Annotated in this window: 42 protein-coding genes, 2 tRNA genes and 3 pseudogenes; 18 read left to right on the top strand and 29 right to left on the bottom strand. The window is 69.5% G+C overall.

Features of this window, described 5'->3' with window-relative positions; all coding sequences use genetic code 11:
- A partial coding sequence (sseA, locus tag FV242_RS16710; protein ID WP_147939708.1) for a 3-mercaptopyruvate sulfurtransferase occupies positions 1–840 on the top strand: 840 nt, incomplete at its 5' end.
- Between the two features lie 114 nt (positions 841–954).
- On the opposite strand, the gene FV242_RS16715 is transcribed toward sseA, so the two are convergent.
- The 4 genes from FV242_RS16715 to FV242_RS16730 are packed head-to-tail and all read right to left on the bottom strand — an operon-like array spanning position 955 to position 4181.
- Complete coding sequence (locus tag FV242_RS16715; RefSeq protein WP_147939709.1) at positions 955–1779, bottom strand: FTR1 family protein; 825 nt, start codon at positions 1777–1779, stop codon at positions 955–957.
- Positions 1780–1809: 30 nt separating this feature from the next.
- Positions 1810–3228, bottom strand: coding sequence for a 4Fe-4S binding protein (locus FV242_RS16720; protein ID WP_147939710.1), 1419 nt, complete (start codon positions 3226–3228; stop codon positions 1810–1812).
- A gap of 10 nt (positions 3229–3238) precedes the next feature.
- The gene (locus FV242_RS16725; RefSeq protein WP_147939711.1) at positions 3239–3583 is read right to left on the bottom strand and encodes a cupredoxin domain-containing protein; all 345 of its coding nucleotides are present in this window, start codon (positions 3581–3583) and stop codon (positions 3239–3241) included.
- Positions 3584–3617: 34 nt separating this feature from the next.
- On the bottom strand, positions 3618–4181 hold the full coding sequence (locus tag FV242_RS16730) for an iron transporter (protein WP_210248937.1): 564 nt from the start codon (positions 4179–4181) through the stop codon (positions 3618–3620).
- A 350-nt stretch (positions 4182–4531) separates the two neighbouring features.
- Between FV242_RS16730 and FV242_RS16735 the strand changes: the two genes are divergently transcribed.
- Positions 4532–6658, top strand: a complete 2127-nt coding sequence (locus tag FV242_RS16735; RefSeq protein ID WP_147939712.1) for a carbohydrate porin — start codon at positions 4532–4534, stop codon at positions 6656–6658.
- Positions 6659–6668: 10 nt separating this feature from the next.
- Here FV242_RS16735 and lipB read toward each other — a convergent pair whose 3' ends face one another.
- Complete coding sequence (lipB, locus tag FV242_RS16740) at positions 6669–7388, bottom strand: lipoyl(octanoyl) transferase LipB (RefSeq protein WP_147939713.1); 720 nt, start codon at positions 7386–7388, stop codon at positions 6669–6671.
- A gap of 103 nt (positions 7389–7491) precedes the next feature.
- On the opposite strand from lipB, the gene FV242_RS16745 reads away from it, so the two are divergent.
- Together FV242_RS16745 and FV242_RS16750 are read left to right on the top strand one after the other, a co-directional pair.
- Positions 7492–7797: a FliM/FliN family flagellar motor switch protein gene (locus FV242_RS16745; RefSeq protein WP_147910664.1), complete on the top strand. Its 306-nt coding sequence runs from the start codon at positions 7492–7494 to the stop codon at positions 7795–7797.
- A gap of 122 nt (positions 7798–7919) precedes the next feature.
- Positions 7920–8004, top strand: a tRNA-Leu gene (locus FV242_RS16750).
- A gap of 128 nt (positions 8005–8132) precedes the next feature.
- On the opposite strand, the pseudogene FV242_RS16755 reads toward FV242_RS16750, so the two are convergent.
- Positions 8133–8362 (bottom strand): annotated as a pseudogene (locus FV242_RS16755) (DUF6429 family protein).
- A gap of 257 nt (positions 8363–8619) precedes the next feature.
- Between FV242_RS16755 and FV242_RS16760 the strand changes: the two are divergent.
- From FV242_RS16760 to FV242_RS16780, 6 genes are all read left to right on the top strand, one after another.
- A complete protein-coding gene (locus tag FV242_RS16760) occupies positions 8620–10566 on the top strand; it encodes an OPT family oligopeptide transporter (RefSeq protein ID WP_147939714.1) in 1947 nt (648 codons plus the stop codon).
- A 370-nt stretch (positions 10567–10936) separates the two neighbouring features.
- Positions 10937–12490, top strand: coding sequence for a DEAD/DEAH box helicase (locus FV242_RS16765; RefSeq protein ID WP_147939715.1), 1554 nt, complete (start codon positions 10937–10939; stop codon positions 12488–12490).
- Positions 12491–12681: 191 nt separating this feature from the next.
- Positions 12682–12867: a DUF1508 domain-containing protein gene (locus FV242_RS16770; RefSeq protein ID WP_147857947.1), complete on the top strand. Its 186-nt coding sequence runs from the start codon at positions 12682–12684 to the stop codon at positions 12865–12867.
- Positions 12868–13075: 208 nt separating this feature from the next.
- Positions 13076–13345: a hypothetical protein gene (locus FV242_RS16775; protein WP_007566004.1), complete on the top strand. Its 270-nt coding sequence runs from the start codon at positions 13076–13078 to the stop codon at positions 13343–13345.
- A gap of 149 nt (positions 13346–13494) precedes the next feature.
- A complete protein-coding gene (locus FV242_RS34610; RefSeq protein ID WP_187193523.1) occupies positions 13495–13632 on the top strand; it encodes a hypothetical protein in 138 nt (45 codons plus the stop codon).
- Between the two features lie 28 nt (positions 13633–13660).
- Positions 13661–14113, top strand: a complete 453-nt coding sequence (locus tag FV242_RS16780) for an acyl-CoA thioesterase (RefSeq protein ID WP_187278452.1) — start codon at positions 13661–13663, stop codon at positions 14111–14113.
- A 58-nt stretch (positions 14114–14171) separates the two neighbouring features.
- On the opposite strand, the gene FV242_RS16785 is transcribed toward FV242_RS16780, so the two are convergent.
- Positions 14172–14705 (bottom strand): superoxide dismutase family protein, encoded by a 534-nt coding sequence (locus FV242_RS16785; RefSeq protein WP_147897397.1) that lies wholly within the window; start codon positions 14703–14705, stop codon positions 14172–14174.
- Positions 14706–14815: 110 nt separating this feature from the next.
- Between FV242_RS16785 and FV242_RS16790 the strand changes: the two genes are divergently transcribed.
- The 5 genes from FV242_RS16790 to FV242_RS16810 all read left to right on the top strand — a co-directional run bounded on the left by FV242_RS16790 (position 14816) and on the right by FV242_RS16810 (position 20186).
- Positions 14816–15598: a TlyA family RNA methyltransferase gene (locus FV242_RS16790; protein WP_246692742.1), complete on the top strand. Its 783-nt coding sequence runs from the start codon at positions 14816–14818 to the stop codon at positions 15596–15598.
- Positions 15595–16833, top strand: a complete 1239-nt coding sequence (locus FV242_RS16795; RefSeq protein ID WP_147939716.1) for a class I SAM-dependent RNA methyltransferase — start codon at positions 15595–15597, stop codon at positions 16831–16833. Before FV242_RS16790 ends, FV242_RS16795 begins: the two co-directional genes overlap by 4 nt.
- Before the next feature lie 115 nt (positions 16834–16948).
- Positions 16949–17236 (top strand): hypothetical protein, encoded by a 288-nt coding sequence (locus FV242_RS16800; RefSeq protein ID WP_147939717.1) that lies wholly within the window; start codon positions 16949–16951, stop codon positions 17234–17236.
- 164 nt (positions 17237–17400) lie between these two features.
- Complete coding sequence (locus tag FV242_RS16805; RefSeq protein WP_147853632.1) at positions 17401–18405, top strand: magnesium transporter CorA family protein; 1005 nt, start codon at positions 17401–17403, stop codon at positions 18403–18405.
- A 95-nt stretch (positions 18406–18500) separates the two neighbouring features.
- On the top strand, positions 18501–20186 hold the full coding sequence (locus FV242_RS16810; protein ID WP_147939718.1) for a methyl-accepting chemotaxis protein: 1686 nt from the start codon (positions 18501–18503) through the stop codon (positions 20184–20186).
- Positions 20187–20201: 15 nt separating this feature from the next.
- Here FV242_RS16810 and FV242_RS16815 read toward each other — a convergent pair whose 3' ends face one another.
- From FV242_RS16815 to FV242_RS16830, 4 genes are all read right to left on the bottom strand, one after another.
- A complete protein-coding gene (locus FV242_RS16815) occupies positions 20202–21890 on the bottom strand; it encodes a B12-binding domain-containing radical SAM protein (RefSeq protein WP_147939719.1) in 1689 nt (562 codons plus the stop codon).
- Between the two features lie 137 nt (positions 21891–22027).
- On the bottom strand, positions 22028–22873 hold the full coding sequence (locus tag FV242_RS16820; RefSeq protein WP_187193521.1) for an SDR family NAD(P)-dependent oxidoreductase: 846 nt from the start codon (positions 22871–22873) through the stop codon (positions 22028–22030).
- Positions 22870–23637 carry an enoyl-CoA hydratase-related protein gene (locus tag FV242_RS16825; protein ID WP_147908987.1) on the bottom strand — a complete coding sequence of 256 codons (768 nt, stop codon included), beginning with the start codon at positions 23635–23637 and terminating at the stop codon, positions 22870–22872. Before FV242_RS16825 ends, FV242_RS16820 begins: the two co-directional genes overlap by 4 nt.
- 10 nt (positions 23638–23647) lie before the next feature.
- Complete coding sequence (locus tag FV242_RS16830) at positions 23648–25387, bottom strand: acyl-CoA dehydrogenase (protein WP_147939720.1); 1740 nt, start codon at positions 25385–25387, stop codon at positions 23648–23650.
- A gap of 148 nt (positions 25388–25535) precedes the next feature.
- Between FV242_RS16830 and FV242_RS16835 the strand changes: the two genes are divergently transcribed.
- Positions 25536–26534 (top strand): L-threonylcarbamoyladenylate synthase, encoded by a 999-nt coding sequence (locus tag FV242_RS16835; RefSeq protein ID WP_147939721.1) that lies wholly within the window; start codon positions 25536–25538, stop codon positions 26532–26534.
- A 142-nt stretch (positions 26535–26676) separates the two neighbouring features.
- Here the strand turns inward: FV242_RS16835 and wrbA are convergent, their stop codons facing one another.
- A complete protein-coding gene (gene wrbA / locus FV242_RS16840) occupies positions 26677–27273 on the bottom strand; it encodes an NAD(P)H:quinone oxidoreductase (RefSeq protein WP_147939722.1) in 597 nt (198 codons plus the stop codon).
- A 140-nt stretch (positions 27274–27413) separates the two neighbouring features.
- Here wrbA and FV242_RS16845 point away from each other — a divergent pair, with 140 nt between their 5' ends.
- On the top strand, positions 27414–28286 hold the full coding sequence (locus FV242_RS16845; protein WP_187278453.1) for a LysR family transcriptional regulator: 873 nt from the start codon (positions 27414–27416) through the stop codon (positions 28284–28286).
- 3 nt (positions 28287–28289) lie between these two features.
- On the opposite strand, the gene greA is transcribed toward FV242_RS16845, so the two are convergent.
- The 6 genes and pseudogenes from greA to FV242_RS36095 form a co-directional block, all read right to left on the bottom strand.
- The gene (gene greA, locus FV242_RS16850) at positions 28290–28766 is read right to left on the bottom strand and encodes a transcription elongation factor GreA (RefSeq protein WP_147939724.1); all 477 of its coding nucleotides are present in this window, start codon (positions 28764–28766) and stop codon (positions 28290–28292) included.
- 45 nt (positions 28767–28811) lie between these two features.
- Entirely contained in the window at positions 28812–29798 is a 987-nt protein-coding gene (locus tag FV242_RS16855; protein ID WP_147939725.1) for an MDR family oxidoreductase, read from the bottom strand.
- 121 nt (positions 29799–29919) lie between these two features.
- Positions 29920–30519, bottom strand: coding sequence for a hypothetical protein (locus tag FV242_RS16860; protein WP_147939726.1), 600 nt, complete (start codon positions 30517–30519; stop codon positions 29920–29922).
- A gap of 314 nt (positions 30520–30833) precedes the next feature.
- Positions 30834–31934, bottom strand: a complete 1101-nt coding sequence (locus FV242_RS16865; RefSeq protein ID WP_147909002.1) for a cell wall hydrolase — start codon at positions 31932–31934, stop codon at positions 30834–30836.
- A gap of 226 nt (positions 31935–32160) precedes the next feature.
- Complete coding sequence (locus tag FV242_RS36090; RefSeq protein WP_281407073.1) at positions 32161–32388, bottom strand: 3-alpha domain-containing protein; 228 nt, start codon at positions 32386–32388, stop codon at positions 32161–32163.
- A pseudogene (locus tag FV242_RS36095) lies at positions 32377–32703 on the bottom strand (MOSC domain-containing protein); the annotation flags it as partial. The pseudogene FV242_RS36095 and the gene FV242_RS36090, both read right to left, overlap by 12 nt.
- Positions 32704–32714: 11 nt before the next feature.
- Here FV242_RS36095 and FV242_RS36340 point away from each other — a divergent pair.
- Positions 32715–33029 (top strand): helix-turn-helix domain-containing protein, encoded by a 315-nt coding sequence (locus FV242_RS36340; RefSeq protein ID WP_147909003.1) that lies wholly within the window; start codon positions 32715–32717, stop codon positions 33027–33029.
- Between the two features lie 83 nt (positions 33030–33112).
- Here FV242_RS36340 and rpoC read toward each other — a convergent pair whose 3' ends face one another.
- The 11 genes and pseudogenes from rpoC to tuf all read right to left on the bottom strand — a co-directional run.
- Positions 33113–37321 (bottom strand): DNA-directed RNA polymerase subunit beta', encoded by a 4209-nt coding sequence (rpoC, locus tag FV242_RS16880; protein ID WP_147939728.1) that lies wholly within the window; start codon positions 37319–37321, stop codon positions 33113–33115.
- A gap of 172 nt (positions 37322–37493) precedes the next feature.
- Complete coding sequence (gene rpoB, locus FV242_RS16885; RefSeq protein WP_147908997.1) at positions 37494–41618, bottom strand: DNA-directed RNA polymerase subunit beta; 4125 nt, start codon at positions 41616–41618, stop codon at positions 37494–37496.
- 244 nt (positions 41619–41862) lie between these two features.
- The gene (rplL, locus tag FV242_RS16890) at positions 41863–42240 is read right to left on the bottom strand and encodes a 50S ribosomal protein L7/L12 (protein WP_147897404.1); all 378 of its coding nucleotides are present in this window, start codon (positions 42238–42240) and stop codon (positions 41863–41865) included.
- Positions 42241–42289: 49 nt separating this feature from the next.
- Complete coding sequence (rplJ, locus tag FV242_RS16895) at positions 42290–42808, bottom strand: 50S ribosomal protein L10 (RefSeq protein ID WP_147939729.1); 519 nt, start codon at positions 42806–42808, stop codon at positions 42290–42292.
- 884 nt (positions 42809–43692) lie between these two features.
- Positions 43693–45336 (bottom strand): B12-binding domain-containing radical SAM protein, encoded by a 1644-nt coding sequence (locus tag FV242_RS16900; protein ID WP_147908998.1) that lies wholly within the window; start codon positions 45334–45336, stop codon positions 43693–43695.
- A gap of 250 nt (positions 45337–45586) precedes the next feature.
- A complete protein-coding gene (gene rplA / locus FV242_RS16905) occupies positions 45587–46285 on the bottom strand; it encodes a 50S ribosomal protein L1 (protein WP_007566052.1) in 699 nt (232 codons plus the stop codon).
- Positions 46286–46296: 11 nt separating this feature from the next.
- Complete coding sequence (gene rplK, locus FV242_RS16910) at positions 46297–46746, bottom strand: 50S ribosomal protein L11 (RefSeq protein WP_147939730.1); 450 nt, start codon at positions 46744–46746, stop codon at positions 46297–46299.
- A 222-nt stretch (positions 46747–46968) separates the two neighbouring features.
- Positions 46969–47502, bottom strand: coding sequence for a transcription termination/antitermination protein NusG (nusG, locus tag FV242_RS16915; protein ID WP_007566056.1), 534 nt, complete (start codon positions 47500–47502; stop codon positions 46969–46971).
- A 54-nt stretch (positions 47503–47556) separates the two neighbouring features.
- Entirely contained in the window at positions 47557–47853 is a 297-nt protein-coding gene (gene secE / locus FV242_RS16920) for a preprotein translocase subunit SecE (protein ID WP_147897407.1), read from the bottom strand.
- 184 nt (positions 47854–48037) lie between these two features.
- A tRNA-Trp gene (locus FV242_RS16925) sits at positions 48038–48114 on the bottom strand.
- 231 nt (positions 48115–48345) lie between these two features.
- Positions 48346–48539 (bottom strand): annotated as a pseudogene (tuf, locus tag FV242_RS16930) (elongation factor Tu); the annotation flags it as partial.

Raw genomic sequence — 48539 nt, forward strand, 5'->3', positions numbered from 1 at the left:
CACCCGCCCCTCGTCACCCCCGAATGGCTGCACGAGCGCCTCGCGGCGCCCGACATCGTGGTGCTCGACGCCTCGTGGTACCTGCCCGCCGCCGGTCGCGACGCCGCGGCCGAGTATCGGGCCGCGCACATCCCGGGGGCTCTGCGCTTCGACCTCGACGCCATGAGCGACACCGAATCCAGCCTGCCGCACATGCTGCCGCGCTCCGACGTGTTCGCCTCGCGGATGCGGGCGCTGGGCGTCGGCGACGGCATGCAGATCGTCGTCTATGACGGCCAGGGCCTGTTCTCGGCGCCGCGGGTCTGGTGGATGCTCAAGACCTACGGGGTGCGCGACGCGCTGGTGCTGGATGGCGGCCTGCCGGCCTGGATCGCCGCGGGCTACGCCACCGAGGACGGCGACCCGGCCCCGCGCGAGCGGCGCCACTTCACCGCCCGGCTCGACCACGGCGCCGTGGCGGACGCCAACGACGTCGCCCGGGCCCTGGAGACCGGCTCGGCCCAGGTGGTCGACGCCCGCTCGGCCACCCGCTTCCGCGGCGAGGAGCCGGAGCCGCGGCCGGGCGTACGGCCCGGGCACATGCCCGGCGCGCACAACCTGCACTACGCGTCGCTTCAACGGGACGGCCGGCTGAAGAGCCCGGAGGAGTTGGAGAACGTGTTCGCGGAGGCCGGCATCGATCCCGACCGGCCGATCGTGACCACCTGCGGTTCCGGCGTGACCGCGGCGATCATCGCGCTGGCGCTGGAGACCCTGGGCCAGCCCGCCCGTGGCCTCTACGACGGCTCCTGGTCCGAATGGGGCGCCGACACGGCACGCCCGGTCGCGACGGGCGCCTGATCGCGGTTTCGAAAGGTCGGGACCTTTTGCGGGTCCAGGGCGGAGCCCTGGTCCATCATCAGGGCTCTGCCCTGACGACCCGCCAAAGGGCTGAGCCCTTTGGGAACCTGGACCTCAGGCGGTGCGCACCGTCCGGCGCTTGTCGGCGGAACTCCACTGCATCAGCCCGACCATCACCGCGATGGTACCGAGATAGACCAGCCCCTGCAGGGCGGTCGGCCGGTCGGTGTAGCCGACCAGGGCGTGCAGCACCCGGCCCGGCCAGGAATTCTCCGCGATCACCCCGGAGCTGTTCCACAGGGTCTGGCCGAGGACATCCACCACACCGGCATTGGCCAGAAACTGTGCGGCCTGCGAAGCGAGCCCTGCGGCCAGGAAGATGATCAGCACGCTGGTGATCGAGAACACGTAGCGGCTCGGGATCGCGGCGAGGCCGAGATAGGTCACCGCGGAGAGGAGGATCCCGGCGCCGATGCCGGCGAAGGCGCCGAACTGAATGTCCGCGCCCGAGGTGCCCGACGCCACGAGGCCGTAGAGGAACAGCACGAGTTCGGCGCCCTCGCGCAGGATCGCGGCGCCGACGACGATCGAGAGCGCGGCCGCCTCGCGCTCGCCCGAGCGCACCGCAGCGCCGGCCGCCCGCAATTCGCCCGAGAGCTCCTTCCCGTGCTTGCTCATCCAGGTGTTGTGCCAGATCAGCAGCAGCACCGCGACGATCAGCACCGCGGCGTTGAGGATGTCCTGGCCGCTGCCCTCGAAGGCGTCGGAGATCTTTTCCGCGAACAGCGCCACGAGGCCGGCCCCGGCGAGGCCGCCGACGACGCCCAGAAGGACCCAGCGCATCCGCCCGGGGATGCCCCGCGTGGCCGCCAGCACGATCGAGATGATCAGGCCCGCCTCGATGACTTCGCGGAAGGCGATGATGAACGCGCCGATCATGGCGTTCTCCTCAGTTGAACGCGGACCGCGCTACCAGACCCAGAACAGAAGCACCCAGTTGGCGACCGAGAGGGTCACCGCGGAGGCGATGCAGGCCGTGGCCGCGGCCCGCTGAAGGCCACCCGCCCCAAGGCCGGCGACCCGCCAGGCGAGCCACACGCTCCAGAGGCCGGCCCCGATCAGCATGGCGGCCCGGATTTCCGACACGTACGGAATCACGATGCCGTCGCCGCGCAGGAACGTGACGGTCAGCGCCGAGAGGCCCAGGAAGACGCCGCAGCCCGCCACCGGGATCAGCGTCTGCGTCAGGTGATGGAAGCGCCGGAGCGACCATCCACCGAGCGCCACGGTCGCGAGCGCCACGATCCCCGACACCGCAAGCCCGAGAAACACGGTCGCGGCGCCGATGTAGGCCAGGAGCAACCCGCCGTCGAGGAGGGTCATCACGTCGCTGTGGTCGGGGTAGTTCGTCAGGATGAACCACGGCGCGGACATCTCCAGCGGCCATGTCGTCCCGTGCTCGATCAGCCAGGTGGCGGCCAGCTGCTTGGCCTCGACGAACCACGGGCTCGACGACCATTGGAACGCGCCCACCGCGAGGGCCAGCATGCCGAACAGGATCAGCACGGTCTGTTCCAGGCTCGGCTCGCTCCCGGCGACGTGGACGATCTCGTGGTTGGGCGAACGCAGGGCCAAGTGCACCGCGCCGCGATGGCCGCTGCAGCGGCCGCACATGTGGCAGGAGCCCGCGCCGCGCATGACCTTGACCGGAACCAGCGGGGCGCAGTTGAACGTCTCGGCGCCCTGTGCGGGCTTGGGCGAGGCGGCCCAGGCGGCGCGGTCGACCTGGAAGCTCACCGGCGCCAGCTTCGAGAGCACGGCGAAGACGCCGTTGACCGGGCAGAGGTAGCGGCACCAGACCCGCTTGTTGCGGCCGTAGAGCAGGCCCACGATGATCGCCGCGACGGTCGAGCCGCCGAGCACGGCCAGCACCGGCTTCGGATAGCCGTAGACGCTGGTCATCTGCCCGTAGACCGTGGTGCCGGCGAACGCCAGGAACGGCCAGCCCTGCCACGTGATCCAGCGCGGCACGGCGTAGCCCCGGCTCCAGCGGCTGGCGAACTCGCTCAGGGCGCCCTCGGGGCAGAGCACGCCGCACCAGGCCCGGCCGACCAGCACCATGCTCAGGAGCACGAACGGCCACCAGATGCCCCAGAATGCGAACTGCGCGGCCAGCGTCAGGTTGGTCCAGATATGCGCGGTGTTGTCGGGCAGCGGCAGCAGCGCGGGCACGATCACCAGCACCCCGTAGACGCCGACGATCACCCACTGCACGGCCCGGATCATCCAACCGTGCTGCCGCAGCCAGTCGCCGAAGCGGGCGAGCCGCTCGTCGAGCAGGTCCCGGCGCGAGGGCGCCTCCGCGAGGAGGGTCGGGGCAGTCACCATCGGGACCCGCTCACTTGGCCACCAGGGTGGCCTTCGCCTCGGGATGGAAGTCGTCGAACACCTGGTAGGTGCCGGGATCGAGGGTGCGGAACACGATCGACGAGGTCGAGCCGGCGGCCAGAGCCTTCTCGCGCTTGAGCTCCGTGCTCTCGAACTCCACCGGCGACTGCCCGGTATTCGAGATCTCCAGCTTGAACCGGGTGTTGGCCGGAACCTCGATGGTCGCCGGCAGGATCACGCCGTCGCGCATCTCCACCTTGATGACCGGCATGTCCTCGGCGCGCACGGGGAGATCCGCGCAGGAGACGGCGAGGAACGCGGCGGCGAAGCGGACGGGGCGCGACGAGCGTGACACGGATATCCTTACGGTTCAGGAGGCGCCCGCCTTGTCAGTAGGCGCCCTTCTTGCCGACGCCGGCGAAGGTGAAGTCCTGGGTCACGTCGAAGGGCTCGAACCAGGGGCCGACCCCGGTCTCCTTGTCGACGTGGCGGCCGAAGTGACTGTCCTTGCCGGGGGGGGCCACCGTGACCGTCAGGCGGTAGCGGCCGGGACCGAACAGCTTGACGTTGTCGCCGTAATGCGGGCCGTCGTTGGCGACCATCGGCATCAGCTGGCCCGCGACCTTCTGGTCCGTGGGCTTGTCGCCGTCGAGCTTCACCGCCTCGAACCGGACGTCGAGGGCCGGCACCCAATCGCCCTCCGCGAAACCGTTCCGGTTGTCCTTGGCGGCGCGGATGTCGGTCTCGAGATGCAGGTCCGACTGCGCGGCTTGGCGCATCATGCCGGGCGGGTCCATCTCGATCGGCTGCAGGTAGACGGCCGCGACCTCGAGGCCGTTCTTGGTCACGTGCGGACCGATCGGCACCTCCTTGGCCGCGGCGGCCCCCGCCGTCGCCAGGAGGGCACCCGCAGCCAGGCCGCGGAGAATCGGGAAGAGAGTCGGAGCGCGCATGCCGATGCACATAACGCTCCCACGAGGCATTTCAAAGAGGCAAACCGGCACAGATCAAATGATAACAATTCTAATCTGACGCCATTACAGCTCTGACGAGTGATAGTTCTTGGTCTTTACCTGTAGACGTATCAAGTTTCTGCGCGTGGAGCGAAGTTATTCCGCCGGCTGTGTCCGCGCGTATCTTGACCGCCGGAGAGATGTGGAGATCGTCACGGCACTGCCATGCACGGCATCGACAATACGACGCGGGACGAGAAACGATGTGGCCTGTGGTCGAGGCGACCCGAAACGGCTTGCATGTCCGCGAACCTCATTATAGCAAGTGCTATATCTTGTCTGCGAGTCCGATGTCGCCCCGTCCCGCGCCCCTCCTCCGTGCCGCCGCCCTCGTCTTGGCCGCGCCCCTGATCGCGTCCGTTCCGGCGGCCGCGGCCGACCTCGCCGGGCGCCGCCCGGCGCCCGACCTGCCCGCCTATACCGACTGGTCGGGGGGCTATATCGGCCTCCAGGGCAGCGCGGGCGGGTCCTACGGAGCCTATAATTTCGGGCCGACTGCGATCGGGAACCGCGCTGTCCCGGCGTTCAAGAGCGGCGATTCCACCGGCCGCAGCGACCAGGGCCGCAACGCCACCACGGCGGTCGGGGGCCTGTTCGGCGGCTGGAACTGGCAGGCCGGCCCCTGGGTCTACGGAGCCGAGGCGACCCTCGACGTGGCGAACCTGAAGCGGCCAGTGCCCTCGACCATCACGGGCTTCGGGTACGAGGACGCCGACCAGCCCTTCAACATCGTGCGCGCCAAGACCGACCTGTACGGCACCCTCCGGGCCCGGATCGGCTACAGCTTCGACCGGTACCTCATCTACGGGTCGTTCGGGCTCGCCGGCGCCAACGCGCGGTTCCTGGCGAACTACCCGGATCTCGACGCGGGCGGCCAGAACACGGCGCGTCGCGAACGCGGCTATCTCGGCTTCACCCTGGGCGCGGGCATCCAGTACGCGATCAGCGATTCGCTCGCCCTGGGGATCGACTACCGCTACATCGACCTCGGCGGCAGCCGGCGCTTCTCGCTGGGCAGCGTACCGGGGGATGACGGCGGTCCGGTCACGTCCCGGGCGCGCTTCACCTCGAACCAGCTGTTCGCGCGGCTGATGTGGTTCCCGGGCGGCCTGAAGGCTCCGCCCGATCCGGACGAGACCGCACCGCACGATCCCGACAACGGCGAGACCGGGCGCTTCTCGCTGCACGGGCAGACGACGCTGATCGCCCAGGGGGTGCCGGGCTTCCGCTCGCCCTACGAGGGTGCGCAGAGCCTGATCCCGCACCAGGCCCGGCAGACCACCACGGCCACCATCTTCCTCGGGCTCAAGCTCACCGACAGCACCGAGCTCTACTACAACCCCGAGTTCAGCCAGGGCTTCGGCCTGTCGCGGACGCTGGGCGTCGCGGGCTTCGTCAACGGAGAGGCGCAGAAGGCCGGCGCCCCGTTCCCGAAGCTGCGCTCGAACCGCTATTACGTGAAGCAGACGATCGGCCTCGGCGGCGAGACCGTGGAGGTGCCGGACGGGCCGAACCAGGTCGCCACCCGGTACGATGCGGAGCGGATCACCCTGATCGCCGGCAAGTTCGCCCTGGGCGACTTCTTCGACGGCAACGTCTACGCCCACGACCCGCGGGTCGACTTCTTCAACTGGTCGCTGTGGGGGGCTTCGGCCTGGGACTTCCCGGCCAACCTCCCGGGTTTCACGCAAGGGGTCTACGCCGAATACAACCGGCCGGAGTTCGCGATCCGCGCCGCCTACACGCAGGTGCCCAAGGAGCCGTCGAGCGACGTGCTCGATCCGCGGGTGTTCCGGCGCGCCGGCCTGAACGCCGAGTTCGAGGAGCGCCACGTGCTCCCGTGGCTCGAGCAGCCCGGCAAGATCCGCATCGGCCTGTTCTCGAATGTCGGGGTCTCGGCCAACAACCGCGAGCTCGTCACCCTCACGCAACTCGGCCTGTTCGACAACGGCAGCGATGCCGCCCTCGCGACCCGCAAGCCGCGCCGGAAGACCGGCGGCTACATCAACCTCGAGCAGGCGCTGACGCCCGAACTCGGCCTGTTCGCCCGGGCCAGCCTGAACGACGGGCGCACGGAGAACATCTCCTTCACCGACATCGACCAGAGCTTCTCCGGCGGCCTGTCGCTGAAGGGCAAGGCCTGGGACCGGCCGGACGACACGGTCGCCATCGGCACGGCGATGAACCGGCTCTCGCCCTCGCACCGCGCCGCCTTCGCGGCCGGCTATTACGGCCTGCTGGTCGGGGACGGGCGGCTCAACTACGGCAGCGAGCGGGCGCTGGAGACCTACTACGCCCTTAACCTGACCAAGTTCGTGACCCTGACCTTCGACTACCAGTTCGTGAACAACCCCGGCTACAACCGCGACCGCGGGCCGGCGCACTTCTTCGCGTCGCGATTGCACGCGGATTTCTGATCGCCGGTAGCTACTCCGCCGCCTCGCTCACCGTGGCCCCAAAAATCTCTTCGAACGCGGCGCGCAGCTGCATGTCCACCTCCGCCAGGCTCACGGGCAGGCCGAGATCTACCAGGCTCGTCACCCCGTGCTCGCGCACGCCGCACGGCACGATGCCGGCAAAGTGCGACAGGTCCGGCTCGACGTTCAGGCTGATCCCGTGGAAGCTGACCCAGCGGCGCACCCGGATGCCGATGGCCGCGATCTTGTCCTCCACCCCCGGCCCCTTCTCGGGGCGGCGCACCCAGACGCCGACCCGGTCCTCCCGGCGCTCGGCCCGGACGTTGAAGGCCGCCAGCGTCTCGATCAGCCAGCCCTCTAGGCTCGCCACGTAGGCGCGCAGGTCCCGGCTCCGGCGGTCGAGGTCCAGCATCACGTAGGCGACCCGCTGGCCCGGGCCGTGATAGGTGTACTGGCCGCCCCGGCCCGTGACGTGGACCGGGAACCGATCGGGCGCCACGAGGTCCTCGGACCGCGCCGAGGTGCCCGCCGTGTAAAGCGGCGGGTGCTCGAGCAGCCAGACGCATTCGGGCGCCGCGCCCCGGGCGATCCGCTCGACGCGCGCCTCCATCCAGGCCACCGCGTCCGCGTAGCCCACGGGCGCGTCGCTCACGCGCCAGCCCACCGGATCCGAGCCGGGCCGCGTCGGGAAGGCATGGGGCGAGACCGTGAGACGGGGCGCGTTTACCAAGAGTTCACCATCCTGCGTCGATGGTCGAAGCCTTCAACATCCGCGGCCGGCGGTTGCAAGCTTTGGGTGCACTAGGTCGGCGGCGAGACGGGATGGGCGAGCGGTGGCGGTCTTCGAGACCCTGAAGGTCGATCTGACGGTGGTGCTGGGCCGGGCCCGGATGCCGCTGCACATGCTCCTGCGCATGGGCCGCGGCGCGGTGATCGAGCTGGAATCCAGCGACAGCGACATGGTCGAGATCCTGGCCAACGACCACCCGATCGCCCGCGGCCAGATCGTGGTCACCGGCGACCGCATCTCCGTCGAGGTGACCGAGCTGATCCGCAAGGCGGCGGCGATCATCGAGCCCGGCACCACGATCGGCGACAGCGCGACGCCGTTCCTGGACGACAACTACGCGTCCGTTTGAGCGCGGCGCTTGTCGGCGGCGGATCGATCTGTTATCCGCTGCGCCGCCCGACATGACGGCGACCCGAGGGTTTCCCCGGAGGTCGCATCGGTCGGGCGAACGGGCGGATCTTCGCGTCCGATGCGGCCATGGCGGAATTGGTAGACGCGCTAGCTTGAGGTGCTAGTCCCGCGAGGGGTGGAGGTTCGAGTCCTCTTGGCCGCACCACACGTTTGTTGTGGTGTTTTTTCTGCGATCGCTCGGCGTTCCGTCGGGTTCACGGCTTCAGCCGTTGATTGTGTCGGACCTTCGTTTTGCAGCCAGCAGCCCTGCGCTCGGCCGCAGAGGCGAACCGTTCAATCGTTGCGGGTGAACAGCGCTTCGGATCGGCGCAGGCCTTCCCCAGTCAGCACCACGCCAGCACCACGGACTTGGCCCGGCCGACCGGATCGGCGCTCGGCCCCTTCGCGTGCAGGCGGCCGAGCGACTCACAGTCGAACCCTTTCCAGGCCCGGCATCCGTGGTGGAACGTCAACCACAGACGGGCGGACACCGCCTCGGCAAGGCGCTCGTCATCGCCCGGCAGTCTCGACGCTCCCACACCGCTCCGACCACGCCCACGGTGCGGGGTGTTCGCGCGAGGCTAGATGTTCGATCGCATGAAATATCGATCGTCCAATATCGGAACCATAATTTCTGTCTTCCGGCGTATTTTTTGATGTTGCTGATATAAATAATCACATCGATATTGAATAAATACTTACACGGACACGGGAAGGACGGTTGCATCTCTCAGCCGCCTACCGATAAAATCGGGACCTTGGCTTCCGGAACCCGATTCGCATGTCCAGCGGCGCTCAACCGGCCGAACTGACCTGGCGCGGCCTCCTGCTCGGCGGCGCGCTGACGCTGCTGTTCACCGCCGCCAACGTCTATCTCGGCCTCAAAATCGGGCTCACCTTCGCCACATCGATCCCGGCCGCGGTCATCTCCATGGCGGTGCTGCGGCACCTGCCCGGCGCGACGATGCTGGAGAACAACATCGTCCAGACTGTCGCCTCGGCGGCCGGCACGCTCTCGTGCATCATCTTCGTGCTGCCGGGCCTGGTGATGATCAGCTGGTGGCACGGGTTCCCGTGGCTCACCACTGCGGGGATCACCGCCACGGGCGGGATCCTGGGCGTGATGCTGTCCGTGCCGCTGCGCCGCGCCCTCGTGGTCGATTTGGACCTCCCCTACCCCGAGGGGCGGGCCGCCGCGGAGGTGCTGGCGCTCGGCACCCAGGGCGCCGCCGGGCAGGCGGACAGCGCGCTGGGCCTGCGCATCCTGGTCTGGAACAGCCTGGCCTCGGCCGGCTTCGCGGCGCTGGCGCAGACCCGGCTGGTGCTCGACAGCGCCGCGCTCTGGTTCCGCGTCGGCGCGGGCGCGACCGGGATCGCCGGCAACCTGTCCCTCGCGCTGCTGGGCGTCGGCCATTTGGTCGGCCTGTCGGTGGGAGCCGCGATGGCGCTCGGGCTGGCGATCGGCTGGGCCGTGCTGGTCCCGATCCTGACCGCGCAGCAGCCGATGCCGGACGTCAGTGTCGAGGCCTGGGTCGGCGCGGCGTTCCGGCAGGAGGTGCGGTTCTTCGGCGCCGGCGTGATGGGCGTGGCCGCGCTCTGGACGCTGATCCGGATCGCGCGCCCGGTGCTGGGCGGCATCCGCTCGGCCTTCGCGACCGGGCGGGCGCGCCACGCCGGCGCGACGCTGGCGCTCGAGGAGCGCGATCTGCCGATCGCGGTCGTCCTCGTGGTCTCGGCGAGCCTTCTGCTGCCGATCGGCTGGCTGCTGTGGGACGTCCTCGCCGGCACGAGCCTGGAGCGCTATGGCGTCCTGCTAGTCGCGGGCGGCCTGCTGTTCGTCCTGGTGATCGGGCTCGTGGTGGCCGCCGTGACCGGCTACATGGCCGGGCTGATCGGCTCGTCCAACTCGCCCCTCTCGGGGATCGGCATCCTGGCCGCGCTGGCGAGCTCGGCGATGCTGCTGGGGCTGCTCGGCCGCGACGGGGATGCGCAGAGCGGCGGGGCGCTCGTCGCCTACGTGCTGACCGTCACCGGCATCGTGTTCAGCATCTGCGCCATCGCGAACGACAACCTGCAGGATCTCAAGACCGGCCAATTGGTCGGGGCGACGCCGTGGAAGCAGCAGGCGGCGCTGGTCGTCGGGGTGGTGTTCGGGTCGGCGATCATCCCGCCGGTACTCAACGTGCTGGCGACGAGCTTCGGCTTCGTCGGGACGCCCGGGGCCGGGCCGAACGCGCTGGCCGCGCCGCAGGCCGGCCTGATCTCGACCCTGGCCAAGGGCGTGCTCTCGGGCGAGGGCAACTGGCGCATGCTGGGCTGGGGCGCGGCCGCCGGCCTGGGGCTGGTCGCGCTGGACGAGACCCTCGGCCGGCTGAAGCGTCTCCGCCTGCCCCCGCTGGCCACCGCCTTCGGGATCTACCTGCCCATGACGCTGGTCGTGCCCCTGGTGGCCGGCGCGGTGATCGGCACGGTCTACGAGCGCTGGGCGCGCCGCCGGGCCGATCCGGAGCGGGCGGTCCGACTGGGCATCCTGACGGCGACTGGCCTGATCGTCGGCGAGAGCCTGTGGGGCGTCGCCTTCGCGCTGATCGTCTACATCGCGGGCAACGATGCCGTCCTGGCGCTGGCGGGCGATGGGTTCGCGGGCCCCGCGCTGATCGGCGGCCTGGTGCTGTTCGCGGGTCTGACGGCGGGCCTCTACCATCAGACGCGGCGCAAAGCGGCCTGAGCCTGCCCGGCATTGCGGGATCCGGCAGCGATCGCGCGAGCGATCCACCTCGGACAGGCCTAGCGGCGGCGCCGAGCCGTGCACCCAGGCGATCGGTGCCATGTCATCCCGCGCCAAGCGATGCATTGACTTCGCAGGCGCACACCCGCATATCGGCGATGCAGCGTCAGCGGCCGTCATGGCCCGCTTGAGGGGGCTGCGTGACGGATCGGGCGCCTTCCGGCGTGATCCGGCCCCCCTCTTCATAACGTGCATGCACCCGGGCCGCCCCATCACGCGGGCTGCCCCCTGCCAACGGACCGACCAGATTTCTGCGCTGCTCGCACCGAACGCGAAGCGCCCGGCCGGCCCTGCTGCATCGGATATTTCTTTGACCCAATTCACCGATTTCGGCCTTGCCCAGCCCGTGCTGCGGGCGCTCGGCGAGGCTGGCTACGTCACGCCGACCCCGATCCAGGCCCAGGCGATCCCGCCGGCCATGGAGGGCCGCGACCTCTGCGGCATCGCCCAGACCGGCACCGGCAAGACCGCGGCCTTCGCGCTGCCGATCCTGCACCGCCTCTCGCTCTCGGACCGCCGGGCCCCGCGCCGCGGCTGCCGGGTGCTGGTGCTCTCGCCGACCCGCGAGCTCGCCAACCAGATCGCCGAGTCCTTCTCGGATTACGGGCGCCACCTGTCCTACACCACCACGGTGGTGTTCGGCGGCGTCACCATCAGCCGCCAGGAGCGGGCGCTGGCTCCGGGCGTCGACATCCTGGTCGCCACCCCGGGCCGCCTGATCGACCTGATCGAGCGCCGCTCCCTGACCCTCGAGGGCGTCGAGATCCTGGTCCTCGACGAGGCCGACCAGATGCTCGACCTCGGCTTCATCCACGCCCTCAAGCGCATCGTGAAGCTGCTGCCGGCCCAGCGCCAGAGCCTGTTCTTCTCGGCGACCATGCCGAAGAACATCGCCGGGCTCGCCAGCCAATACCTGAAGGATCCGGTGCAGGTCGCCGTGACCCCGGTCGCCACCACGGCCGAGCGCGTCGAGCAGACGGTCATCTTCGCCCACACCGGCGCGAAGCAGGCGCTGCTCGCCCACATCCTGCGGGATTCGGCCATCGACCGCGTCCTGGTCTTCACCCGCACCAAGCATGGCGCGGATCGGGTCGTGCGCGGCCTCGACAAGGCCGGCATCGCCGGCGCCGCGATCCACGGCAACAAGAGCCAGCCGCAGCGCGAGCGGGCGCTCCAGGCCTTCCGGGACGGCGATTGCCGGGTTCTGGTGGCCACCGACATCGCGGCCCGCGGCATCGATGTCGACGGCGTCAGCCACGTAATCAACTTCGATCTGCCGAACGTGCCGGAGAGCTACGTCCACCGCATCGGCCGCACCGCGCGCGCCGGGGCGACCGGTCTGGCGATCTCGTTCTGCAACGACGAGGAGCGGGCCTACCTGCGCGACATCGAGCGGCTGACCCGCCAGAGCGTGCCGGTCGCCGGCTTCCCCGAGGGCTTCTCGCCGCCGTCCCGTCAGGAAGCGGCCGAGATCGCCCGCGAGGAGGAGCGTCGGCCCGAGCGCCAGCAGCAGCGTCCGGCCGGTGGCCGTCCGGGTCAGCGGTCCCGTCCGCAGCAGGGCCGTCCCCAGCAGGGCCGTCCGGAAGGCGGCCGCGGCTTCGGCGGCGGCGGCCAGGGTCAGGGTGCGCCGCGCCAGGGCCGTCCGGAAGGCGGCCGCGGCGACGGTCGCGGTCCCGCCCCGCAGGGACGCGAGGCCCGTTCGGACCGGCCCGCCCGTCCGCAGGGCGAGCGCCCGGCCCAGCAGCAGGCGCGCCCGGCGCGGGACAGCCGGCCCCAGCGGGCCGATGCCCGCCCGCGCAGCGCCGGCAGCGGCAACGGCGAAGGCCGCACCATCGGCTGGCTGGAGCGGTCGCCCCGCTCCTGACGACAGGGTTCCACGCCGGAACCACTGAGAGATCCGCAGGGCTCTGCCCTGCTCCCGCGAAAGGTCTCGACCTTTTGAGACCGGGATTCGTCTAGACCGGTACGGACGCCGCCTCGGGGAACCTCCCGGGGCGGCTTCTTTTTTGCGCGGGGCGTCCCATCTCACCGACACGTCGGACGAGAGGCTGCACCATGCGGTTCGAACTCTATCGGGATGCCAAGGGCGAGTGGCGCTGGCGCCTGCGCGCGCGCAACGGCGAGGTGATCGCGGATTCCGGAGAGGGCTACCTTCGCCGCGAGGATTGCGAGCACGGCATCGCCCTCGTCCGCCAGAGCACAGAGGCCCGCATCGAGGACATGACCACCAAGATCGCCTGATCGCGGGGTCGGCGCGGCACGCTGCGTCCCGGCGCAGCGGGCCGCCTACGGGGCCGGGATAAAAATAAACCCTGTCCGAATCTCCGTAGCGGTTACGCTGCAACGCTTCCCATCGCCCGTGCGTTGCAGCGTTTCGGACCGCCGACCGGGCTCTCGTCCCGCGTGCGGTTCGTCGTCGAAGACGCAATCACGCGAAGGGAGTCGAGACGTGCTGAGGAAATTCCTGCTCGCGGCCCTGCTGGTGCTGGGCTTTGCGGCCGCGGCGCCGCAGGGCGCATCGGCCGCGCCGGTCGGTCCGGGCATCGCCCTGCCCGCCGACGCCGCGCCGGCCGTAGCCCAGAAGGCCCAGTACTACTACCGCCGTCGGTTCTATGGCCCGCGCCCGTTCTACCGCCGTCCGTACTACCGCCGCCGGTTCTATTACGGCCCGCGCCCGTTCTACCGTCGCCCCTATTACCGTCGCCGGTTCTTCTACTGAGCGGTCCACGACGCTGACAGGCCCGGCGGCTCCCACGAGCCGCCGGGCTTTTCCATGCGCTGATTCGAGATGCGTAGCCGGTCTCCATGCCGTATAATGCAGGAACGGGACGCGCCGGCGACAGATCGGCCTGCCCGGGAGGAAACCCGATGAACGATATCGCGCAGCGCGCCGAGCCCACGGCCGCGACGCCGGACCTCTGGCAATCGATCCCGTTCGAATGCATCCTGGGCGCAGCCGCCATCTTGCTGGCGGCCGGGCTCAAGCTCGCCGGCATCCTTTCCTGACGGCGCGCGAGACAGGCGGATGGACGGCATGCAGCACGTCGCACGCGCGAACCTCGAGGGTGAGCAGGCGCCGCCCCCCGACGCGGACCTGCCGCGGGGGGACCTGACGGTCCGGACCATCGCGATGCCGGCCGACACCAACGCCAACGGCGACATCTTCGGCGGCTGGGTGCTGACCCAGATGGATCAGGCGGGCGGCATCGCCGGCGTGGACCGGGCCCAGGGCCGGGTCGTCACCGTGGCCCTCGACGCGATGACCTTCATCCGCCCGGTCCGGGTCGGCGACGTGCTGTGCGTCTACACCCGGGTCTCGCATGTCGGCCGCACCTCGATGAAGATCGAGGTCGAGGCCTGGGCGCGCCGGTTCTGCACCCAGGTCCGCGAGCGGGTGACGCAGGCCACCCTCACCTTCGTGGCGATCGACGAGGCCGGGCGCCCGCGCCCGATCCCGCCCCTGGTGCCCTCGCCGAACGCCGCCTGACCGGCGCTCGCGCATCGCCGCGTCCCGAAAGCCGAAATCCGCCGTTCTGGACGAGGCCCTACTTGATCACCGCGCAGGCGACCCGGTCGCCGGCGCCGCCGATCGGCTGGGTCGTGTGGTCGTCCTCGTTGGCGTGGATGATCAGCGCCGAGCCGTCGCCGTCCTTGAGGCCGCCCTCGCCGGTGAGCGGCGTCTCGCTGGTCACCTCGGCATTCCCCGAGCCGTCCTGCGCCACGTAGAGGTTCGGCAGGTCGCCCTCGTCGGGTCCATCCGGATTGAGCAGGCCGTGCTTGCTCTGGTCGTGGTTCACGTGGGCCTTCGAATTCAGGAATTTCGGATCCGAGCAATCGCCGACCGCGTGGAAATGCATGCCGTGCCAGCCGGGCGGCAATCCGCCGGGCTGGATGGCGACGCGCAACACGAGGCTGTTGGCGCCGTCGCGGATCGCGATCGTGCCGATCGGGTCGCCCTTGGCGTTCTTGACCGGCGCCTGGAACGTCTCGGTCGGCTTGGGGGCTGCCGGCTCCTGGGCGAAGGCGCCGCTCGCCGCGAAGGGTCCCAGCAGCGCGAGCAGCGGCAGGATGCGTGTCATACGGTAGCTCTCCTCTCCAGCCCGGTCTAGGTAGGGGGCACGCCGCCCCTTCGACAGGGCCGGCCCCCGAAACCTTTGCCGTAGCCCTGACGCGAGCCTGTAAAGCCCTGATGACCGGAGAACGGCCCATACCGGCAGGCGGAGCGCCCGCGCACCGCGCGCCTGCGCCAAAGCGGGCCGACCTGTTCCTGGTGGAGCACGGCCATTTCGAGAGCCGCGCGCGGGCGCAGGCCGCGATCCGGGCCGGGCTGGTGCGGGTGGACGGCCGGCCGCTGGCACGGCCCTCGGAGGCGATCCCCCCGGGGGCGCGGATCGAGGCCGCCCCCGAGCACCCTTACGCTTCCCGGGGCGGGCTGAAGCTCGCGGCGGCGCTGGACGCGTTCCGGCTGGATCCCGCGGGCCTCGTCTGCCTCGACGTCGGCGCCTCGACCGGCGGCTTCACGGACGTGCTGCTCGCCCGTGGCGCCGCCCATGTCCACGCGGTCGATGTCGGCCGCGGGCAGCTGCATCCGCGGCTGGCCGCGGATTCCCGCGTCACCAGCCTGGAGGGAACCGATATCCGCGCCCTCGATCCGGCGCGGCTCGTGCCGCGGCCCGCAATGGCGAGCGTCGACGTGAGCTTCATCGGCCTGCGGCTGGTGCTGCCGGCCCTGCCGGCGCTGCTCGCTCCCGGCGCCGCGATCGTCGCGCTGGTCAAGCCGCAATTCGAGGCCGGGCGCGAGCGCGTGGGGCGCGGCGGCCTCGTGCGCGATCCGGCCGTCCACGCGGAGGTCTGCGATGCCGTCCGCTTCGTGCTGGAGGGGCTCGGCGCGACGATTCTGGGCCTGATCGATTCGCCCGTGCCGGGTGGCGACGGCAATTCCGAATTTTTGATCGGCGCAAACCTGTCATGAGCGAAACGGTCACGATCCGGGAGCTCGGTGCCCGTGGCGACGGCATCGCGGAGGACGGGATCCTCGTCCCCTACACGCTGCCCGGCGAGCGGGTGACGATCCGCCGGGAGGGAAAGCGAGCCGAGCTGGTCGGCATCGTGCAGCCCTCCCCCGACCGGGTCGAGCCGTTCTGCCCCTATTACATGCGCTGCGGCGGCTGCCGGACGCAGCATCTCGCGCCCGCCGCGGAGCTGTCCTGGAAGCGCGGCCTCGTCGCGCAGGCCCTGTCGCAGGCCCGTCTCGGCGTCGAGCCGGGGGCCGCGATCGACGCGCACGGGGCCGGGCGCCGCCGCATCACGTTGCACGTTCGGGAGATCGACGGACAGGGCGAGGCCGGCCTGATGGCGGCGCGCAGCCACGCGCTCGTGCCGATCGACCATTGTCCGATCACGGTGCCGGCCCTGCATCCGGCCCCCGCGGTGGCGCGCCGGCTCGCCGGGCCGCTGGGCCACGGCCGTAAGCCCCTGGACGTCGCCGTGACCGCCACCGACCAGGGCCTCGACATCGACCTGCGTGGACACGGCCCGGTGACCGGCGGTGTTGCCTCCGCGCTGGTTCGGATCGCGGGCGAGCTGGGCTTGGCCCGGCTGTCGCTCCACGGCGAGCGCCTGATGGAGGCCGAGCCGGTCTCGGTCACGGATGCCGAAAGCCGCCTTTATCCGGCGCCCGGGGGCTTCCTGCAGGCGACTGCGGCCGGGCAGGCCATCCTCACCGCGCTGAGCGTGGCGGCCTTGGGGCGCCGTCCGCGGCGGGTCGCCGACCTGTTCTCGGGCTGCGGACCCCTCGCCCTGGCGATGGCGCGGACAGCCGCGGTCCACGCCGTCGAGGCGGATGCGGCGGCGCTCGGCGGGCTCGACCGGTCGGCCCGGGCCGCGACGGGCCTGCGCCAGATCACCACCGAGCGCCGGGACCTGTTCCGCCGGCCGCTGCTGCCCACGGAACTCGACGGGTTCGACGCGGTCGTGTTCGACCCGCCCCGGGCCGGCGCCGAGGCCCAGGCCCGGCAGATCGCCGCCTCGCGGGTGCCGGTGGCGATCGGCGTGTCCTGCGATACCGGCACCTTCGCGAGGGACGCGGCGACGCTCACGGCCGGCGGGTTCCAGCTCGAATCGGTGACGCCGGTCGACCAGTTCCGGCATTCGGACCATGTCGAGATGGTCGGCGTGTTCCGGCGCGAGGCCCCGCGCCGTCGCTGAGGCGAGCAAGATCGAGAGGCTCACAAGATCGAGAAGCTTGCGGCGGGAAGGATTGCGGATTGCAGGCTTGCAACTTGCTGTAGATTCTGACCTTCTCACGATGACTGGAGGTGTCATGACCACAGCCTCGATCCGCCTGTTCGCCCTCGTCGTGCTGAGCCTCCCCGCGCTGAGCCTCGCCTTGCCGGCCACGCTGGCGGCTCAGCCGCGCGCCGCCGATGAGACCGGCATCGGCGGAGGGCCGCAATCGACGATCACGGCGCCGAACACCAACAGCCTCGGCGTGACGATGCCGCCCGGTACGTCGCTGGGCGCGGGCGAGATTCCGTCGCGGCGGGAGCAGCGGCGCGAGCGCGCCCTGACCGACAAGATCGAGGACAGCGTCTGCGAAGGCTGCAACTGAACGTCGGGCCTGACGGCACCGCTTCGTCGATGCGGGCCGCGATGTCACGGAAGCGTCAGAAAACAACGCCACACCCACGGCACAGCTTGCGCTTGGAGCCGCCGTGCCGGATGCGGATCGGACCCGGCGCCGCCCAGTGACCGTTTTGCACCCGAGACACCGTCGTGATTTTCATCCACCAGCCCTCAACCGGCGCCGGATCCTCGCTGCTTGAGCGCCGAATCGTCGATCTCCAGGACACGATCCCCGAGGACACCGTCTGGCTCGACCTGATTCGCCCGAGCCGCGAGGAGGAACTCAAGGTCGAGGCCTTCGCCGGCATCGAGGTGCCGACCCGCGAGGAGATGAAGGACATCGAGCCCTCGGAGCTGCTCTACGTCGAGGAGGGTGCCCGCTACATGACCGGGCGGGTGCTCTCGAAGGTCAGCGATGCCGAGGAGCCCGGGCTGGCCGGCATCACCTTCATCCTGCGCGGCAGCCGCCTCGTGACCGTGCGCCACGAGGAACCCCAGGCCTTCCGGATGTACACCCAGCGGGCCGGCCGCACGACCGGCAACGGCAGCGCCTCCGCGGTCTCCGGCGAGGCCATCCTGGCCGGGCTGATCGAGGCGGTGATCGACCGGGCCGCGGACGTGCTCCAGCTCCAGGGCGAGCGGATCGATCGGCTGTCGGGCAAGATCTTCGAAGTGCAGGACGACCCGTCCGCCCGCAACACTGCCCTTCAGGATACCCTGCGGGCGCTCGGACGCCATGGTGACCTGATCTCGAAGCAGCGCGAGAGCCTGGTCTCGATGGAGCGGATCCTGCTTTCGCTGTCGGCGACCTATCGGACCAACAAGGCACCCCGCGACCTTCGGGAGGATGTCCGCTCGACCCTGCGCGATCTTCAATCGCTGGAAGAGCACGCCACCTTCCTGTCCACGAAAATTCAATTCCTGCTTGATGCGACGCTCGGCCTAGTCAACCTCGAGCAGAATAACATCATCAAGCTGTTCTCGGTCATGGCCGTCGTATTCATGCCGCCGACGCTGATCGCCTCGATCTACGGCATGAACTTCAAGTCCATGCCGGAACTGGAACTGCCGTTCGGCTACCCCATGGCCGTGGTGATGATGTTCGTTGCCGCGATCCTGCCCTACGTTTTCTTTCGCTGGAAGAAGTGGCTTTAGTCGCGAATAGTTTCCGGCCGCAGATAAAACGTTAAGATATATCCCGGAGATCCTTGCACCCGGAAGCGCGGCTGGCCGCGACGACGGAAGCCCCGATGCGATTCTCTCTGAAGACCGTCCTTTGCGGAGCCATCGGCCTGCTGGCCCTCGCGGCTGCGGGCCAGGGGGTCGTCAGCGTCGTCCGCCTGTCCGAGATCGAACAGGACGCCAAGGAGGTCTCGCAGGTCTGGCTTCCGGCCCAGAACGAGGCCGAGGCCATCGGCATGGCGGTGCGCGACGTGCGGCTGAAGCTGTACCGGCTGGTCGCGGGATCGCCGGACTTCGCGACCCTCGACAAGAACCAGACGGCGCTGACCGACGGCCTCGGGGCGTTGTCCGAACTGCGCCAGGCCTACCAGGGCCGCCTCGCGACTCCGAAGGCGCGCGAGACCTACGAGCGGTTCACCGGCGCCTGGAACGCCTACCAGAACATCCAGCTCCAGGTTGTCGAGCTGATGATCGCCGGCGACCGGGACGGCGCCCTCAAGCTCGTCCTCGACCCGGAGACGGGCGCCCAGAACGATGCGGCGGTCGGCAGCCTCACCGAGGCGATCGCGCTGGCCCGGTCGCAGACCGACGGGAACGTCGCCGCCACCGCCGACAATGCGACCTCGGCCAAGCTCACCGCCCTGGTCGCGACCGCGGTGGCGCTGGCGGTCGCGGCGGCGGCGATGCTGTTCGCCCTGTTCGGCATCGCCCGCCCGATCCAGCGGATGACCGGCGCCATGGGCCGCCTGGCCGAGGGCGACGCCGCCGTGGCGATCCCCGGCACCGGCCGCCGGGACGAGATCGGCGCGATGGCGGCGGCCGTCCAGGTGTTCAAGGACAACCTGATTCACACCCGCGCCCTCGAGCAGGAGACGGCGCTCGCCCAGGCCGGCGCCGAGGCGCAGCGGCGGCGGGCCGTCCAGGAGATGGCCGATGGCTTCGAGGCCGCGATCGGTGGCGTCCTGGCGGCGGTGACGGAGGCGGCGCTCGATCTCCGCTCCAATGCCGAGGCCATGACCAGCACGGCGACCCGCACGGCCGAGCGCTCGGCCACGGTGGCGAGCGCCGCACAGGAGGCGACCGCCCATGTCGGCACGGTGGCGGTGGCGGCCGAGGAGCTCGGCGCCTCGGTGCAGGAGATCGGCCGCCAGGTCGACGGCTCCGCCGACCTGGCCCGGGGCGCGGTCGGTCAGGCCGGCCGGACCGCCGGCCTGGTTCAGGAGCTGAGGGAGGCCGCGGGCCGGATCGGCGACGTGGTGCGGCTGATCTCCGACATCGCCGGCCAGACCAACTTGCTGGCCCTGAACGCCACGATCGAGGCAGCCCGGGCCGGCGAGGCCGGGCGCGGCTTCGCGGTCGTGGCGTCCGAGGTGAAGGCGCTGGCCGCGCAGACCGCCAAGGCGACCGACGAGATCACCGCGCAGGTCGGCCGGATCCAGGGCGCGACCGGCCAGACCGTGGACGCCATCGACGGCATCACCGGCCGGATCCGCGAGATCGACGGGGTGGCGACGTCCATCGCGGCGGCGGTCGAGCAGCAGGGCGCGGCGACCCAGGAAATCGCCCGCAGCATCGCCGACGCGGCCGCCGGGACCGGTTCGGTCACCGGCACGATCGACGCGGTCGCCCGCGCCGCCGACGAGACCGGCACGGCCGCCACCCGGATGCTCGCCTCGGCCGAGAGCCTGTCGGCGCAATCCGAGGCCTTGCGCCGGGAGATCGGCGCCTTCCTGCAGACGGTGCGCGCGGCGTAACGCCGGCGCGGCCGGTCAGGCCACCGCGGCGAGGTGCTTGACCTCGGCGCGGGCGACCACCTTGCCGACCGGGGCGGCCTTGGCGCCGCTGTCTTTTTCGGGGGCCAGGATCGGGGGCGACACCCAGCGGCCGGCTTCGAGTTCGGCGATCCGGCCGTTGATCTCGCGGATCACGTAGCGCGAGAACGGGTAGACGTGGAGGTAGATCACCATGTTGGTGACCACCGCCTCCAGGGCCGCCGGATTGTGGCGGGCGGTCTGCAGGAACACGCCCCAGAAGTGCTTGGCCAGCTCGGGCCGTCGCACGGTCATCCGCCAGCAGATCCGCAGCAGCGACCCCAGATCGCGCGCGACGTGGCGCCAGTCGAGCTTGTGGGCCGCGAATTTGGGCCGCTTCACCCGGCGGGAGATCTCGCGGACGCGCGCGAAGAAGTTCGGCGGGTCGTAGATCTCGGCCAGCACGTCCCGGTAATCGGCGAGCACGTCCTGCTGCGGGCGCAGGGTCACGAAGTTGAGCCCTTGCGTGCAGTGGTCGCCTTGCTCGGCGGTGGTGTAGGCGAAGTTCTCGAACAGGCGGCCTTCCTTGCGCAAGCGGCGCGAGAGCTGGGTGTTCGGCATCGCGTAGAGGAGGCCGACCATCGCGATCGGGATGCCGGTCTGGCTGATGCACAGCGACATCGCCTTGCTGATGCTGTCCTTCTCGGTGTCGAAGCCGACGATGAAGCCGGCGGTGACGAACATGCCGTGCTCGTAGAGCTTGTGCACGCTGTCGGCGATCAACCGCTTGGTGTTCTGCTTCTTCTGGGTCTGGATCAGCGTCGCCTCGTCGGGCGTCTCGATCCCGGTGAACAGGGCGAAGAAGTTCGCGTCCCGCATCATCCCGAGCAGCTCGTCGTCGTCCGCGAGGTTCAGCGAGGCCTCGGTGGAGAACTTGAACGGGTAGCCGTGCGCCTCCTGCCATTTGATGAGGTGCGGCAGGAACAGCTTGATCGCCTTCTTGTTGCCGATCAGGTTGTCGTCCACGAAGTCGACATGGCCGCGATGGCCGAGGCTGTGGAGCCGGTCGAGTTCCGCCAGCATCTGCGGCGTGGTCTTGGTGCGCGGCGAGCGACCGTACAACTCGATGATGTCGCAGAACTCGCAGGTGAACGGGCAGCCGCGCGAGAACTGGACACCGATATACAGGTAGTGGCTGAAATTCAGGAGGTCGAAGCGCGGGATCGGGCTGGTCGTGACGTCCGCCTTGAACTTCTCCGCGGTGAACCGGCCGCGGCGGGCGCCGGATTCCCAGGCCTCCACGAAGGTGGCGAGGATGCCTTCGGCCTCGCCCAGCACCAGGAAGTCGGCCTTGTCGTAGATCTCCGGGGTCGAGGTCGGGGCCGGGCCGCCGACGCAGACCGGGACGCCGAGCGCCGCGCATTTGTCGATCACGACGAGGCAGTCCGGCTCCTGGGGGAGCATGCCGCCGGTCATCACCAGGTCGGCCGCCAGGATCTGCGCGTCGGTGAGGTCCTCGCAATTGCGGTTGACCAAGCTCACCTGCCAGGCCGGCGGCAGCATCGCGGCCAGTGTGATCAGGCCCAGCGGCGGCGCGGGTGCGCGGGCGCCCTGCAGCTCCATGGCCTCTTTGAAGTTCCACATCGAGTTTTCGTAGAACTTGGGGAATACCATCAGCACGCGCGGGGCTGTATTCGCATCCGACATGCTTGTTTTCCTCGTCGCACCGAAGTGAGCCGGCTCAAACACCGAAGTGCCGAAGCGGCCAATTACGGACGAGCGTGCCGGAGAATTAAGGCCGTTTTTCGCTCCCGCGGCGGGTCGAACCGGTTTCGGCGGGGCGGTCAGGGCCCGACGCGGAAGCGCTCCGGCTGGGTACCGTCGGCATCGCTGAAGCCGTAGATCCGGGCGAGGTCGCCCGCGTGCAGCACGGCTCCGGCCCGGGTGGCGACGTCTGGGTCGGCGGCCAAGGCGGCGAGCGCCCGGCCGGCATAGAGCGGCCCCTCGGTGGCCCGCTCGTCCTGCCCGAGATCCCGGGCCCGCTCGGTGGCGACGAAGCCCGGCGAGAGGCCGAGCGCGGTCACGCCGTAGGGCGCGAGGTCCTGCCCGAAGGCGAGCGCCAGCCGGTTGGTCGCAGCCTTGGCGGAATCGTAGAACACGTCGCCGAGGTAATCCTCGGTCCCGAACGAGACCAGCGCGATCAAGCCGGACCGCGCCGCCACCATGGACGGGGCGACCGCCCGGGCGAGCAGCAGCGCCGGCAGCGGCCCGGCCTGGAGGAACCCCAGATACGGTTCGGCCGACCGGCGCCAGAACGGCGTGCCCCAGCCGGCCCCGTCCGGGTAGCGCTCGCCGTCGTAGCCCTCGTTGCCGCCCCAGACGCTGCAGGCCGCGACATCGATCCGCCCGAACCGGCGCAGCGCCCAATGAATCAGCTCATCCGTGGCCCGCTCCGAGCGGTGGTCGCAGAGGTAGTGATGGCCGCGCCCGCCGGCTGCATCGACCAGGCGGGCGGTGTCCTCGATCGATTCCGGCCGCATCTCGGTGCGCGGGCCGGTCTCGCTGGAGCGGGCGGTGACGATCACGGTGGCCCCGGCCTCGCCGAGGGCCCGGGCCAGGCCCCGCCCGACGCCCCGGGAGGCACCGGCGACCAGGCAGATCTTGTGGGACAGATCGGGGGGCGTGCTCACGCCGACGCGGCGGGCTTGGCACGCGTCAGGAAGGCCGCGAGCCGCTCCTGGGATTCGGGCGAGCGCAGCTGCGCGTCGAAGGCCCGCGCCTCCGCCTCCAGGGCCGCTTCGACCTGCGCCTGGTCACCGCGGATCAGCGCCCGGGACGCCGCCAGCGCGCCGCGCGGCAGGGCCGCGAGCTTGGCCGCCTGGGCGATGGCCTGCTCCAGAAGCATGTCGGCCGGCAGCACCGCGTTGACGAGGCCCAGTGCCAGCGCCTCGTCGGCGTCGAGCGGGCTGGACAGGAGCAGCAGCTCCGTCGCCTTGAGGCGCCCGACCCGCCGGGGCAGCAGGTAGCTCGAGGCCGCCTCCGGCACGAGGCCGAGTTCCACGAACGGCATGCGCAGCCGCGCTGCCGGGCTGGCATAGACGAGGTCGCAATGCAGGCTGAGCGTCGCCCCGATGCCGACCGCAATCCCGTCGATCGCCGCCACCATCGGCGTGCGGGTGCGGGCGAGCTGGCGGATGAAGGCCAGGGCCGGCGAGGCGCTGAAACCGCCCGCGGCGCTGCCCATGAAGTCGGCAAGGTCGTTGCCGGCGCTGAACATCCCGGGTTGCCCGGCGAAGACTACGGCGCCGATGCCCTCGGACGCATCCGCCTCCGCCAGGGCCGCGCGCATCGCGTCGTACATCGCCCCCGTGAGGGCGTTCTTCTTCTCCGGCCGGTTCAGGGTGATCAGGCGGACGCCGCCTTCGAGGTCGGTGATCGCGATGGTGTCGGCCATGTCCGCCCCCTCAAACCGCCAGCGCCAGCGCGGCATCGTCGGTGAAGGTCCCGCCTTCGACGACGCTCTGCTCAAGCCCACCCGAGGCTACCAGAAGATTCTCGGCGTAGAACCGGGCCAGCGCGATCCGGGCGGCCAGGGCCGGGTCCGTCTCGCCGGCCTTCAGGTCGGCGGCGGCCGCGAGCGCGCTGCGGGCGAGGCAGGCGCCGCCGAGGGCGAGGCCGAACAGGCGCAGATACGGGGTCGCGCCGGCGAGCGCCGCGTTCGGGCGGTTGGAGGTCAGCGCCGCGAGCTGGTGGCTGGTCGCCCGGTCGAGGCTGCCGATCCCGTCGCGCAGCCGCGCCGCCATGTGGCCGAAGGCGGGATCGCCCGCCTTGAGCAGCCCCTCCGCGGCCCGCCGCATCCAGGCGATCTGCGACCGGACTGTCGCGCCGCCGTTCAGCGGCAGCTTGCGGGCGGTGAGGTCGATGGCCTGGATACCGTTGGTGCCCTCGTAGATGCCGAGGATGCGGGCGTCGCGCATCAGCTGGGCCGCGCCGGTCTCCTCGACGAAGCCCATGCCGCCATGGACCTGCACGCCGAGCGAGGTCACCTCGTTGGCGAGATCCGTCGAGAAGGCCTTGGCCACCGGGGTCAGCAGGGAGGCCCGGTCGAGGGCGGCCTGCCCCTCCGGGCCCCGGGAAGCGTCGAGCGCGGCGGCCGTGAGGTAGCAGATCCCGCGCGCCGCCGCCGTATAGGCCTTCATGGTCAGCAGCATCCGCTGCACGTCCGGATGCGCGACGATCGGGCTCGTCGGCTCGGCCGCGCCCACCGCCCGGCCCTGCCGGCGCTCCTGCGCGTAGGCGAGCGCCCGCTGGGTCGCGGCCTCGGCGACGCCGACGCCCTGCAGGCCGACATTGAGCCGGGCCGCGTTCATCATCGTGAACATGCAGGCCAGCCCCTTGTTCTCCTGCCCGATCAGCCAGCCGACCGCGCCGCCGTGATCGCCGAACGCCATCGAGCAGGTCGGCGAGGCGTGGATGCCGAGCTTGTGCTCGACGCCGGAGCAGCGCAGGTCGTTGACGGACCCGTCCGGCAGCACCTTGGGCACAAGGAACAGCGAGATGCCGCGGGTGCCGGCCGGCGCGTCGGGCAGGCGGGCCAGCACGAGGTGGACGATGTTGTCCGCCAGGTCGTGCTCGCCGTAGGTGATGTAGATCTTGGCTCCGGTGATCCGGTAGGTGCCGTCGCCGGCGCGCTCGGCCCGGGTGCGCAGCAGGGCGAGGTCCGAGCCCGCCTGCGGCTCGGTCAGGTTCATGGTGGCGGGCCATTCGCCGGTGATGAGCTTTTCCAGGTAGCGCGCCTTCAGGTCCTCGGAGCCGTGGGCCGCGAGTGCCTCGATGCCGCCCTGGGTGAGCAGCGGGCAGAGGCCGAAGGCGAGGTTGGCGCCGTTCCACATCTCGGTGCAGGCGGCCTCGACCAGCTTCGGCAGGCCCTGGCCGCCATGGTCGGCCTCGGCCGAGAGGCCGTTCCAGCCCCCGTCCGTGAAGGTGCGGTAGGCCGCGCGCCAGCCGGGGGGCGTGGTGACGGATCCGTCGGCAAACGGGGTGCCGTGCCGGTCGCCGACCCGGTTCAGCGGCGCCAGCACCTGTCCGGCGATCCGCCCCGCCTCGGTGAGGATCGCCTCGGCGTCGGCCGGGTCGAATCCGTCCAGCCCGGCCACGTGCCGGAGGGTGAACAGCATCTCGGGAACGGGGGCGCGGTAGCTCATCGGGTCGTCGCTCCTCTCGGCCGCCCCTGTCGGCCGCCCATGCGTTCAGCCCGGGGCGGGTTTGACCGCGCCCGGGCACCGGGGCTACGGCGGCCCCAGGATAGGCGCGCGACGGGCGCGCCGCCATCACTTCGCGACGGCTTCCCGCATGAACGATCCCGGGTCAACGGTCCCGGCCGCGACCCGGCGGCTCGACCCCGACGCCGCCGGCCTCGCCCAGGCCGCGGCGCTGCTGCGGGCGGGCGAGCTCGTGGCCTTCCCCACCGAGACGGTCTACGGGCTCGGCGCCGACGCCACCGACGCCGCCGCGGTGGCGCGGATCTTCGCCGCCAAGGAGCGGCCGCGCTTCAACCCGTTGATCGCCCACCTGGCCGACATCGATGCGGCGCTCGCCGAGGGCCGCTTCGACGGATCCGCGCAGCGCCTCGCCGCGGCGTTCTGGCCGGGGCCCCTGACCCTCGTGGTTCCGGCCGGACCGGGTACGCGGGTCTGCGACCTCGCCCGGGCCGGCCTGTCCAGCGTCGCCCTGCGGGTCCCCGGACATCCGACCGCCCGCGCCCTGCTGGAGGCCGTCGGCCGTCCGGTGGCGGCGCCCTCGGCCAACCGCTCGGGCCGCGTCAGCCCGACCCGGGCCGATCACGTGCTCGATGACCTCGCCGGGCGGATCGCCGCCCTGCTCGATGGCGGGGACACGCAGGTGGGCGTCGAATCGACGGTCGTGGCGTGTCTCGACGGCATCCCGCGCCTGCTGCGCCCGGGCGGGATCACCCGGGCGGCGCTGCGCGCCGTGCTGGGCTTCGAGCCGGTGGGTCCCGTGATGGACGATGCCGAGCGGCCGGCGGGCCCCGGCATGCTCGCCTCGCATTACGCGCCCCGGGCGCGGGTGCGCCTCGACGTGACGCGCGTCGAGCCCGGCGAGGCCGTGCTGCTGTTCGGGGCCGGGCGGCCCGAGGGTCACGCGGAGGCCCGCGTGAGCCTGAACCTGAGCCCGGCAGGCGATCCGGCGGAGGCGGCGTCCCGCCTGTTCGGGGCGCTGCGCACGCTCGATACCTCCGGGGCCGCCACCATCGCGGTGGTGCCGATCCCCCCGGACGGCCTGGGCGAGGCGATCCGCGACCGCCTTGCCCGCGCCGCCGCACCCCGTTGAGGGCGACGGTTATTTTTATCGGCGCCGTGGAACGGATGACGCCGCGACCCGTTCACTGCTCACGAAGGCCTTCTCAGCCCCCAAATGGCCTTTTTCCTTCAAGGCTCGGAGCAATCCGAGCCTTTTTTCTTGCGCTGTCCTGTCAGGCCAGCTTGGCCGCGATCCCGGCCACGTGGCGGCCCTGGAACCGGGCCCCGTCCAGCTCCACCGCGCTCGGCTGGCGCGAGCCGTCGCCGTCCGCGATCGTGCTGGCGCCGTAGGGCGTGTTGCCCTTGACCGCCTCGACGCCCACCTGGCCCGGGAACGCGTAGGGCAGGCCGACCACCACCATGCCGTGGTGGAACAGCACGGTGTGGAAGCTCGTCAGCGTCGTCTCCTGGCCGCCATGCTGAGAGGCCGTGGAGGTGAAGACCGAGCCGACCTTGCCGACCAGCGCACCCTTCATCCACAGGCCGCCGGTCTGGTCGATGAACTGCTTCATCTGCGCGGCCATGTTGCCGTAGCGGGTCGGCGTCCCGAAGACGATCGCATCGTACTGGGGCAGCTCATCCACGGTGGCGATCGGCGCGGTCTGATCGAGCTTGAAGTGGTTCTGCCGGGCGACCTCCTCGGGCACCAGCTCCGGCACGCGCTTCACAATCGCCTCGGCGCCGGCCTCCCGGGCGCCCTCGGCGACGGAATACGCCATCTGCTCCACGTGTCCGTAAGTCGAGTAGTACAGCACCAGGACCTTGGCCATCGAACGATCTCCCGTCTCGGGTTGCGGAGCGCCGCCGAGATCCTCCGGGCGGCGCGGTGGCATCTCCATCGCGCGTTTTGTGCTTTGCAAAAATGCCCCGCCACGCAAGAACGCCCTTGCAGGGATGCAAGGAGGCGGGCGTGTCGCTCGACTGGGACGAGTTCCGCTTCGTGAAAGCCGTCGCCGACCGGGGTGGACTGACCGCGGCCGCGACGCAGCTCGGGATCAACCATTCCACGGCGTTCCGGCGCCTCGGGTCGATCGAGACCCGGCTCGACGTGCGCCTGTTCGAGCGCCTGCGTACCGGCTACGTGCCAACCCCGGCCGGCGTGGCGATGATCGAGGCGGCCGGCCGGATCGAGACCGACGTGACCCGGTTCTCCCGCACGGTCGCCGGCCAAGGGCAGACGCCCTCCGGGGAGTTGCGCGTGACGGCGCCGGTGAACTTCGCGACCGGGATCCTGATGCCGATCCTGGCGTCGTTCTGCGCACGCTACCCGGAGATCCGTATCGACCTGATCCTGGCCGAGGAAGCGCTGAACCTATCGCGCCGGGACGCCGACGTGGCGATCCGCGCGAGCCGGAGCCCGAGCGAGTCCCTGGTCGGGCGCCGTCTCACCGGTCTCGCCTGGGCCATCTACGGACGCGCCGGGCAGACCTATGGCGATCTCACCGACGAAGCCTGGGTGGTTCCAGGTTCGACGGTGGGGGGCGGCCTGTTCGCATCCTTCCTCCAGACGCGGGCACCGCCGGAGAAAGTTCGCCTGCGGATCAACACGGTGACGGGGCTGAAGGAAGCGGTGACGACCGGACTGGGGATCGGGCCGCTGCCGTGTTTCGAGGCGGATACCGATCCCGCCCTGCGCCGGCTCTCCGGCCCACACCCGGAGATCGGGGCGGACCTCTGGGTTCTGACCCACCCCGACCTGCGCCATGCCGGACGGGTTCGGGCCTTCATGGAGCATCTCGCCGAGGCGATCCTGCCGCTCCGGGCCCGCTTCGAGGGCCGGTAAGGTTCAGGCGCGGATCTCGACGACCTCGACTTCGCTGCCGTTGACCTCGACCACGTCACCCACGCTCTTGCCGGTGATCGCCTGAGCGAGCGGGGCCACGTAGGAGATCGAGCCCTTGTGCGGGTCGGCCTCGTCCTCGCCGACGATGCGGAAGGTCTGCTTCGTCTCTTTCCCGGATTCGTCCTCGCGCAGGATCGTGACGGTGGCGCCGAAATGCACCGTCTGGCCGTCGATCGGCTCGACCACCTGCGCGGTGTTCTTGCGGGCGAGCCAGTACCGCAGATCCCGCCCGATCCGGGAATCCTCCGCCTTGTCGGCGTGATCCAGGGTGCCGAGCTCCCGCTCCAGACGCGCGACCTCGGCCTCGATCTGCGTCAGGCCGTCCGGCGTGACGAAGTTCGTGTGCAGCGAGATGGGACGGTCGGGCAGATTCTCGAAGGCTTCCCCGCCCTCGGGCTCTTTGACGAATGCTACGCTCATAAGAGATGCAATGCGGCGGGAACGGCAAGGGTTCCAGGCGAAGCTTCAGCCGACCTCCACCACGGTCCGCCCGCGGATCCGGCCGGCTAGGATCTCCGGCCCGAGCCGGCCGACCTCCTGCAGGCTGACCCGGCGCGTCATGCTGGCGAGCTTGTCGAGATCGAGGTCCCGGGCCAGGCGCGCCCAGGCCGCGCGGCGCTTCGCCTGCGGGGTGGTGACGCTGTTGATCCCGAGGAGCGAGACGCCGCGCAGGATGAACGGCGCCACGGAGGTCGGCAGGTCCATGCCTTGGGCCAGCCCGCAGGCCGCGACTGCGCCGTCGGAGCGGGTCTGGGCCAGCACGTTGGCCAGGGTGGTGGAGCCGACCGCGTCGATGCCGGCCGCCCACCGCTCCTTGCCCAGCGGCTTGCCGGGCTTGGACAGTTCCGTGCGGTCGAGGATCTCGGCGGCGCCGAGGCCCTTGAGGTAATCGGCCTCGCCGTCCCGCCCCGTGGAGGCGATCACGTGCCAGCCGGCCCGCGCCAGGAGCGCCACCGCCACCGATCCGACACCGCCCGACGCCCCGGTGACGATCGCCGGCCCGTGCGCCGGCGTCAGCCCGTGGGCGTCGAGGGCCATCCGGGCCAGCATCGCGGTGTAACCGGCCGTACCGATCGCCATGGCCTGTTCGGAGCTGAGCCCCTCGGGCAGCGGCACCAGCCAGTCGCCCTTGACCCGGGCACGCTGCGCATAGGCGCCGAGATGCGTCTCGCCGACACCCCAGCCGGTGAGGACCACGGCGTCGCCGGGCTTGTACTCCGGGTGATCCGAGGTCTCGACCACCCCGGAGAAATCGATCCCCGGGATCATGGGGAAGCGGCGCACCACCGGTGATGTCCCGGTGAGGGCGAGCCCGTCCTTGTAGTTGAGGGTCGAGTGGGTCACCCGGACGGTGACGTCACCGTCCATCAGCTCGGACTCGTCGACATCGCGGAACGCGAGGCTCTGCCCAGCCTCGCCCTTGTCGACCACCCAGGCCTTGAACGTCCCCATCGTCACCTCCCGTCTATCCACGGAGAGGTGTCGCCGGGATGCCCGGAATCAAGGCAGCCCCGTCAAACGCCGAGGCCTCGTCCCGGGGGCGCGCTCCAGGACGAGGGCGTCGATCGACCGATCAGTAGCCGTCGTAGCGGCTGCCCGTGGAGAAGCCGAGGCCGACGCCGATATCGGCGGAGCTCGCACCGGTGAGGCCGACGGCATCCGGGATCGAGCCGACCAAGGGACCGCCATAGGCGGCTGAGCGGTAGCCACCCGCATAACCGCCGTACCCGCCGCCGGCCGGCACCCAGCCGGAGCGGGCCGGCGCCACCAGGACGCGCCGGCTGACGGTGGCGTATTCCGGCGGGATGGTCTCGGGGATCGACTGCGCGGGCCGCACGAGGACGGTCCGGCTGCGCACGGCGAAGCGCGGCGGCGTATCGATCCAGCAGCCGATCAGCTCGCCGCCGGGGCCGCGGCTCGTCTGCCAGACGCGGCCGCCGGGGGCGACCATCACGCGCTCGGACACGGTGTCGTAGACCGGCGGCGTGGTGCGATAGACCGTGCGTGGCGGCCGGACCAGCACGTTCTCCTGCACGGTATCGAAGACCGGCGGGGTCGTGACGTGGCGGTAGCATGCGGAGCCGTAGCAGCCGCCGGCCTGCGCGGGGGCTGCGAACAGCAGGCCGCCGAAGGCGGCGGCGAGAAGGGTGGAGCGTGCGACCGGCGCGGTCATGGAAGTCCTCTGGTACGCGGTACGGGCGAGATGCTGCGCAAAGGCGGCGCTGGTCTCGACGCACTACAGGCCAGAGTCGTTGCCCGACTCGCAAGCAGAGTTCGGAATGAAGGTAAAATTAACCCTCGGTTTGGACTGCTTAGCGATCCACTACCTAGGTAAGATGCGATCGAAGATCGGTGCTAATCCTTAACGCTGCCCCAGAAGCGGCGCCACGGGGTCCGGCAGCGGCTCGCCCCGAGCCTGATCAGCGCTCCACCAGCCCATTGCGCCTCAGTATGGGGGCGAGGACCGGCAATCCGGCCGACAGACCCTCACGTCTGCCCAGGCTTGAGCTGGTAAAAAATGTGCCGCCCGATGACGTCCATCTTGCGCAGGCGGCGCGCCCAGCCCGGCCGCACGTAGTCGGCGTGATAGTGAGTCGCCGCCCCGACCTCGGCGAGGTAGGTCCGGCCCTCGATCACCGAGCGGGCGATCCGGGTGGCGGATTCCCATGCGCCCGCGTCGGTGATGCGCAGGGACTTGCCCTCGCAGGCGAAGGAGAACTGGCAGCCCATGTAGTGGTGCCGGTTCTGGTAGACGACGCCGCAGACGCTGCTCGGATAGAGGCCGCTCTTCACGCGGTTCAACACCACCTGAGCCACGGCGGCCCGGCCGGCCTCGGATTCGCTTCGGGCCTCGAAATAGACCGCCTCCGACAGGCAGCGCTGCTCCTTGTCGAGGGATTCCGGGTCGATCAGGTCGGCGTAGCGTCGGCTGGCATCCTCCGGGACCGACTGGAGGATCCCGGGTCGCTCGGGGCGGATCGCGAAGTCGGGCAGCGCCAGGCTTGCGGCCGCCACCTCGATCGGGATCGCGTCCGCGGGCGCAGGTGTGGTCGACGACAGGGCGACCGCCCGGGGTACCGGCGGGGTCGAGCCGTCGTAGCGGCGCTCGGTTTCGCCATCCCCGGTCAGGTCGGCGCTGCTCTCGCCCGTGGAGGCGGCGCTGCCGGACCCCGTGGTCAAGCCGAGATCGGGCACCGGCACGAAGCCGGCCTCCGGCTCGGCCTCCGGGTCCCAGACCGCCGAACCCGCGCTCAGCACGCCGCTGACGCTGCCGGTCACGTCGCCGAACACCAGGGCGGCCCCGGTCTCGCGCAAGGCGGCGGCGCGGCTGGCGAAACTCGCGGCCGGCGGCCGGAACGGGTCACCCTTGGTCTGGCGCTGCACAACCGGGAAGACGTGGGCGCCGGTCTTGAACACGCCCTGGAGTGGCTCGTCGGCGCTGCGCCGCAGGGCGGACCCGATCAGCGCGGTGCCGGGCGGCAGGGCCGGCACCGTGAAGGCGTCGATCGCCCCGAGCCGGCTCGAGCCGATGGCGTTCTCGGTTCCGGCATCGGCCGTGAACGAGACCAGCAGGCCGAGCCCCGCCATCCAGGGCGTCAGGGCGGCCGAGAGCCAGCGCAGGCTCGATTCCCGTCGTCCTCGTCTCACGCCCACGGCTACAGACCCGTCTTACTCAACCCCATCCGCGATCCCGCCCACCGATGACGGCGGTTCCGGTGCGGTCCGGGATTTATCCGCCGGCATGGTTGAGGTCGGGTTAAGCGCGACTTTGGACGCACACCCGAATGGGGACGGCATTCCGACCCGCGCCCCCTCAACCGCGGGGCGTTTCGATCCACCCCGTCCAATCCTCGGCCCTGCCGCTGTCGAGACGCCGCCGGGCCAGCTCCCGCCAGGACGGCGACAGCGCAGCGAGATCGGCGATGCCCACGAGAGCATCGCGATCCAGCCGGTCCACGTAGAAGACGCGCAGAAGCCGGGCGAGCGGCCAGACCGGATGCGGACGTTCGATCAGGCGCAGGCGATCACCCGGCACAATCATCTCCGGTTCGGCGATGCGGGAGTACCAGCCGGTCCGCCCGCTCGCCTGGACCCGGTGGGCCATGTCGGCGATGGCGAAGCGGTGATTGAGCTTCCAGCAGGGCTGCAGGGCCTGGCTGACTTGCAGCAGGGCCGAACCGGCGCGCCACAGGTCGCCGACGCAGATGTGGCGTTCGGTCAGGCCGGACGTCGACAGGTTCTCGCCAAAGGCACCGGGCCGCACGAGGAGCGACGGCTCCGCCTCCGGCAGTTCCAGCCGACAGCCGATGTAACGATCGAACGCGTACTGGTGCACGGCCTTCTCGGGACCGCCGTGATGGCGCCGGTCTGCTTGCTTGTCGCCGTCGCGCCTTCCGCCACCGCCGCGGTCTGACCCTCAAAGCGCTGGCGGCCGCCGCCGGCACCCACAAGGGGCACCCGTCCCGGATCGAGCGCGGCGAGAAAGCGCCCTCGGTCGGGACGCTGGAGGCGATCGCCCAGGCGCTCGGTACCCAGATGGCGGAACTGTTCGGGAAATCGGCCGCCGCCGACTTGGCGGTAGCCGACCGCCTCATCGCGCTGGGGGCGGGCGATTGCGCACCTACGATGGCAGCCTGCCCCATCGCTTGCGCGGAAACGGCGCGCAGGTGGCGTCCGTGCTGATCTTCGTGGCCGGCTGATCGAAGCCGGCAAAAGAAAGGGCGGCCTCTCGGCCGCCCCTCCTTGCGTCTGCGCTCCCGTACCGATCACTCGGCGGCGGGCGGCAGGCCTTCCATCGGATCCGCGGCGCTGCCGGCCTGCTTCTGCTGCAGGATCATCGCGTCGCGACGGCGCGCCACAGCGCGGATGTCGGCCACCATCGAGCCCGTGCCCGCCGGGATGAGCGAGCCGACGATGACGTTCTCCTTGAGGCCTTCCAGATGGTCGACCTTGCCGTTGACCGCCGCCTCGGTGAGCACCCGGGTCGTCTCCTGGAACGAGGCCGCCGAGATGAACGACTTCGTCTGCAGGGACGCCTTGGTGATGCCGAGCAGGACGGGGACGCCCTGGATCGGCTTCTTGCCCTCGGCGAGCAGCTTCTCGTTGAACTCGGTCAACTCCGTGCGGTCGATCTGGTCGCCCGCCAGGATGTCCGAGTCGCCGCCGTCGGTCACTTCGACCTTCTGCAGCATCTGCCGGACGATCACCTCGATATGCTTGTCGTTGATCGACACGCCCTGGAGCCGGTAGACCTCCTGGATCTCGTTGACGAGGTAGGCCGCGAGTTCCTCCACGCCCTTGATCGCCAGGATGTCGTGCGGCGCCGGGTTTCCGTCGACGATGTAGTCGCCGAGTTCCACCACGTCGCCGTCCTGCAGGTGGATGTGCTTGCCCTTCGGGATCAAGTATTCCACCGCCTCCGAGCCGTCATGCGGCGTCAGCGTGAGCCGGCGCTTGTTCTTGTAGTCGCGGCCGAACGCGATGGTGCCCGACTTCTCGGCGATGATCGCCGCGTCCTTCGGGCGCCGTGCCTCGAACAGCTCCGCCACCCGCGGCAGACCGCCGGTGATGTCGCGGGTCTTGGCCGAGTCGGTCGAGACGCGAGCCAGGATGTCGCCGGCCTGCACCTTGCCGCCCGGATCGAAGCCGATGATGGCGTCGACGGGCAGGAAGTAGCGGGCATCCGAGCCGCGCGGCAGCTTCACGGGCTTTCCGTCCCGGTCCACCACCACCATGGCGGGCTTCAGGTCCGAGGTCCGGGCAGAACCGCGCCAGTCGACGACGACGCGCTTGGCGATGCCGGTCGATTCGTCGGTTGTCTCGGTCATGGACTGGCCATCGACCAGATCCTCGTAGGCCACGATGCCGTCGACCTCGGTGAGGATCGGACGGGTGTAGGGGTCCCACTCGGCGATCCGCTGGCCGCGCTTGATCTTGTCGCCCTCGTCGACCCGGAGCTTGGCGCCGTATTGCAGGCGGTGGACCGCCCGCTCGACCCCGTCCGACCCGACGATCACGACCGCCACGTTCCGGCCGGTGGCGATCAGGTCGCCATCGGTGTTCTTGGCGATCGCGCGGTTGCGGATCTTGATCGTGCCCTCGAAGCTCGACTCGATGAACGACGAGTCGGCGATCTGCGCCGCACCACCGATGTGGAAGGTGCGCATGGTGAGCTGGGTGCCCGGCTCGCCGATCGACTGCGCCGCGATGACGCCGACCGCTTCGCCCATGTTGACGGGCGTGCCGCGGGCGAGATCGCGCCCGTAGCAGGTGGCGCAGACGCCGCTCCGCGTGGCGCAGACCAGCACGGAGCGGATCTTCACCTCCTGGATGCCCGCAGCCTGGATGGCCGGCAGGTGCCGCTCCTCGATGGTCTCGCCGGTCTTCACGATCACCGTGCCGTCGGCCGAGACCAGATCTTCGGCCGTGGCGCGGCCGAGGATGCGGGTCGCCAGCGTCGCCACAACCTGGCCGGCATCCACGATGGCGCGCATCTTGATGCCGTTGGTCGTGCCGCAATCGACCTCGCGGATGACCGCGTCCTGAGCCACGTCGACGAGGCGGCGGGTCAGGTAGCCGGAGTTGGCGGTCTTCAGGGCGGTGTCGGCGAGGCCCTTACGGGCACCGTGCGTGGAGTTGAAGTACTCCAGCACGTCCAGACCTTCCTTGAAGTTCGAGATGATCGGCGTCTCGATGATCTCGCCCGAGGGCTTGGCCATCAGGCCGCGCATGGCGGCGAGCTGCTTCATCTGGGCGGGCGAACCACGGGCGCCCGAGTGGCTCATCATGTAGATCGAGTTGACCTGCTTGTCGGCGCCGTTCTCGTCCTTCTGGACGCTCGAGATGCGGTTCATCATCTCGGCGGCCAGCTTGTCCGAGCACTTGGCCCAGGCATCCACGACCTTGTTGTACTTCTCGCCCTGGGTGATCAGGCCGTCGTTGTACTGCTGCTCGTAGTCCTTCACGAGCGTGCGCGTGGTGTCGACGATCGACCACTTGTTGTCCGGCACGACCATGTCGTCCTTGCCGAACGAGATGCCGGCCTTGAACGCGTGGTTGAAGCCGAGGCCCATGATCCGATCACAGAAGATCACCGACTCCTTCTGACCGCAGTGGCGGTAGACGGTGTCGATCATCGCCGAGATCTCCTTCTTGGTCATCAGCTTGTTGACGACGTCGTAGGGAACCTTGGCGTGCTTCGGCATCGCGCCGGACAGGATCACCCGGCCGGGCGTGGTGTCGTAGGTCTTGGTCAGCGGCTCGCCGTCCGGGCCGATACCGGTCCAGCGCCACTTGATCTTGGTGTGCAGCGACACGGTCTTGGCCGCGAGCGCATGCTCCAGCTCGCCCATGTCCCCGAAGACGCCCTGCATCGGGTTCTTGGGATTGTCCGGATTGAACGCCCCCTTCGAGCCCTCGGCCACGATCGACAGGTAGTAGAGGCCGAGCACGATATCCTGCGACGGCACGATGATCGGCTGACCGTTGGCCGGGTGCAGGATGTTGTTGGTCGACATCATCAGGACGCGGGCTTCCAGCTGCGCCTCGAGCGACAGCGGAACGTGCACGGCCATCTGGTCGCCGTCGAAGTCGGCGTTGAACGCGGCGCAGACCAGCGGGTGCAGCTGGATCGCCTTGCCCTCGATTAGCTTCGGCTCGAAGGCCTGGATGCCGAGGCGGTGCAGGGTCGGCGCGCGGTTCAGCATCACCGGGTGCTCGCGGATCACCTCATCGAGGATGTCCCAGACCTCCGGCTTCTCCTTCTCGACCAGCTTCTTCGCCTGCTTCACCGTTGCGGAGAAGCCCTTGGCGTCCAGCCGCGCGTAGATGAACGGCTTGAACAGCTCGAGCGCCATCTTCTTCGGCAGGCCGCACTGGTGCAGCTTCAGCTCGGGGCCGACCACGATGACCGAACGACCCGAGTAATCGACGCGCTTGCCGAGCAGGTTCTGGCGGAACCGGCCCTGCTTGCCCTTCAGCATGTCGGCGAGCGACTTCAGCGGGCGCTTGTTGGCACCCGTGATGACCCGGCCGCGGCGGCCGTTGTCGAACAGCGCGTCCACCGCCTCCTGCAGCATCCGCTTCTCGTTGCGGATGATGATGTCGGGGGCGCGCAGTTCGATCAGCCGCTTCAGGCGGTTGTTGCGGTTGATGACGCGGCGGTAGAGGTCGTTCAGGTCGGAGGTGGCGAAGCGGCCGCCATCCAGCGGGACCAGCGGGCGCAGGTCCGGCGGGATCACCGGGACGACGGTGAGGATCATCCACTCCGGCTTGTTGCCGGACATCTGGAACGCCTCGATGATCTTGAGGCGCTTCAGGAGCTTCTTCGGCTTCAGCTCCGAGGTGGTGACCGCGATCTCCTCGCGCAGATCGTTGGCGATCTTGTCGAGGTCGAGTTCCTGGAGGATCCGGCGGATGGCCTCGGCGCCGATCATGGCGGTGAAGCTGTCCTCGCCGTACTCCTCCTGGGCGCGCAGGTACTCCTCCTCCGACAGGAGCTGACGCTCCTTGAGGGGGGTGAGGCCCGGCTCGATGACGCAGTAGGACTCGAAGTACAGGATCCGCTCGAGGTCCTTGAGGGCCATGTCGAGCAGGAGGCCGATGCGCGAGGGCAGCGACTTCAGGAACCAGATATGGGCGACCGGGGCGGCCAGCTCGATATGGCCCATGCGGTCGCGCCGGACGCGCGCCAGCGTCACCTCGACGCCGCACTTCTCACAGATGACGCCCTTGTACTTCATGCGCTTGTACTTGCCGCACAAGCACTCGTAATCCTTGATCGGCCCGAAGATGCGCGCGCAGAACAGGCCGTCGCGCTCGGGCTTGAAGGTCCGGTAGTTGATGGTCTCGGGCTTCTTGATCTCACCGTACGACCAGGAGAGGATCTTCTCCGGCGACGAGATCGAAATCTTGATCTGATCGAAGCTGACCGGTGTGGCCTGCTGGTTGAAAAGGTTCATGACCTCTTGGTTCATGATCCGCTCCTTGTTGACGCCGATCGCCCCGCGCCGGGCCATCGTGTCCTGAAAAAGATCCGGCGCCGCGCCCCGTTCGAGCGCCGCTGGCCGTCGTCATGGGAGGCCCCGCCCCTCCCCGCTCGACCGTGGCGGCCCGACGCCGCCACGGGAGGTTGTCGTGCGACCGCCGCTACTCGGCGGCGTCGGCCGGCGGCTCGAGCTGGTCGTTCGCGGCCTTCTTGGAGGACGTCAGCTCGACGTTGAGGCCGAGCGAGCGCATCTCCTTGACGAGCACGTTGAACGATTCGGGGATGCCGGCCTCGAAGGTGTCGTCGCCGCGGACGATCGCCTCGTAGACCTTGGTGCGGCCGGCCACGTCGTCCGACTTCACCGTGAGCATCTCCTGCAGCGTGTAGGCCGCGCCGTAGGCCTCCAGCGCCCAGACCTCCATCTCGCCGAAGCGCTGACCGCCGAACTGCGCCTTGCCGCCCAGCGGCTGCTGGGTGACGAGCGAGTACGGGCCGATCGACCGGGCGTGGATCTTGTCGTCCACCAGGTGGTGCAGCTTCAGCATGTAGATGTAGCCCATCGTCACCTTGCGGTCGAAGGGCTCGCCGGACCGCCCGTCGTAGAGCGTCGACTGAGCCGAGCGGTCGAGGCCGGCCATCTCGAGCATCTGCTCGATGTCGGCCTCCTTGGCGCCGTTGAACACCGGAGTGGCCATCGGCACGCCGCGACGGACGTTGTTGCCGGCCTCGGCCAGCTCCTCGTCGGTCAGGCCGTCGAGTTCGCCCGGGGAGTAGATCGCCTCCATCTCCTGACGCAGCGGCGCGATGTCGTGCGACTTCAGATAGGCATCCACCGCCTTGGAGACCTTGCGACCCAGGCCCGCAGCCGCCCAGCCCAGGTGCGTCTCCAGGATCTGGCCGACGTTCATGCGCGAGGGCACGCCCAGCGGGTTGAGCACGATGTCGGCATGGGTCCCGTCCTCCAGGAACGGCATGTCCTCGATCGGCACGATCCGCGACACGACACCCTTGTTGCCGTGCCGGCCGGCCATCTTGTCGCCCGGCTGGATCTTGCGCTTCACCGCCACGAAGACCTTGACCATCTTCATGACGCCGGGGGGCAGCTCGTCGCCGCGCTGCAGCTTCTCGACCTTGTCGAGGAAGCGCTGCTCGAGGCGCTTCTTCGACTCGTCGTACTGCTTCTGCATCGCCTCCATCTCGGTCATGAGACGGTCCTCGATGACGGCGAACTGCCACCATTGCGAGCGCGGGTAGTCGTTGATCAGCTCACGGGTGAGCGTGGTGTCCTTCTTGAAGCCCTTCGGGCCGGCCACCGGCGCCTGACCGATCAGCACGTCCGCCAGGCGGGCGTAGGTGTTGCGGTCGAGGATCGCCTGCTCGTCGTCGCGGTCCTTGGCGAGCCGCTCGATCTCCTCGCGCTCGATCGCCTGGGCGCGCTCGTCCTTGTCGACGCCGTGGCGGTTGAACACCCGGACCTCGACGATCGTGCCCGTGACGCCCGGCGGCACCCGCAGGGAGGTGTCGCGCACGTCCGAGGCCTTCTCGCCGAAGATGGCGCGCAGGAGCTTCTCCTCCGGCGTCATCGGGCTTTCACCCTTCGGGGTTATCTTGCCCACCAGGATGTCGCCGGCATTCACCTCGGCACCGATGTAGACGATGCCGGCCTCGTCGAGGTTCTTCAGCGCCTCCTCGGAGACGTTCGGGATGTCGCGGGTGATTTCCTCCGGCCCGAGCTTGGTGTCGCGGGCCATCACCTCGAACTCCTCGATGTGGATCGAGGTGAACACGTCATCCTTCACGATCCGCTCGGAGAGCAGGATCGAGTCTTCGAAGTTGTAGCCGTTCCACGGCATGAACGCGACGAGCACGTTCCGGCCGAGCGCCAGCTCGCCGAACTCGGTCGAGGGACCGTCGGCGATGATCTCGCCCTTCTTCACCGGCTCGCCGACGCGGACCAGCGGCTTCTGCGTGATGCAGGTCGACTGGTTGGAGCGCTGGAACTTCTGCAGGCGGTAGATGTCGACGCCCGGCTTGGTGGCGTCGGCCTCCTCGGTGGCCCGGATGACGATACGGGTGGCGTCCACCTGATCGACGATGCCGGAGCGGCGCGCCGCAATGGCGGCACCGGAATCGCGGGCGACCACCGCCTCCATGCCGGTGCCGACGAACGGTGCGTCGGCGCGGACCAGCGGCACGGCCTGTCGCTGCATGTTCGAGCCCATGAGGGCGCGGTTGGCGTCGTCGTTCTCGAGGAACGGGATCAGGGCCGCGGCCACCGAGACGAGCTGCTTGGGCGAGACGTCCATGAGATCGACGCGCTCGGGACCGACGACGATCACGTCGCCGGCGCGGCGGCAGACCACGAGGTCCTCCGTCAGCTTCTTGTTCTCATCCATCTGGGCGTTGGCCTGGGCGACGTAGTACTTCGCCTCCTCCATGGCCGAGAGGTAGGCGACCTCATTGGTGACCACGCCGTCGCGCACGCGGCGGAACGGGGTCTCGATGAAGCCGTACTTGTTCACCCGGGCGAAGGTCGCCAGCGAGTTGATCAGACCGATGTTCGGGCCTTCCGGCGTCTCGATCGGGCAGATGCGGCCGTAATGCGTCGGGTGCACGTCGCGCACCTCGAAGCCGGCGCGCTCGCGGGTCAGACCGCCTGGGCCGAGCGCCGACAGGCGGCGCTTGTGCGTCACCTCGGAGAGCGGGTTGGTCTGATCCATGAACTGCGAGAGCTGCGACGAGCCGAAGAACTCGCGCACCGCCGCGGCCGCCGGCTTGGCGTTGATCAAGTCCTGCGGCATCACCGTGTCGATATCGACCTGGCTCATGCGCTCGCGGATCGCGCGCTCCATGCGGAGCAGCCCGAGGCGGTACTGGTTCTCCATCAGCTCGCCGACCGAGCGCACCCGGCGGTTGCCGAGGTGATCGATGTCGTCGATCTCGCCCTTGCCGTCGCGCAGCTCGACCAGCGCCTTGACGACCGCCAGCATGTCCTCCTTGCGGAGGGTGCGGACGGTGTCGGCAGCGTCGAGGTCGAGACGCATGTTCATCTTCACGCGGCCGACCGCGGAGAGGTCGTAGCGCTCGGAATCGAAGAACAGCGAGTGGAACATCGCCTCGGCGGTGTCGAGGGTCGGCGGCTCGCCCGGGCGCATGACCCGGTAGATGTCGAACAGCGCGCCTTCGCGGTTGGAGTTCTTGTCCACCGCCAGCGTGTTGCGGATGTAGGGGCCGACATTGACGTGGTCGATGTCGAGCACCGGCAGCTCGATGATGCCGACTTCGTCGAGGCTCTTCAGGAGCTTCTCGGAGATCTCCTCGCCGGCCTCGGCCCAGATCTCACCGGTCTCGGTGTTGACCAGGTCCTCGGCGATGTACTGGCCGACCAGATCCTCGTCGGTCGCCTTAAGGTACTTGGTGCCCTTATCGGTGATCTGACGGGCGTTGCGGGCGTTGAGCTTCTTGCCGGCCTCGAGCACGACCTCGCCGGAATCGGCGTCGATCAGGTCGACCGTGGCCTTCATGCCCTTCATCCGCTCGGGGTCGAACGGCACGCGCCACTCGGCGCCGTCGCGGTCGTAGACCACGCGGTTGTAGAAGGTCGAGAGGATCTCTTCGCCGTCCAGTCCGAGCGCGTAGAGCAGCGACGTCGCCGGCAGCTTGCGCTTCCGGTCGATACGGACGTGCACGATGTCCTTGGCGTCGAACTCGACGTCGAGCCAGGAGCCGCGATACGGGATGATGCGGGCGGCGAACAGGAGCTTGCCCGACGAGTGGGTCTTCCCCTTGTCGTGGTCGAAGAACACGCCCGGCGAGCGGTGCATCTGCGAGACGATGACGCGCTCGGTGCCGTTGACGATGAAGGTGCCGTTCTCCGTCATCAGGGGCATGTCGCCCATGTAGACGTCCTGCTCCTTGATGTCCTTGACCGACTTGGCCTGGGTGTCCGGATCGACATCGAACACGATCAGCCGCAGGGTCACCTTCAGCGGGGCCGCGAAGGTGATGCCGCGCTGGCGGCACTCGTCGACGTCGTATTTCGGCTGCTCGAAGGTGTAGCGCACGAACTCGAGCAGGGCCGTCGCGGCGAAGTCCGAGATCGGGAACACCGACTTGAACACGCTTTGGAGGCCCTCGTCACCGCGGCCGCCCTCCGGCTCGTCGACCATGAGGAATTGGTCGTAGGATGCCTTCTGAACCTCGATGAGGTTCGGCATCTCGGCGACTTCCTTGATCTTGCCGAAGAACTTCCGAATGCGCTTGCGACCGACCAGCGTGTTGGCCATGTGAACTCGCTCCATCCCGCGTGCCTCGCGCCCGGGGAAGCGTTCCCGAAAGGGACCTCCCGCGCCGGGCCGTAACGCGCGCCCCGCCGGACCGCGCCACCGAACCGAATCTCTCTGGCCCGTTTTCAGGGCCCTCCGCCGAAGCGGCCTAAAGCCCGCGGGTGCTGCACCCGCGGGCTCCAGTCACGATAGGCCCAGGACGGGCCTCCATGGGGTGATGGGCCGGATATGGCCCATCGTCGACTTACTTGAGCTCGACCTTGGCGCCGGCCTTCTCGAGCTGGGCCTTGAGCTTCTCGGCCTCGTCCTTGGTGACGCTCTCCTTGACCGGCTTCGGAGCGCCCTCGACGAGGTCCTTGGCCTCCTTGAGGCCGAGGCCGGTGATCGCGCGGACCTCCTTGATGACCTCGATCTTCTTGTCGCCAGCGGCGGCGAGCACGACCGTGAACTCGGTCTGCTCCTCGACGGCGGCAGCGGCGCCACCGGCGGCCGGGCCGGCAGCGACGGCGACGGCGGCGGCAGCCGAGACGCCCCACTTCTCTTCGAGCATCTTGGCCAGGTCGGCGGCCTCGAGAACGGTCAGCGAGGACAGGTCGTCGACGAGCTTGGCAAGATCAGCCATTATCAATTCCTCTCAGATATCGGTTCGAACGATGGGTTTTTGAAGGGCCTCAAGCGGCCTCGTCCTTGGTGGCATAGGCCCCGAACACGCGGGCGAGTTTGGCCGCCGGCGCATTGACGACCTGAGCGATCTTGGTCGCGGGCGCCTGTACCAGGCCCACGATCTTGGCGCGCAGTTCGTCGAGGGACGGGAGCGAGGCGAGGGCCTTCACGCCGTCCGGGCTCAGGGTTGTCTTCCCCATCGCGCCGCCAAGGATCACGAGCTTGTCGTTCGTCTTGGCGAAATCGACCGCGACCTTCGCGGCTGCGACCGGGTCGCCGGAATAGGCGAGCAGGGTCGGGCCCTTCAGTAGCGGCTTGATGGAGGCGACGTCCGTACCATCGAGTGCGATGCCGGCGAGGCTGTTCTTGGCGACCTTCACGGTGGCGCCGGCCTGCTTCATCTGCGAACGCAGCTTCTGCATGTCGGCGACCGTGAGGCCCTTGTAGTGGGCCACGACGACGACGGCGCTCTGATTGAACACGCCGTTGAGCGTCGAGACGAGGTCAGCTTTAGCTGTCCGGTCCACTGGGCTCTCTCCGGTTGGCGGAACCCGAAATCGGGTCCGCCGGTTGCACATGCCGCCCGGACGTCGTCTCGGCCTTCAAGAGACCGGGAACGTCCGAACGACGCTTCGCGGCCCTGTCCCCGCACGTGCCCGTGAGGGCCGTTTCGGGTGAGTTGGTTCAAACCGACACCCCTCCGCGGCATATGCCGAAGCGAGGCTTTTCCTAAGTTCGGTCTTCCCCGTCTGTGCAGGTTGGGCGTGGATTAAGCCGGCGAACCGGCACCTGCAGTCTCGGACAGGACATAGCCGGACAAGGCTCCGCGGGGCTCGTCGCCCTCAGGATCCTGCCGGCTATTGCCACCCGGTTGCCCGGGCGACATTTCATGCGGAAACCGGCCGATTGGCCGTCTCCTTCCGTGAGGATGAAATGCGTAAGGCGCGGTGTATAGAGGCTAGCAAGCCACCTGCCAAGGGCTGAAGCGCGACTTTTCCGCCGCAGGCAAGGGCCGGAGCGAAGAATTCGCTCGGGACGCCGGGCATCCGTCGATCCCGGCCTGCGGCATTCTCGAGAGGGGGCCCGACGTCCCGCCCTCGATCGATGATCCGCAGGGTGCCGATTCGATCGCGTCGCACCGCATCGACGATCACGAGACGCCGGTCAAAGGCGATGAGCCGAAGGCTGCGTCTCAGGCCGTCGCGAGCCCGCCCAATATTCGTCATTGCGGAAAACCGTTCGCAAGGCACGCGGAACCGGCGGACGAACCCGATCGACCGTCCGGGGCCGTCCGGCCCGATCGGGTCGCAGAGCGCATCAGAGCCGGCTAACGCCCCGCCTGCAGCGCGCCCCCCAAGGCTCACGGCCGCCCTTAGCCGGCGCACATGCCGCGGGCGGCGCCGTTTGCGGGCTAGGCCGCCTCCCGCTCCGGTGCCAGCTTGCGCCGGGCATTCTCCCACCACGAGCGCCGCCGCGCATCCTCGGCCTCCGCGGCTTTGGCCGCGTAGAACGAGGCGTTGTGCTCGCCCCGCAGGGCCTCGCGGGTGAAGCGGATCAGGTGATGGGCAACGAAGCCCATGTTGAACACCGCCTCGATCTGCCCGCGCTTGAGCGCGTAGCCGGCGGCGCTCCAGAACGGCCTTCGGTAATCCGAGAGCAGACCGACCCGCGTGATGATGTTGAACCCGAGGATGAGGCCGCGGCGCAGGTTCGTGAAGGTCAGCTTGCCCTTGGTCGGAGTCTTGATCCGGTTCGGGTAGGTGGTCTGGCACTGGTGCTTGAACCGGGAGAAGAGCTGATCCGGCTCGTAGGCGTGGGCGATCGCCCGGCGCCAGCTCGACACGACGGTGTCGTGCGGGCGCTTGAACAGGACGTTCGATTCCAGCGCCGCATCGTGGACCAGACGCCCCTCGCGCTCCAGCCGATCCCACAGCGGGGTCTTGGGCAGGGCCTGGAGCAGGTTGATGGTCAGGACGGGAATCGCCGACTTGTCGATGAAGTCGATCAGGTTCTGCTCGGACTTGTCGCTGTCGGTATCGAGCCCCAGGATGATGCCCGAGGTGACTTCGAGCCCGTAGGAGTTGAGCGTCTCGATCGCCTCGTACATCGGCACGGCGGCGTTGTGGGTCTTGTCGATCCCCTTGAGCGCGTCCGCCTCGGGCGTCTCGATCCCGACGAACACGGTCATGAAGTTGGCCTGGCGCATCAGCTCGAGGATCTCGGGCTGCTTGGCCATGTTCAGCGTCGCCTCGCAGGCGAATTGCAGCGGGTAGTCGTTCTTCTTCTGCCACGCCACGAGATGGGGCAGCATCTCGCGGGTCGCCTTGCGGTTGGCGATGAAGTTGTCGTCCACGAAGTAGACCACCGCCGGGTGCCCGGGCTGGCTGATGATCGCGTCCAGCTCTGCGCACATCTGCTCCGGGGTCTTCAGCCGGGGCTGGCGGCCGTAGAGCTGCGGGATGTCGCAGAACTCGCAGCGATACGGGCAGCCGGACGAGAATTGCAGCGAGCCGATCAGGTAGCGCTTGAGCGGCGCCGCCTCGTAGGCCGGGGCCGGGAAGTCCGACAGTGCGAGCCGTTCACCGGTCTCGAACACAACCTGCTGGGTCGGACGGGCGACGTCGACGTCGAGCCGCTCGATCAGCCGGTCGGTGGCGTCGCCGATCTCGCCGACATGGAGATAATCGAAGTCCGGATATTTCTCCCGGGCACCGGACACCGAGGGGCCGCCAAGCGCCGCGACCTTGCCGGCGGCGTGGGCGCGCCGGCCGATGTCGTGGATCTGGCCCTCCTGGATGTGCATCCCCGAGACGAACACCGCGTCGGCCCAGGCGAAGTCCTGGGCGGAGGCGCGCCGGATGTTCTCGTCGATGAAGCGGTACTCCCAGCTCTCGGGCATGTAGGCCGCGATCACCAGGAGGCCCTGCGGGGGCATGAACGCCTTGACGCCCCCCATCAGCGGGTAGGCGTGCGAGAATGTGCCGAACGAGGGCGTGTAGGCGGGAAAGACGCAGAGGATGCGTCGGCGGGTCGTGACGGAGACTGTGCTGCGCATGGGGCCTATCTAGCACAGCCGCGCGGGATGGCGCCCCCTTCCATGTTGAGAATGACGTGAAGGACAGTGCGAAAAAGCCGCTGCGCGGCAGGTCCCATGCTGGATCCCAGGCCAAGCTCCGCCGCGCTCCACCGACCCGGGACAGGGGCGCGTTTTCTCCAGCCCGGGGCTGGGTGCCGGGGCATGCAACGCAAAACGCCCGGCCGTTTCCGGCCGGGCGCTTCTGGAGCGGTTGGTTTGAGGCTCAGCCTCAGGCGGTCAGGACCGTGTTCGGCTCGACCTTTACGCCCGGGCCCATCGTCGAGGTGACGGCGATGCGCTGGACGTAGGTGCCCTTGGCGCCCGCCGGCTTGGCCTTGGCGACCGCGTCGGCGAAGGCCTTGATGTTCTCGACGAGCTTGTCGGCATCGAACGAGACCTTGCCCACGCCGGCATGGACGATGCCGGCCTTCTCGACGCGGAACTCCACCGAGCCGCCCTTGGCGCCGGCCACGGCGCTCTTCACGTCCATGGTGACGGTGCCGACCTTGGGGTTCGGCATCAGGCCGCGCGGGCCCAGCACCTTACCGAGACGACCGACCAGCGGCATCATGTCCGGGGTGGCGATGCAGCGATCGAACTCGATCTTGCCGCTCTGGACGATCTCCAGGAGATCCTCGGCCCCGACGATGTCGGCCCCCGCCGCCTTGGCGTCGTCCGCCTTGGCGCCGCGGGCGAAGACCGCCACGCGGACCGTCCGGCCGGAGCCGTTCGGCAGGTTGCAGACGCCGCGGACCATCTGGTCGGCGTGGCGCGGATCGACGCCGAGATTCATCGAGACCTCGACGGTCTCGTCGAACTTCGCGGTCGCCCGCTCCTTGACCAGCTTGATCGCCTCGTCGAGCGGGTAGAGCTTGGTCACCTCGATGCCCTCGCGGGCCGCGCGGATGCGCTTTCCTTCGCGTGCCATGATGTCCTCCCTCAGCCCGTGATTTCGAGGCCCATGGCCCGGGCAGAGCCGCGGATCATGGCGACGGCCGCTTCGACCGAGTCGCAATTGAGGTCGGGCATCTTCTTCTCGGCGATCTCGCGCAGCTGCGCCTCGGAGATCTTGCCGACAACCGGGCCCTTACCGGGGGTCTTCGAGCCGGAAGCCGGCTTCTTGCCGATCTTCAGGCCGACGGCCTTCTTGAGGAAGAAGGTGACCGGCGGCTGCTTCATCTCGAAGGTGAAGGAGCGGTCCTGATACGCGGTGATGATCACCGGGATCGGGGTGCCCTTCTCCATCTGCGCGGTCTTCGCATTGAAGGCCTTGCAGAACTCCATGATGTTGAGGCCGCGCTGACCGAGCGCGGGACCGATCGGGGGCGACGGGTTCGCCGCGCCGGCCGGGACCTGAAGCTTCACGTAGCCCGTGATCTTCTTCGCCATGGGATACCTCCCAAACTGCGTCCGCCGCCGGGCTGCCTAGGCGCGGGCGGGTCGGACGATGACAGGTCGCGGTGCGATCCGTGGATCCCGGAGGCGAGGCCGGGCGGATCTTCCGCGGGTGAGACCGCCCCTTTGGAGGGTACGGCCGCTTCACGACCGAGGCGGAACGCCGGCCGGAAGAGGAGGGACGGCCGAAAACCGGCCGCCGAAAACGTGCGCGCCTCAGGCCTTCTCGACCTGGGCGTATTCCAGCTCCACCGGCGTGGCGCGGCCGAAGATCGACACGGCCACCTTGAGGCGGGAGCGGGCCTCGTCGATCTCCTCGACGGTGCCGTTGAAGCTCGCGAACGGACCGTCGGCGACCCGAACGGTCTCGCCGATCTCGAACGCGATCGACGGCTTGGGCCGATCGACGCCCTCGGCAACCTGGCCCTTGATCCGCTCGGCCTCGGCGTCAGGAATCGGAACCGGCTTCGACTTGTCGGCCCCGAGGAAGCCCGTGACCTTCGGGGTGTTCTTGATGAGGTGGTAGACCTCGTCGGTCAGGTCGCACTTCACCAGCACGTAGCCGGGGAAGAACTTGCGCTCGGCATCGACCTTCCGGCCGCGGCGCACCTCGACGACCTTCTCGGTCGGGACCATCACCTCGTCGAACAGCTCGGTCAGCCCGCGCTGGGCCGCCTGGTCCTTGATGGACTGCGCGACCTTGTTCTCGAAGTTCGAGTAGGCGTGGACGATGTACCAGCGCTTCGACACGGTTCCGTTCAACTCCGACACGTCCGCGAGGTCTCCCCCGATCGATATTGCCCCTCAGAGGCCGAGCACGAGGCCGACCACGAAGCGCAGGGCCTGGTCGACCACCGTGAAGAACAGGCTGGTGACCACGACCATCACGAACACCATGATGGTGGTGATCGTGGTTTCCCGGCGGGACGGCCAGGTGACCTTGCGGGCCTCGTCGCGGACCTGGGAGAAGAACTCGCCGGGCGTCGCGCGCTTCTGCGGCACCTTGGCGGGCGTGGCCGGGCGGGCCGGCGGCGTGTTCGCGGGACCGCGAGCCGCGCCGCGCGCCACATCCACCTTCTTGGTCGCTTCGTTCGATGCCATGGCGCCAGTGTTTTTTGCAAGCGCGGGCCCGAGGCAGGGCCTGCTTCCGGGAACGCGAACATCCGGCGCCGAGAGCCTGGGCAGGCCCGCACCGACGGTCGCTTCAGATCTCGGATTGCGCCCGCTCTAGCGCAACTCCGCCGGCTTGTCGACCGGGCGACCGCGCGGGGTTGGGTGAGATGTCTGGCAGGAGTGGAGGGACTCGAACCCGCAACCTCCGGTTTTGGAGACCGGCGCTCTGACCAGTTGAGCTACACTCCTAGCGTTCCGCCAAATGCCCGATCGCGGCGTCGCTTGCAAGAGGTTTGCGGCCGGTTCCTGAGGACTTTCAGGGGGCTGCAGCCCGAAAGCGGCGTCGCGGGTGGGTTCGGGCCTGCGGGAGCCCGACATGGCGGCGCCGGCCTCCGTGGGGACGGAGGCCGGCGCCGATCCGATCACGCGCGGCAGCGGCCCGATGACGGGCCGGGCCGAACGGGATCTCAGCCCGGGGTCTCAGTCGTTGATGGCGGCGACGACGCCGGCACCGACGGTGCGGCCGCCCTCGCGGATGGCGAAGCGAAGCTTCTCCTCCATGGCCACCGGCACGATCAGCGTGACGTCCATGGTCACGTTGTCGCCCGGCATCACCATCTCGGTGCCCTCCGGCAGCTCGCACACCCCGGTCACGTCCGTGGTCCGGAAGTAGA

Origin of the sequence: Methylobacterium sp. WL64 (assembly GCF_008039945.1) — a bacterium.
Classification (GTDB): domain Bacteria; phylum Pseudomonadota; class Alphaproteobacteria; order Rhizobiales; family Beijerinckiaceae; genus Methylobacterium.

Bases quoted from the DNA above. Each gene is read 5' to 3' on its own strand.
- FV242_RS16715 (WP_147939709.1), bottom strand. From the start codon at position 1,779: ATGATCGGCGCGTTCATCATCGCCTTCCGCGAAGTCATCGAGGCGGGC.
- FV242_RS16720 (WP_147939710.1), bottom strand. From the start codon at position 3,228: ATGGTGACTGCCCCGACCCTCCTCGCGGAGGCGCCCTCGCGCCGGGAC.
- FV242_RS16730 (WP_210248937.1), bottom strand. From the start codon at position 4,181: ATGCGCGCTCCGACTCTCTTCCCGATTCTCCGCGGCCTGGCTGCGGGT.
- FV242_RS16735 (WP_147939712.1), top strand. From the start codon at position 4,532: ATGTCGCCCCGTCCCGCGCCCCTCCTCCGTGCCGCCGCCCTCGTCTTG.
- FV242_RS16760 (WP_147939714.1), top strand. From the start codon at position 8,620: ATGTCCAGCGGCGCTCAACCGGCCGAACTGACCTGGCGCGGCCTCCTG.
- FV242_RS16770 (WP_147857947.1), top strand. From the start codon at position 12,682: ATGCGGTTCGAACTCTATCGGGATGCCAAGGGCGAGTGGCGCTGGCGC.
- FV242_RS34610 (WP_187193523.1), top strand. From the start codon at position 13,495: ATGAACGATATCGCGCAGCGCGCCGAGCCCACGGCCGCGACGCCGGAC.
- FV242_RS16780 (WP_187278452.1), top strand. From the start codon at position 13,661: ATGCAGCACGTCGCACGCGCGAACCTCGAGGGTGAGCAGGCGCCGCCC.
- FV242_RS16785 (WP_147897397.1), bottom strand. From the start codon at position 14,705: ATGACACGCATCCTGCCGCTGCTCGCGCTGCTGGGACCCTTCGCGGCG.
- FV242_RS16790 (WP_246692742.1), top strand. From the start codon at position 14,816: ATGACCGGAGAACGGCCCATACCGGCAGGCGGAGCGCCCGCGCACCGC.
- FV242_RS16795 (WP_147939716.1), top strand. From the start codon at position 15,595: ATGAGCGAAACGGTCACGATCCGGGAGCTCGGTGCCCGTGGCGACGGC.
- FV242_RS16800 (WP_147939717.1), top strand. From the start codon at position 16,949: ATGACCACAGCCTCGATCCGCCTGTTCGCCCTCGTCGTGCTGAGCCTC.
- FV242_RS16810 (WP_147939718.1), top strand. From the start codon at position 18,501: ATGCGATTCTCTCTGAAGACCGTCCTTTGCGGAGCCATCGGCCTGCTG.
- FV242_RS16815 (WP_147939719.1), bottom strand. From the start codon at position 21,890: ATGTCGGATGCGAATACAGCCCCGCGCGTGCTGATGGTATTCCCCAAG.
- FV242_RS16825 (WP_147908987.1), bottom strand. From the start codon at position 23,637: ATGGCCGACACCATCGCGATCACCGACCTCGAAGGCGGCGTCCGCCTG.
- FV242_RS16830 (WP_147939720.1), bottom strand. From the start codon at position 25,387: ATGAGCTACCGCGCCCCCGTTCCCGAGATGCTGTTCACCCTCCGGCAC.
- FV242_RS16835 (WP_147939721.1), top strand. From the start codon at position 25,536: ATGAACGATCCCGGGTCAACGGTCCCGGCCGCGACCCGGCGGCTCGAC.
- wrbA (WP_147939722.1), bottom strand. From the start codon at position 27,273: ATGGCCAAGGTCCTGGTGCTGTACTACTCGACTTACGGACACGTGGAG.
- greA (WP_147939724.1), bottom strand. From the start codon at position 28,766: ATGAGCGTAGCATTCGTCAAAGAGCCCGAGGGCGGGGAAGCCTTCGAG.
- FV242_RS16855 (WP_147939725.1), bottom strand. From the start codon at position 29,798: ATGGGGACGTTCAAGGCCTGGGTGGTCGACAAGGGCGAGGCTGGGCAG.
- FV242_RS16860 (WP_147939726.1), bottom strand. From the start codon at position 30,519: ATGACCGCGCCGGTCGCACGCTCCACCCTTCTCGCCGCCGCCTTCGGC.
- FV242_RS16865 (WP_147909002.1), bottom strand. From the start codon at position 31,934: ATGGCGGGGCTCGGCCTGCTGGTCTCGTTCACGGCCGATGCCGGAACC.
- FV242_RS36090 (WP_281407073.1), bottom strand. From the start codon at position 32,388: ATGATTGTGCCGGGTGATCGCCTGCGCCTGATCGAACGTCCGCATCCG.
- rpoC (WP_147939728.1), bottom strand. From the start codon at position 37,321: ATGAACCAAGAGGTCATGAACCTTTTCAACCAGCAGGCCACACCGGTC.
- rpoB (WP_147908997.1), bottom strand. From the start codon at position 41,618: ATGGCCAACACGCTGGTCGGTCGCAAGCGCATTCGGAAGTTCTTCGGC.
- rplL (WP_147897404.1), bottom strand. From the start codon at position 42,240: ATGGCTGATCTTGCCAAGCTCGTCGACGACCTGTCCTCGCTGACCGTT.
- FV242_RS16900 (WP_147908998.1), bottom strand. From the start codon at position 45,336: ATGCGCAGCACAGTCTCCGTCACGACCCGCCGACGCATCCTCTGCGTC.
- rplA (WP_007566052.1), bottom strand. From the start codon at position 46,285: ATGGCACGCGAAGGAAAGCGCATCCGCGCGGCCCGCGAGGGCATCGAG.
- rplK (WP_147939730.1), bottom strand. From the start codon at position 46,746: ATGGCGAAGAAGATCACGGGCTACGTGAAGCTTCAGGTCCCGGCCGGC.
- secE (WP_147897407.1), bottom strand. From the start codon at position 47,853: ATGGCATCGAACGAAGCGACCAAGAAGGTGGATGTGGCGCGCGGCGCG.